At 33.0% G+C, this 57671-nt stretch carries 49 protein-coding genes (1 of these 49 only partly in view); 33 read left to right on the top strand and 16 right to left on the bottom strand.

From position 1 onward, the window contains the following. A protein-coding gene (locus tag LJY17_RS11090; protein ID WP_264543891.1) for a metal-dependent transcriptional regulator crosses the window boundary here: on the bottom strand, positions 1-185 show its 5' portion. It extends 469 nt beyond the left edge of the window; the window shows 185 of its 654 coding nt (coding positions 1-185); its start codon is at positions 183-185; its stop codon lies beyond the left edge, outside the window. A 3-nt stretch (positions 186-188) separates the two neighbouring features. Beyond that, entirely contained in the window at positions 189-2060 is a 1872-nt protein-coding gene (locus tag LJY17_RS11085; RefSeq protein WP_264543890.1) for an Nramp family divalent metal transporter, read from the bottom strand. Between the two features lie 105 nt (positions 2061-2165). Between LJY17_RS11085 and LJY17_RS11080 the strand changes: the two genes are divergently transcribed. Further along, positions 2166-4427: a TonB-dependent receptor gene (locus LJY17_RS11080; protein WP_264543889.1), complete on the top strand. Its 2262-nt coding sequence runs from the start codon at positions 2166-2168 to the stop codon at positions 4425-4427. Between the two features lie 25 nt (positions 4428-4452). On the opposite strand, the gene LJY17_RS11075 is transcribed toward LJY17_RS11080, so the two are convergent. The 3 genes from LJY17_RS11075 to LJY17_RS11065 form a co-directional block, all read right to left on the bottom strand. Further along, positions 4453-5574: an efflux RND transporter periplasmic adaptor subunit gene (locus tag LJY17_RS11075; protein WP_264543888.1), complete on the bottom strand. Its 1122-nt coding sequence runs from the start codon at positions 5572-5574 to the stop codon at positions 4453-4455. A gap of 7 nt (positions 5575-5581) precedes the next feature. Next, a complete protein-coding gene (locus tag LJY17_RS11070; RefSeq protein WP_264543887.1) occupies positions 5582-9910 on the bottom strand; it encodes a CusA/CzcA family heavy metal efflux RND transporter in 4329 nt (1442 codons plus the stop codon). 69 nt (positions 9911-9979) lie between these two features. Beyond that, positions 9980-10369, bottom strand: coding sequence for a hypothetical protein (locus tag LJY17_RS11065; protein ID WP_264543886.1), 390 nt, complete (start codon positions 10367-10369; stop codon positions 9980-9982). Positions 10370-10453: 84 nt separating this feature from the next. Here LJY17_RS11065 and serS point away from each other — a divergent pair, with 84 nt between their 5' ends. The 5 genes from serS to mgtE all read left to right on the top strand — a co-directional run bounded on the left by serS (position 10454) and on the right by mgtE (position 16131). Continuing rightward, on the top strand, positions 10454-11725 hold the full coding sequence (gene serS / locus LJY17_RS11060; RefSeq protein WP_264543885.1) for a serine--tRNA ligase: 1272 nt from the start codon (positions 10454-10456) through the stop codon (positions 11723-11725). A gap of 150 nt (positions 11726-11875) precedes the next feature. After that, positions 11876-13588, top strand: coding sequence for a tetratricopeptide repeat protein (locus LJY17_RS11055; RefSeq protein WP_319800123.1), 1713 nt, complete (start codon positions 11876-11878; stop codon positions 13586-13588). 73 nt (positions 13589-13661) lie between these two features. Then, positions 13662-13973 carry a DUF4286 family protein gene (locus LJY17_RS11050; protein WP_264543883.1) on the top strand — a complete coding sequence of 104 codons (312 nt, stop codon included), beginning with the start codon at positions 13662-13664 and terminating at the stop codon, positions 13971-13973. Positions 13974-14009: 36 nt separating this feature from the next. After that, a complete protein-coding gene (gene rsmA / locus LJY17_RS11045) occupies positions 14010-14789 on the top strand; it encodes a 16S rRNA (adenine(1518)-N(6)/adenine(1519)-N(6))-dimethyltransferase RsmA (RefSeq protein WP_264543882.1) in 780 nt (259 codons plus the stop codon). Further along, positions 14779-16131, top strand: a complete 1353-nt coding sequence (gene mgtE / locus LJY17_RS11040; RefSeq protein ID WP_264543881.1) for a magnesium transporter — start codon at positions 14779-14781, stop codon at positions 16129-16131. Before rsmA ends, mgtE begins: the two co-directional genes overlap by 11 nt. Here the strand turns inward: mgtE and LJY17_RS11035 are convergent. Beyond that, on the bottom strand, positions 16128-17057 hold the full coding sequence (locus LJY17_RS11035) for a magnesium transporter CorA family protein (protein WP_264543880.1): 930 nt from the start codon (positions 17055-17057) through the stop codon (positions 16128-16130). The genes mgtE and LJY17_RS11035 overlap by 4 nt on opposite strands. Before the next feature lie 219 nt (positions 17058-17276). On the opposite strand from LJY17_RS11035, the gene LJY17_RS11030 reads away from it, so the two are divergent. From LJY17_RS11030 to LJY17_RS11010, 5 genes are all read left to right on the top strand, one after another. Next, complete coding sequence (locus LJY17_RS11030) at positions 17277-18233, top strand: 2-hydroxyacid dehydrogenase (protein WP_264543879.1); 957 nt, start codon at positions 17277-17279, stop codon at positions 18231-18233. A gap of 524 nt (positions 18234-18757) precedes the next feature. After that, positions 18758-19096: a TM2 domain-containing protein gene (locus LJY17_RS11025; RefSeq protein WP_264543878.1), complete on the top strand. Its 339-nt coding sequence runs from the start codon at positions 18758-18760 to the stop codon at positions 19094-19096. A gap of 1 nt (position 19097) precedes the next feature. After that, the gene (locus tag LJY17_RS11020; RefSeq protein WP_264543877.1) at positions 19098-19511 is read left to right on the top strand and encodes a DUF2752 domain-containing protein; all 414 of its coding nucleotides are present in this window, start codon (positions 19098-19100) and stop codon (positions 19509-19511) included. Beyond that, positions 19508-19957, top strand: a complete 450-nt coding sequence (locus LJY17_RS11015) for a DUF4870 domain-containing protein (protein WP_264543876.1) — start codon at positions 19508-19510, stop codon at positions 19955-19957. The genes LJY17_RS11020 and LJY17_RS11015 overlap by 4 nt, the downstream gene beginning before the upstream one ends. Next, complete coding sequence (locus tag LJY17_RS11010) at positions 19941-20735, top strand: M48 family metallopeptidase (RefSeq protein ID WP_264543875.1); 795 nt, start codon at positions 19941-19943, stop codon at positions 20733-20735. The genes LJY17_RS11015 and LJY17_RS11010 overlap by 17 nt, the downstream gene beginning before the upstream one ends. A 43-nt stretch (positions 20736-20778) precedes the next feature. Here LJY17_RS11010 and LJY17_RS11005 read toward each other — a convergent pair whose 3' ends face one another. Continuing rightward, positions 20779-22581 (bottom strand): lysophospholipid acyltransferase family protein, encoded by a 1803-nt coding sequence (locus LJY17_RS11005; protein ID WP_264543874.1) that lies wholly within the window; start codon positions 22579-22581, stop codon positions 20779-20781. 189 nt (positions 22582-22770) lie between these two features. On the opposite strand from LJY17_RS11005, the gene LJY17_RS11000 reads away from it, so the two are divergent. The 4 genes from LJY17_RS11000 to LJY17_RS10985 all read left to right on the top strand — a co-directional run bounded on the left by LJY17_RS11000 (position 22771) and on the right by LJY17_RS10985 (position 26869). Continuing rightward, positions 22771-23532: an exodeoxyribonuclease III gene (locus LJY17_RS11000; RefSeq protein ID WP_264543873.1), complete on the top strand. Its 762-nt coding sequence runs from the start codon at positions 22771-22773 to the stop codon at positions 23530-23532. Positions 23533-23538: 6 nt separating this feature from the next. Beyond that, complete coding sequence (locus tag LJY17_RS10995; protein ID WP_264543872.1) at positions 23539-24768, top strand: porin family protein; 1230 nt, start codon at positions 23539-23541, stop codon at positions 24766-24768. A 10-nt stretch (positions 24769-24778) separates the two neighbouring features. After that, on the top strand, positions 24779-25744 hold the full coding sequence (locus LJY17_RS10990) for an OmpA family protein (RefSeq protein ID WP_264543871.1): 966 nt from the start codon (positions 24779-24781) through the stop codon (positions 25742-25744). Positions 25745-25834: 90 nt separating this feature from the next. Further along, on the top strand, positions 25835-26869 hold the full coding sequence (locus tag LJY17_RS10985) for an aldo/keto reductase (RefSeq protein WP_264543870.1): 1035 nt from the start codon (positions 25835-25837) through the stop codon (positions 26867-26869). Here LJY17_RS10985 and LJY17_RS10980 read toward each other — a convergent pair whose 3' ends face one another. From LJY17_RS10980 to LJY17_RS10965, 4 genes are all read right to left on the bottom strand, one after another. Further along, entirely contained in the window at positions 26870-28246 is a 1377-nt protein-coding gene (locus tag LJY17_RS10980; protein WP_264543869.1) for a PQQ-dependent sugar dehydrogenase, read from the bottom strand. A 65-nt stretch (positions 28247-28311) separates the two neighbouring features. After that, positions 28312-30111 carry a DUF4139 domain-containing protein gene (locus LJY17_RS10975; RefSeq protein ID WP_264543868.1) on the bottom strand — a complete coding sequence of 600 codons (1800 nt, stop codon included), beginning with the start codon at positions 30109-30111 and terminating at the stop codon, positions 28312-28314. Between the two features lie 66 nt (positions 30112-30177). Further along, the gene (locus LJY17_RS10970) at positions 30178-32142 is read right to left on the bottom strand and encodes a transglycosylase domain-containing protein (RefSeq protein ID WP_264543867.1); all 1965 of its coding nucleotides are present in this window, start codon (positions 32140-32142) and stop codon (positions 30178-30180) included. A 22-nt stretch (positions 32143-32164) separates the two neighbouring features. Further along, complete coding sequence (locus LJY17_RS10965; protein WP_264543866.1) at positions 32165-32677, bottom strand: hypothetical protein; 513 nt, start codon at positions 32675-32677, stop codon at positions 32165-32167. A gap of 115 nt (positions 32678-32792) precedes the next feature. Here LJY17_RS10965 and LJY17_RS10960 point away from each other — a divergent pair, with 115 nt between their 5' ends. Then, positions 32793-33266, top strand: coding sequence for a T9SS type A sorting domain-containing protein (locus LJY17_RS10960; protein WP_264543865.1), 474 nt, complete (start codon positions 32793-32795; stop codon positions 33264-33266). Between the two features lie 12 nt (positions 33267-33278). After that, entirely contained in the window at positions 33279-34988 is a 1710-nt protein-coding gene (locus LJY17_RS10955) for a hypothetical protein (protein WP_264543864.1), read from the top strand. A gap of 66 nt (positions 34989-35054) precedes the next feature. Here the strand turns inward: LJY17_RS10955 and radA are convergent, their stop codons facing one another. Genes radA through panC form a run of 5 tightly spaced genes read right to left on the bottom strand, consistent with a single transcriptional unit; the run spans position 35055 to position 39920 of the window. Beyond that, a complete protein-coding gene (radA, locus tag LJY17_RS10950; protein ID WP_264543863.1) occupies positions 35055-36416 on the bottom strand; it encodes a DNA repair protein RadA in 1362 nt (453 codons plus the stop codon). 6 nt (positions 36417-36422) lie between these two features. Further along, positions 36423-37691: an alpha/beta hydrolase gene (locus tag LJY17_RS10945; RefSeq protein WP_264543862.1), complete on the bottom strand. Its 1269-nt coding sequence runs from the start codon at positions 37689-37691 to the stop codon at positions 36423-36425. A gap of 50 nt (positions 37692-37741) precedes the next feature. Beyond that, positions 37742-38704 carry a lysylphosphatidylglycerol synthase transmembrane domain-containing protein gene (locus LJY17_RS10940; protein ID WP_264543861.1) on the bottom strand — a complete coding sequence of 321 codons (963 nt, stop codon included), beginning with the start codon at positions 38702-38704 and terminating at the stop codon, positions 37742-37744. Between the two features lie 2 nt (positions 38705-38706). Further along, the gene (panD, locus tag LJY17_RS10935; RefSeq protein WP_264543860.1) at positions 38707-39057 is read right to left on the bottom strand and encodes an aspartate 1-decarboxylase; all 351 of its coding nucleotides are present in this window, start codon (positions 39055-39057) and stop codon (positions 38707-38709) included. Between the two features lie 14 nt (positions 39058-39071). Then, positions 39072-39920, bottom strand: a complete 849-nt coding sequence (gene panC, locus LJY17_RS10930) for a pantoate--beta-alanine ligase (RefSeq protein ID WP_264543859.1) — start codon at positions 39918-39920, stop codon at positions 39072-39074. Between the two features lie 107 nt (positions 39921-40027). On the opposite strand from panC, the gene LJY17_RS10925 reads away from it, so the two are divergent. From LJY17_RS10925 to bioA, 16 genes are all read left to right on the top strand, one after another. Next, entirely contained in the window at positions 40028-40837 is an 810-nt protein-coding gene (locus LJY17_RS10925; protein WP_264543858.1) for a glycogen/starch synthase, read from the top strand. A gap of 4 nt (positions 40838-40841) precedes the next feature. Then, entirely contained in the window at positions 40842-42494 is a 1653-nt protein-coding gene (locus LJY17_RS10920; protein WP_264543857.1) for a DUF4270 domain-containing protein, read from the top strand. A gap of 10 nt (positions 42495-42504) precedes the next feature. Continuing rightward, positions 42505-44352: a glutamine--fructose-6-phosphate transaminase (isomerizing) gene (gene glmS, locus LJY17_RS10915; protein WP_264543856.1), complete on the top strand. Its 1848-nt coding sequence runs from the start codon at positions 42505-42507 to the stop codon at positions 44350-44352. Positions 44353-44554: 202 nt separating this feature from the next. Continuing rightward, positions 44555-47422 carry a TonB-dependent receptor gene (locus LJY17_RS10910; RefSeq protein ID WP_264543855.1) on the top strand — a complete coding sequence of 956 codons (2868 nt, stop codon included), beginning with the start codon at positions 44555-44557 and terminating at the stop codon, positions 47420-47422. Positions 47423-47452: 30 nt separating this feature from the next. Continuing rightward, entirely contained in the window at positions 47453-49021 is a 1569-nt protein-coding gene (locus LJY17_RS10905) for a G-D-S-L family lipolytic protein (RefSeq protein ID WP_264543854.1), read from the top strand. Positions 49022-49215: 194 nt separating this feature from the next. Continuing rightward, the gene (gene atpD / locus LJY17_RS10900) at positions 49216-50727 is read left to right on the top strand and encodes a F0F1 ATP synthase subunit beta (RefSeq protein ID WP_264543853.1); all 1512 of its coding nucleotides are present in this window, start codon (positions 49216-49218) and stop codon (positions 50725-50727) included. Positions 50728-50773: 46 nt separating this feature from the next. Further along, complete coding sequence (locus tag LJY17_RS10895; RefSeq protein WP_264543852.1) at positions 50774-51055, top strand: F0F1 ATP synthase subunit epsilon; 282 nt, start codon at positions 50774-50776, stop codon at positions 51053-51055. 77 nt (positions 51056-51132) lie between these two features. Then, entirely contained in the window at positions 51133-51612 is a 480-nt protein-coding gene (locus LJY17_RS10890) for a hypothetical protein (protein ID WP_264543851.1), read from the top strand. Positions 51613-51674: 62 nt separating this feature from the next. Next, positions 51675-52145, top strand: coding sequence for a hypothetical protein (locus LJY17_RS10885; protein WP_264543850.1), 471 nt, complete (start codon positions 51675-51677; stop codon positions 52143-52145). Beyond that, a complete protein-coding gene (locus tag LJY17_RS10880) occupies positions 52142-53281 on the top strand; it encodes an aminotransferase class I/II-fold pyridoxal phosphate-dependent enzyme (protein WP_264543849.1) in 1140 nt (379 codons plus the stop codon). Before LJY17_RS10885 ends, LJY17_RS10880 begins: the two co-directional genes overlap by 4 nt. 72 nt (positions 53282-53353) lie before the next feature. After that, the gene (locus LJY17_RS10875; RefSeq protein WP_264543848.1) at positions 53354-53548 is read left to right on the top strand and encodes a hypothetical protein; all 195 of its coding nucleotides are present in this window, start codon (positions 53354-53356) and stop codon (positions 53546-53548) included. 64 nt (positions 53549-53612) lie between these two features. Beyond that, positions 53613-54467 carry a TraB/GumN family protein gene (locus LJY17_RS10870; RefSeq protein WP_264543847.1) on the top strand — a complete coding sequence of 285 codons (855 nt, stop codon included), beginning with the start codon at positions 53613-53615 and terminating at the stop codon, positions 54465-54467. 8 nt (positions 54468-54475) lie between these two features. Then, a complete protein-coding gene (locus LJY17_RS10865) occupies positions 54476-54979 on the top strand; it encodes an RNA polymerase sigma factor (protein WP_264543846.1) in 504 nt (167 codons plus the stop codon). Next, a complete protein-coding gene (locus LJY17_RS10860; RefSeq protein ID WP_264543845.1) occupies positions 54969-55589 on the top strand; it encodes a hypothetical protein in 621 nt (206 codons plus the stop codon). Before LJY17_RS10865 ends, LJY17_RS10860 begins: the two co-directional genes overlap by 11 nt. 50 nt (positions 55590-55639) lie before the next feature. Beyond that, on the top strand, positions 55640-56257 hold the full coding sequence (bioD, locus tag LJY17_RS10855) for a dethiobiotin synthase (protein WP_264543844.1): 618 nt from the start codon (positions 55640-55642) through the stop codon (positions 56255-56257). Positions 56258-56344: 87 nt separating this feature from the next. Then, complete coding sequence (gene bioA / locus LJY17_RS10850) at positions 56345-57616, top strand: adenosylmethionine--8-amino-7-oxononanoate transaminase (protein ID WP_264543843.1); 1272 nt, start codon at positions 56345-56347, stop codon at positions 57614-57616. Positions 57617-57671: the final 55 nt, after the last annotated feature.

Below are 57671 nucleotides of genomic sequence, written 5' to 3'. Positions count from 1 at the left end.
AGTGAAACACCTTGGTACTTTTTATAGTTAACTAAGTTTTTTTCGGCCAGTTTTTTAAGCATATCTGTTACTGAAGATGCTTTGGTTTCCATCTTTTCGGCAATAGCATTAGTACTTATTTCCGAATCTAATAAATTGGTTAGATGGTATATTGTCTTTAAATAATTTTCTTCAGAAAAAGTCATGGTTTAGTTTTTTACTATAAATAATGGAACCGAAATTTGGTGGCGCAATTTATCAACAGTAGTGCCAAAAAGCAAATCTTTTAACCCAGTATGACCGTGCGTACCCATTACTAATATGTCGTATGTGCCTTCATTTATAATTTTAGGAATTGATTTTCCTGGTTTTCCAAAACCTAAAATACTCATTACTTTAAATCCTTTATCTGATAGAATTTGCTCATATTCTTTTAATAGTTTCTCATCAATTGTGGTTTCACAATCTTCGATATTATCCCCATATATCATAGCACCAACAGTTTCTACAACGTGAATAAGTGTGTAGCTTGCATCTTTTCCACCCAATTCAAAAGCGTGATTTATTGCAATTTCATCTGCATTTGAAAAGTCAACCAAAATAGCAATGTTTTTTTTAGAATGTGCTTCTGATGTCGCAAATTTTAGTTTTAAATTATGTGGGGAATGATTCAGGATATCTGTTTTCACTTTTGAAATAAAAGGTTTGAATACGATATATAAAAGTAATATCAAAAAACCAACAGCCATAGGTACGACAGTAAACCAAAGTAAAGTTGGATTTTCTGAAGATTCTAATAAACCTACAATTTCAGAATACACCAGTTTTGCATTTAACGATACTATTATTAAAGCGATAACCCAAGCTGCAATTTGTGTAGGCTTTGAGATGTGAAATCCTTTCATTTTGGTTTTGTCACTCACAAAATGGATTAAAGGAATAATTGCAAAACCTAATTGTAAGCTCAAAACGACTTGACTAAAAATAAGCAGCTTTCCTGTTACTTGTTCTCCAAAAATTGAAATAACAATAACTGCGGGTACAATTGCGATTAAACGAGTAAGGATTCTTCTTATCCAAGGTTGGATTCTTAAATTCAAATAACCTTCCATGATGATTTGTCCTGCTAGTGTACCAGTTATTGTAGAGCTTTGTCCTGCTGCAATTAAAGCTACAGCAAATAGTATTGGAGCCCATTTTGTGCCTAATAATGGAGCCAACAATTGATGGGCATCTTGTATTTCGGCTACTTCAAAATAACCGTTTTTATGAAATGTGGCTGCAGCCAAAATCAAAATAGCGGCATTCACAAAAAAGGCTAGATTTAAAGCAATTGTCGAATCTATAAAATTGTATTTCAACGCTTGCTTGATTCCACTTTTGCTTCTATCAAATTTTCTAGTTTGGACTAATGAGGAATGTAAATATAAATTGTGTGGCATAACAGTAGCTCCAATAATTCCTATGGCAATATATAAAGCAGTATCATTAGGTAGTGAAGGAACTAGTCCAGAAATTATTTTGCTTACTTCTGGTTGGGCAAAAATCATTTCGAAAATAAATGAAAACCCAATGATGGCCACTAAAGCGATAATGAAAGCTTCCATCTTTCGGATTCCTTTGTTGATAAGGAATAGCAACAGAAAGGTGTCCAAAACGGTAATCAAAACGCCGTTGATAAGTGAAATATCAAATAATAAATTTAACCCAATTGCCATACCTAAAACTTCAGCAAGATCGCAAGCTGCAATGGCAATTTCGGCTAAAAAATATAAAATGTAGTTTACAAATTTAGAATAGGTCTCTCTTGAGGCTTGGGCTAAATCGCGTTGTGTCACAATTCCAAGTCGGGCACTCAGGCTCTGTAATAACAAAGCCATGATGTTACTCATAAGTAAAACCCAAATTAAAGCATAACCAAATTGGCTTCCTCCAGCAAGGTCAGTTGCCCAGTTTCCCGGATCCATATAACCAACACTTATTAAGTAGGCAGGCCCAAAAAAAGCTAGTATTTTTCTAAATATAGATGTTTTATTTTGTGTCGATACTGATTCGTGAACTTCTTCTAATGACTTACTCATTTCTTTAGTAATTGATTAAGGCAAATTTAATTAAAATATTTGCTATCTAAAATTTAATTTTTAGTTTTGTCTAAAAATATATTTAAACATATAAAAATTACAATTGTGAAAAAATTAATCCTTGTTGCAGTCGTTTTTATTTGCAATTTTTTAAACGGGCAGACTAAAATCAAAGGAACTATTTCTTCCGATGAAATTACTTTTGAGAATGTTGAAGTAACCCTGAATAAATCCCTCAAATCAAAAACCGATAGTGACGGAAATTATCTATTTGAAAATATAGCTAATGGTTCTCATGAAATAACAGTTGTATTTGAAGGTTTTCAAACTCAGAAAAAGAGAATTTCAGTAAAAGATACTTCTGAAATCACATTGAATTTTGAATTAATCCCCGAAAAACAAAAAAAGAACGAACTGGATGAAATAGTCATCACTGGTACCTTAAAGCCGGTGAGCCGTCTGGAAAGTGCCGTGCCGGTTGAAGTTTTCAAACCAACATTTTTCAAAAAAAATCCAACAGTTAATATATTTGATGCTTTGCAAAATGTAAACGGCGTACGTCCCCAGTTAAATTGTAATATTTGCAACACAGGCGATATTCACATTAACGGATTGGAAGGACCTTATACACTGGTTTTGATTGATGGAATGCCGATTGTAAGCGGACTCTCTACAGTGTATGGGCTTTCGGGAATACCCAATTCATTATTGGAAAGAATTGAAGTGGTCAAAGGACCGGCTTCTTCATTGTATGGCAGCGAAGCAGTTGGCGGACTAATCAATATCATCACCAAAAATTCTAAAAACGCACCTACTTTTTCTGTTGATGGATTTTCGACAGGCTGGGGAGAAGCCAATCTGGATTTAGGGGCAAAAGCCAATCTAGGAAACACTGCGTCTGTACTAACTGGCGTAAATTATTTCAATTATTCCAAACCAATTGACAATAACGATGATAACTTCACGGATGTAACCCTGCAAGACCGTATTTCGGTATTTCAAAAATGGAATTTCAACAGGAAAAGTAAAAAAATATTTTCTTTAGCGGGACGTTATTTTTACGAAGACCGTTGGGGTGGTGAAATGCAATGGCGAAAAAAACATCGTGGCGGAAGTGAAGTTTATGGCGAGAGTATATATACCAGTCGTTATGAATTTATAGGTTCTTATGAACTTCCTGTGAAAGAAAAAATGTTATTTTCTTTCTCATACACCAATCACGATCAGAACTCGGTGTATGGCAACACTCCTTATTTAGCCAAGCAGAATATAGGTTTTGGACAATTAACATGGGACAAAAGATTAAAAAATCATGATTTCCTTTTTGGTACGGCCATACGCTATCAATTGTATGATGATAATACCACAGCTACTGTAAAAGAAGATAAAACCTGGATTCCAAGTTTATTTGTTCAGGATGAAATACATTTGGCAGAAAAACATAGTTTATTATTGGGTGCCCGATACGATTACAATAGCAATCACGGTAATATTTTCACACCTCGTCTTGCGTATAAATGGAAAATCAACAACAATAATATTTTAAGACTTAATGCCGGTACAGGTTTTCGTGTCGTGAATCTGTTCACAGAAGAACATGCGGCATTAACCGGTTCGCGCGATGTGATAGTACTGGAAGATTTAAAACCCGAACGTTCCTACAATGCCAATATCAATTTACTGAAAAAATGGTATCTGAAAGACGGCAGTTTTATGAGTTGGGAAAATGCCGTTTGGATGACGTATTTCACGAATTCCATCATCCCGGATTATGATACCAATCCCAACCAAATCATCTACAAAAACTTAGACGGCTACGCAAAATCATCAGGATTCAGTTCCAATCTTGACCTAATTATGGGCAATGAATGGAAAGCTTCCTTGGGAGTGACTTATATGGACGTTTTCAAAAACGAAAACGGAATAAAAACAAGACCGGTACTTACCGAAAAATTCTCAGGTACATGGTCTGTTTCCTACGCTATTCCAAAATGGTTCCTGACCATAGACTACACAGGAAATTTGTATGGCCCAATGAAGCTTCCATTATTAGGAGATTTAGACCCGAGAAAGCCTTATTCTTCCACCTACAGTATTCAAAATATTCAGTTCACCGTTTCAAAAATTAAAAATTGCGAAATTTATCTTGGAATAAAAAACCTATTGGACTGGACACCAAATAAGGGAACCCCTTTCATTATAGCACGTTCAAATGATCCATTTGACAATGATGTAGTATATGACAACAATGGAAATGTGGTGCCAACCCAAAACAATCCGTATGCATTAACTTTTGACCCATCGTATGTCTATGGTCCTAATCAAGGCATACGAAGTTTTATAGGTATACGATATTCATTATATTAAGAATAAAAGACGGTAAATCAGTCTTTTATTCTTCTTTGTTTTTTAATATCATTAACAGCGTATAAGCATCAGTAATAACAACTTCTTTTCCTAAAAAAGCATCGGCATTTTTTACTTCCGAAAATTCTTTGGTACGGGTTCCTATTGTTACTGGAGTCATCACAAAACTTTCATTGGTTTTTTTAACAAAAACATATTCCTTCCCTTCAAAGTCAACAATTGCAGCGTTTTTCACAATATAAGCACCGTTGTTATGGATATCAATCTCGGCATTCATATAATTTCCGGGAATTAATTTATTGCTTGTATTATTTATTTTTGCAATGACTTCCATCGCATTATTGTCATTAACACTTTTATTTACGTACAAAACAGAAGTTGTATACACCTCATTACTGGTATTGCTGTTAGCCTTGATTTTTTGTCCGACAGAAAGATTACTGGCATCTTTATCAAATACATTTAAGCTTAGAAATAGGTTTTGGTTATTCAGAATTTCAAAAAGCATATCTGTTGGATTAATGTATTTTCCTAAGTTGATATTTACTTTACTCACCAAACCACTTATAGGCGCGTACAGATAGACTGATTTTGAAATATTTCCTGATGTTAAAGTTGCTGGGTTGATATTAATTAATTGCAGTTTTTCCTCCAATGATTTTAATAGAATTCGTTGTTTTGCCATCTCGCTCTGAGCCATTTCATACGTTTTGTCACTCACCGCTTTTGAGACATTTAATTCTTTTTGACGATTGTAGTCTTTTGCCGAAAAAGCCAATTGCTGCTTCGCGGTCAGATAATCCTGCTGCAACTGAACAAATTGAGCATCTTCGATAACAGCTAAAACTTGGCCTTTTTTCACATGCATGCCCTGCATTACTTTAATCGATTTTACATAACCACCTAAAGGCATGCTTACGGTTGCCATTCCATCAGGGGATAAAGTGATTTTTCCGCTTACTTTTAAAACAGATGCTATTGCTTTTTGTTCTAAACTTCCCGTTGTGATTTTTGAATTCTTAAATTGCTCCGGAGTAATTACTGCTTCAAATTTATTTTCAGTTGTTTCTGGTGTGATTGCTTCTGCTTCTTTTTTACAAGAAAACAACAGAAAACTTAGTAAGTATATAGTGATGATATTTTTCATTTTTGCTTTATTTAGAATATAACATTTTGATAATAGTGTCATTGTGGTTTTTAACAGTTGTCAGATAATTTAACTGTGCTTCAAAAGATTGATTCATGAGTACGGACCATTCCAGAAAACTGACTTCACCGTTCATGTATTGAGCATTGGCAGCACTGGTAATTTTTGAAGCTTCCGGCAAAACCTGTTCTTCATATTTTTTAAGCAAAGCTTCACTATTTTTGTTTTTCAGCTTAAAATTTTCGTAGACATTCAGCAACGATTGTTTTTGCGCTTCCAATTGATTGTTCAATGCGGCGGTATTGGTTTTTAAAGCTTCTCTTCGTGCTTTGTTTGCTCCATTAAAAACAGGCAGTCCCAATCCTAATTGAACCGAATTAAACCGGTCGCCGCTTCCATATAGCTTATCGTCAGCGCCTGTGCCTTTCATTGTGGTACTGAAATACCCTAAAGAAATATCCGGAATCAGCTGCGCCTTTTCTGCTTTTATTGCTGATTCGTTTATTTTTTTCTCCTGTTCCAAAAGAGCAATTTGAATATGACCTTCATTAAAATCATTGCTTACTGTGTTTTTCAAAAGTAATTCGGAAGGCAGCAATGGACTATTGTTTTGAAGAAGGTATTGGAACTTTAGCTGTAAAAGTTGTTTTTCTTCCTGAATCGTATTGAGTTCGTTCAGAATTCTTGCTTTTGAAAGTTCGGCAGACGATTTTTCAATCAGATTTGTTTCTCCAAGTTTCAACCGCAAATCCGCTTTCTTAAGAAATTCAGTATAAACAGAATCGGTTGTAATCAAAACTTTCTCTCTTTTAATTGCATTGGATAAATCAAAATACGTTTGAGTTATTTCTCTCTTCAATTCATTTTCGGAATGTTTGAAATATAATTCAGCCGATTGATATTGCTGTTCCAGTAAAGCTCTTTTTTTAGGATTGACAAACAAAAAAGACAAATTTTGACTAATCCCGAAACGGTTGTCATTAAAAGCACTGTTTAGCTGTCCATATTCGGCGGTTAGAGCTACAGCAGGGATTTCATTTCCTGATTTAATCAACGCTTTATTTGCGGCTAGTCTGTTCTTCTCGGCTTTAAGCAGAATATTATTTTTAACACCTATTTCAAGTGCTTTATCCAACGTGACTGTTTCCTGTGAAAAAACAGAAACTGAAAAAAACAAAACAAGAAGAGGTGTAATTATTTTTTTATTTATTTTAAAATTAAGTTTTTCATTACCTTCAAAAAGTAAATAAAGAATCGGTAAAATAAACAGGGTTAAAAAAGTCGCGACCAATAGACCACCTATAACCACAGTAGCTAACGGGCGCTGTACCTCGGCACCTGAACCGTTACTGATTGCCATAGGTAGAAACCCTAAAGAAGCCACTAAAGCGGTCATTAAAATAGGACGCAAACGTTTTTGGGTTCCATTCATGATAATAGTCGTTAAATCAGTAATTCCAGATTTCTTTTGCGCGTTAAATTCGGCGATAAGAACAATTCCGTTCAAAACGGCTACCCCGAACAATGCGATAAAACCAATTCCGGCACTAATACTGAAAGGCATACCTCTAAGGGCAAGAAATAAAATACCTCCGATAGTAGACAAAGGAATTGCAGAATAGATCAATAATGCATGTTTGACAGAACCGAAAGCAAAGTACAGCATCAGGAAAATCAACAACAACGATATTGGAACAGCAATCATTAACCGCTGTTTTGCCTCGTTTAAATTTTCAAAACTTCCGCCGTACGTGATATAATAGCCGTCAGGAAATTTGATTTCTGCTTCGACTTTTTTGGTCAATTCACCCACAAGGCTTTGAACGTCTTTTTCGGCATTGAAACCCACTACAATTCTTCTTTTAGCATCCTCACGTTGAATTTGGTTAGGACCATTGATTATTTTTACATCGGCCAAAACATACAAAGGCAGCTGAGAACCGCTTGGTGTGGGAATCAATAAATTTTTGATATCTTCTAAATTCTGTTTCTGTTCAGCATCCAGTTTTACAACAATATCAAATCTTTTTTCACCTTCAAACAACATTCCTGTACTCTGTCCCGCAAAAGAGGTATTCACCACTTTGTTGATATCATTGATATTCAGACGGTATTGCGCAATTGTATTGCGGTTGTAGTTGATTACCACTTGAGGCATGCCGCCAACGGGCTCAACATACAAATCTTTTGTTCCTTGAATTTTCGGAATAATTCTTCCCACTTTTTCAGCATATTTTGCCAGTGTGTCTAGATCTTCTCCAAAAATTTTACACACAACATCCTGACGCGCACCGGTCATCAATTCGTTGAAACGCATTTGAACAGGATATTGAAAACCGGCAGTAATTCCGGGAACGGCTTTAAGTGCTGTACTCATTTTATCGGCTAATTCATTAAAAGAAGAAGCTGATGTCCATTCGCTTTTATCTTTTAAAATCACCATCATGTCACTGGCTTCCATTGGCATTGGATCGGTTGGAACTTCCCCGCTTCCAATTTTAGTTACTACCTTTTCAACCTCCGGAAACTGAGATTTTAAAATATGTGCGGCTTTTTGAGTGGAAGCAATAGTTGTGCTGATATTGCTGCCGGTAAGTACGCGTGTATCCACGGCAAAATCACCCTCTTCCAGAGCGGGAATAAACTCTCCGCCTAAAAACCCCATTACTATTATGGATAAAACAAACACCACAATAGTCGCCGCTAAATAATTTAATTTGTGTTTTAACACTTTTACCAAACTTGCTTGGTGAATTCTCTCAAAGAATCCCATCATTCGTTCTGAAAAACTTTTTGGATTGTGCTTAATATTTTTTAACACAATAGAGCTCATCATTGGTATGTAAGTAAGTGACAAAATAAAGGCTCCCAATAAGGCAAAAGCTACCGTTTGCGCCATTGGCTTGAACATTTTACCTTCAATTCCTTCTAAAGTTAAAATAGGCAAATACACAATCAGGATAATGACTTGGCCAAATACCGCACTGTTCATCATTTTTTTAGCCGAACTTTCCACCTCATGATTTACATTTTCCTGTGTAAGATGAACTTCGGATTGTTTTTTATGATGCGAATGGATTTGATGTATAACCGCTTCGACTATAATCACTGCTCCATCTACAATCAGTCCAAAATCCAAGGCACCCAGACTCATCAAATTGCCACTTACGCCAAATATATTCATCAAAATAATGGCGAAAAGCATAGATAACGGAATCACCGAAGCAACCAGGAAGCCTGCTCTAAAATTCCCTAAAAACAAAACCAACACAAAAACCACAATTAATGCACCTTCAAGTAGGTTTTTTTCAACGGTATGAATGGCATTGTTAACCATTTTTGTACGGTCCAGAAACGGCTCGATTACCACTCCTTCCGGTAATGTTTTTTGAATTTGGGCAATTCTTTCCTTTACATTTTTAATCACCTCACTGCTGTTGGCGCCTTTTAGCATCATCACTATTGCACCAGAAACTTCTCCTTCATCATTATAACACATTGCCCCATAACGTGTAGCATAACCAATTTTTATTTGAGCAACATCTCGTAATAAAATCGAAGCACCGTTTTTTGAACCGGTAACGGCTATGTTTTCAATATCTGAATGTGATTTGAGCAGTCCTTCACTTCTGATAAATAAAACCGAAGCTTCTTTTTCGATGTAGGCACCACCAGTATTTTGATTGTTTTTTTCCAAAGCCTCAAAAACATCATTGATGGTAAGTCCAAGAGCATTAAGTTTATTGGGCTGAATGGCGATTTCAATCTGTTTTAATTTTCCGCCAAAACTACTTACTTCAGCTACGCCTTTTACTCCGGAAAGCTGGCGTTTAATCAGCCAGTCCTGAATAGTCCTTAACTTGGTTTCATCATATTGGTTTTCATATCCTTTTTTGGCTTTTACGACATACTGGTAAATCTCGCCCAAACCTGTTGAAACAGGTCCAAGTTCTGGCGAACCCATGCCTTGGGGTAACTGACTTTGTACTTGCTGCAGTCTTTCGGCTACTTGTTGGCGAGCCCAATAGACATCGGTATCGTCATCAAATACAATAGTAACTAATGAAAGTCCGAAACGAGAAAAACTTCTTATCTCTTTCAATCCGGGGATATTGTTGTTAGCCTGCTCTATCGGAAAAGTTACTAATCTTTCAATATCGGTTGCACCATAGGATGGAGCAATTGTGATCACCTGAACCTGATTGTTAGTTATATCTGGAACAGCATCTATAGGTAATTTTTGAACGTTATAAATACCCAGTGCAATTAATGCAATAGTAAATAACGAGATGATGAGTTTATTCCTTACGGAAAACTCAATAATTTTATTTAGCATAAAAATAAAGTTTAATCAATAATTAAAAAGTAACCATGCCATTTTAAAATGGTAGGTAGAAATTACAGATTAAGCTATTTTAGGAGGTTGCCAAATTGCTGATAAATAATTTGAAATAAAAACTTGGTTTTTATAAAGAATCGTTGGTTTGTGAATTTCTAAAAAGAATGGTTCGTTATTTAATTCAAATTTTTCTGGTGTAGGAAGTAGAACCACAAAACTGAAACAATTGTCTTGGGAAGTTTTAAAGGGAAGTTTCATGTCTTTTTCGAAATCTGCATCTTTGGTAAAACCATTTAGATAATGCATTTCTAGAAAAGAGATTAAAGTTGTTCTGTTATTTTCGTTTTTATGTTCAAAAAAATGCTCTACAAGTTTTGGAGCCTTCAATAACTGATGCACTTCAGTCATCGAAAAGACATAAAAGAAAAGTAATATGACAGTAACATACTTTTTCATTGACACAAAGTTACTAATTTTTTACAACTTTATATAGCTGCTGATGAAATATTCCTAAATTTGCGTTCTTATAAAATTTATGACATGTTACAAATCGCAGTTATTAGAGAAAAAAGGGAAGAAGTGATTAAGGCTTTAGCTAAAAGAAATTTTGATGCTACTGCTATAGTTGATGCTGTAATTGCACTTGACGAGAAACGTCGTGCGACACAAGTAGAATTAGATAACATTTTAGCCGAATCTAATAAACTGTCCAAAGATATTGGTGCGTTGATGAAATCTGGAGAAAAAGCGAAAGCTGAAATTCTTAAAGAAAAATCAACTCAATTCAGAGAGAAAGGTAAAGAATTAACCGAAGCGTTAAATACAGTTGCAGAAGAACTTACTTTAGAGTTGTACAAACTGCCTAATACACCTGCTGATATAGTCCCACAAGGAAAAACAGCAGATGACAATATTAATGTTTTTGAAGAAGGCGAAATTCCAGTATTGCATGAAGGTGCTCAACCACATTGGGACTTAATTAAAAAATATGATATTATTGATTTTGAATTAGGTACTAAAATTACAGCACCAGGATTTCCAGTTTACAAAGGAAAGGGGGCTAAATTACAACGTGCATTAATTTCTTACTTTTTAGATAAAAATACCGAAGCAGGTTATCAAGAAGTTCAAGTGCCACACCTAGTAAATGAAGCTTCAGGGTATGGAACAGGTCAGTTGCCAGATAAAGAAGGTCAGATGTATCATGATGCAAAGGATGATTTGTATTTAATCCCAACAGCTGAGGTTCCAGTTACAAATATTTACCGTGATGTAATTTTGCAAGAGAGTGAATTACCTGTAACTGTTACAGGTTACACGCCATGTTTCCGTCGTGAAGCAGGATCTTGGGGCGCACATGTTCGCGGATTAAATCGTTTACACCAGTTTGATAAAGTAGAGATAGTTCGTATCGAGCATCCAGAAAAATCACACGAAGCGTTAGATGGCATGGTAGAACACGTGAAAGAAATCATGCGTGAATTGAAATTGCCTTTCCGTATTTTACGTTTATGTGGTGGAGATATGGGATTTGCCTCAGCATTGACTTATGATTTTGAAGTATTCTCAACAGCTCAAGATCGTTGGTTAGAAATTTCATCTGTTTCAAATTTCGAAACTTTCCAAGCAAACCGTTTGAAATTACGTTTTAAAGGAAAAGATGGTAAAACACAATTGGCACATACTTTAAACGGTAGTTCATTAGCATTGCCTCGTGTATTGGCTGGAATCATAGAAAATTATCAAACACCTGAAGGTATTGTGATTCCTGAAGTGTTACGTAAATACACTGGTTTTGATATTATAAACTAATTTAAAATGTACGCTGAGCTTGTCGAAGTGTAAAATGTACTAAAGTGGCAAAATTATTGCTACCTTAGTACATTGTTTTTTAGTATGAAGAAGTTTTTGCGCTTACTTTTTTTAATATTTCCAATGTTTGTTTTTTCACAAAACGAATTTTTGGCCCAAAACTATTTCGATAGAGGAGAGTTTGACAAAGCTATAATTATCTATGAAGATTTGATAAAAGCCAGTCCTGGTAATTACCAATATTTTCAAAAACAAGTCGCTTGCTACCAGCAGTTGAAAGATTTTTTGAAAGCAGAAAATACAATTAAGAATAAATTAGAGAAGACTAAGCTACCGCAATTGTATGTTGAATTGGGATACAATTATCAGCTACAAAATCAACCAGAAAAAGCCAAAAAGAATTATGATTTAGCCTTTCAAAAAATTCAGGAAAATCCAAATTACGTTTACGGAATTGCAAGGGAATTTGAAGTAAAAGTATTGTTGCAACAAGCTATAGAATCCTATTCGATTGCTCAAAAATTAAATCCAGACATAAATTTCGATTATCAAATTGCTTTATTGCAAGGACAGTTGGGAAAAATTGAATTAATGATTGATGCTTTACTTGATTATTCTATTAAATTTCCGGATAATTTAATCTTAGTACAAAATCAAATGAACCGATTTTTATCTGAAGATCATTCAAAGACTTTTTCCGAATATTTACGAAAAGCATTGTTGCTAAGAACTCAAAAAACCCAAGACTTGTTCTGGAACAGATTCATGAGTTGGTATTTTGTACAGCAAAAAGAATATGGAAAAGCTTTTCTTCAAGAGAAAGCAATTTATAAAAGAAGCCCTGAAAATTTCAGCAATATACTTGCATTGGCAAATCTAGCATCTCAAGAAAAAGAAAAGGAAACGGCCAGAGAAATACTGGAATTTGTTTTAGCAAATACTCAAGACAAAGGGATAATTTTAGATGTCAATAAAAAATTGTTAGAACTTGATATAGAAAAAGCAACTCCACAGGAATATGCTACAGTTGCGCACAAAATAAATCAGCTTCTTGATCAATACGGAACATCAAATAGTACTTTACAACTGCAAATTTTAAAAGCTCATTTTGATGCTTTTTATCTGAAACAATTTGAAAGTGCAAAATCAATTTTAACAAAGGCGTTAGAACTTCCTTTAAATCTATATGAAAAAGCAGATGTTAAACTAGAATTAGCGGATGTGCTTTTACTTGATGAAAAGTTTAATCAAGCAATTATTTATTATGCTCAAGTTGAAGATGATTTGCCTAACGATGAAATGGCACATCAAGCAAGTTTAAAAATGGCGAAAGCAAGCTATTATAAAGGAGATTTTGAATGGGCTCAACAACAGTTTAAGGTTCTGAAATCTTCTGTCTCACAGCTTATCGCTAATGATGCAATGCAATTGTTTTTATTAATTTCAGATAATACAGTTGAAGATTCTACTCAAGTGGCTTTAAAAAAATATGCCAGAGCAGATTTTTTGACATATCAGAATAAAAATAAAGATGCTTTAGATCAGTTTAAAGTAATCTTATTACAACACAAAGGGCAAAGTATCGAGGACGAGACGCTTTTACAAATAGGTAGAATTTATGAGAAACAGGGAGATTATCAGCAAGCTGTGAGTTATTATCAGCAAATAATTGACCGTTTTGCAGAAGAAATTTACATTGATGAAGCTTTGTTTTTTGCTGCCGAGATTTATAGAAAAAATCTTTTGGACAATGAAAAAGCTAAGAGTTTATACGAAAAAATATTGTTCAATCATCAGGATAGTATTTACTTTGTAGAAGCTAGAAATAACTTCAGAAAACTCAGAGGAGATACTAATTTATAAATAGTCTATTTTGCTATTTGACAGTTCGTTAATTCGAATAAATAATTTGGAAAATAAACAAACTCACAAGAATATGATAATCTATAACGTTACTATAAATATACACGAAAGCGTTCATGACCAATGGATGGACTGGATGCAAAACAAACATATTGCCGATGTTTTGGCGACAGGAAAATTTACAACTGCCAGAATGGTCAAAGTATTGGTCGAAGAAGAAATGGGAGGTGTAACATATTCCATTCAATATACTACTGATTGTAAAGAAACCCTTGAGAAATATTACGAAGAAGATGCGCCACGTTTACGCGAAGAAGGATCACGTCTTTTTGGAGATAAAATGCTTGCTTTCCGAACAGAATTGGAGTTAATATCAGAACATTGAAATTCTGGAAATCTAACAGCCTAAAAAGTCTGAATAATGGATAAGGTAAAAGCGAAAAAACATCTCGGACAGCATTTTTTAAATGATGAGAATATCGCACAGAAAATTGCTGACGCATTAACCCTTGACGGGTATAAAAAAGTATTGGAAATTGGTCCAGGAATGGGAGTATTGACAAAGTACTTGTTAGAAAAGCCTATTGATACTTATGTAATTGAAATCGATACCGAATCGGTTGAATATTTACAGAATCATTATTTAAAATTAAGCAATAAAATAATCTCTAAAGATTTTCTTAAATATAATATTAACGAAGTCTTTGAAGGAGAACCTTTTGCTATTATAGGGAATTTTCCATATAATATTTCCTCGCAAATTGTTTTTAGAACACTTGAAATGCGTGATCAGATACCAGAGTTTTCAGGGATGTTCCAAAAGGAAGTTGCAGAACGTATTTGCGAAAAAAAAGGATCAAAAGTCTATGGAATTTTGTCGGTTTTAACACAGGCTTTCTATGATACAGAGTATCTTTTTACAGTATCTGAACATGTGTTTACACCACCACCTAAGGTAAAGTCAGGTGTAATGCGTATGCGCCGTAAAGAAAACTACAAATTACCATGTGATGAAAAACTATTTTTCAATGTGGTAAAAACCGCTTTTAACCAAAGAAGAAAAACACTTCGCAACAGCTTAAAAAGCTTTAATATGTCTGATAATTTGAGAGAAGATAGTATCTTTGACCTTCGTCCGGAACAAATTTCGGTAGAGCAATTCATAGAACTCACTCAAAAAATAGCAGCCGATGGAGTTTAAAATCAGCAGAGACTTTCTGGTTCAAATAGAACAACTTATTAGTGAAAACCGTGCGCAGGAACTTGAAAATTTGTTGCAGGATATTCACTTTGCTGATATTGCTGATATCATGGATGAACTTGACGATTATGGTGCAAGTTATATCTTTAAACTTCTTGATTCAGAAAAAACTGCTGAAGCTCTTTTAGAGTTGGATGAAGAAGTACGTGTCAAAATTCTTAAAAACCTTTCGGCAAAAGAAATTGCAGAAGAGTTAGATGAATTAGATACAGATGATGCGGCTGATATTATCGCAGAACTTCCTCAAGCCAAGAAAGAAGAAGTAATCTCAGAGCTGGAAGATGTTGAACACGCAAAAGACATTGTCGATTTATTACGTTACGACGAAGACACTGCAGGTGGTTTGATGGGGAAAGAGTTAGTGAAAGTTAATGAAAACTGGAACGTACTTACTTGCGTGAAAGAAATGCGCCAACAAGCAGAACACGTTACTAGAGTGCATTCTATATATGTGGTTGATGATGAAGATCGTTTAAAAGGTAGATTGTCATTAAAAGATTTATTAACAACATCAACAAAAACGCCTATTAGTGACGTTTACATCAAAAAAGTAGATTATGTAAAAGTAGATACTAAAGATGTTGAAGTAGCTCGTATCATGCAAAAGTATGACTTGGAAGCCATTCCAGTTATAGATGAAATGGGGAGGTTAGTGGGACGTATTACAATTGACGACATCGTAGATGTAATCAAAGAAGAAGCAGATAAGGATTATCAGTTAGCTGCCGGTATCTCACAAGACGTTGAGGCCGATGACAGTATTCTTGAACTTACCCGTGCTCGTTTGCCTTGGTTGGTATTGGCACTTTTAGGAGGGTTCATTAGTGTAAAAGTATTAGGCTTTTTTGAACCTGCTATGCAATTACATCCTGAATTATTCTTTTTCACCCCGCTTATTGCTGCAATGGGAGGGAATGTTGGTGTGCAATCTTCAGCAATTATTGTACAAGGTCTTGCAAATAATGCCATTACGGGAAGTATTGTTGATCGATTACTAAAGGAACTTTCATTAAGTTTATTGAATGGAATAATCCTTGCAGCCATATTGTTTTTAGGAAGTTATTACTTGCTTAATTTTGAAGCACATATTGGCATAACAGTTACCGTAGCGCTAATTTCAGTAATTGTGATTGCATCACTTAATGGAACTTTTATTCCTATTATTTTGAATAAGTATGGAATTGACCCCGCTTTAGCAACAGGGCCATTTATTACAACTAGTAATGATATTCTTGGGATTTTGATTTATTTTTCTATTGCCCGAATTATTTTAGGTTTTTAAAAAAGATTTTTCTTTTTAAACAAGAAAGCTCCAATCATAGCTAGAATTCCTGAAACAAGAATGATAATCAAAAGTCCGTTTGGATTGTTTTCAAGAGAATTAGGCACGTTCATTCCATAAAGGCTGGCAATAAGCGTTGGAATCATTAAAATAATCGAAATTGAAGTCAATCGTTTCATGATAACATTCAAATTGTTTGAAATTACAGAAGCATAAGCATCCATCATTCCTGAAAGTATGTTACTATAAATGTTAGACATTTCCTGTGCCTGTTTTAATTCAATATCAACATCTTCAAGTAAATCTACGTCAAAATGTTCACGTTCGCTTTTTATGTTTTTAATTCTGTGAAATAAAATATCATTTCCTTTAATCGAAGTGATAAAGAAAACAAGACATTTTTCTAATTCTAATAAAGCTTGTAATTCTTCGTTTTTAATAGATTTCTCTAAATTATCTTCAGCTAATTTGATGCGTTGGTTAATTTGTTTTAAATACTTTAGATACCAAATACTTGAAGAAAGTAATAATTTTAATACCAAGTCAAAGTTATTCTTTACAGTCAAATTTTTACGCTGTGAATACACCACAAAATCTTCAATCATTTCTGATTTAAAGAAACAAACTGAGATGAAATGTGTTTCATTAAAAATGAGACCTAACGGGATTGTTGTAAAAGGTAATTTTGGATTGTTGCTTTTATAAGGTATACGCATAATGATAAGATGCCAACCGTTTTCTTCCTCAATACGTGGTCTCTCATCAATATCTTCTATATCATTGTAAAAGGCTTCGGGAACATTTAGCTCTTTCAGTAAGAAATCTTTGTCTTCCTGAGTTGGGTTTTCAATATTAATCCAGCAGTTTCCGTTTAAGCCATCGGTTATTTCTAAACCACATGCTCCATTTTTGAAGTAGTTTTTCATGCTTTTAACCATTGTTTGTTTGAACAAGGATCAAAAAGCATGACCATCTTGTTCATAATTAATAATATTTCCTCTGGGAATCGTCCATTTTAAATATGAAATCTAAATTTGCTGCAAATGTAGCCTTTATTAATAAACTAATTCTTAAAAATACCTTAATTAAATATTTCTTCATAAAGTCAAATTGGATAACTTTGAAAGATATTACCTTATATAATAATGACTTTATCAGATATTAAAATTCTTCATATAGATAGTAATCATCCTTTGCTTTGGGGTCAATTGGAAAAAGCAGGATTCAGTAATGAAGAAGACTTTACTTCGTCAAAAGAAGAAGTTGAATCCAAAATACAAAACTATCACGGCATTGTTATTCGAAGCCGATTTAAAATCGACAAGCAATTTTTAGATAAAGCTACAAATCTTCAATTTATTGCTCGAGTGGGAGCTGGGTTAGAGAGTATCGATTGTGATTATGCAATAAGTAAAGGTGTTCATTTAATAGCAGCTCCTGAAGGAAATCGAAATGCAGTAGGAGAACATGCTTTAGGGATGATTTTGTCTTTATTTAATAAATTGAATAAGGCCGATAAAGAAGTTCGCTCTGGACATTGGAACCGAGAATCAAACAGAGGTCATGAACTCGAGGGAAAAACGGTTGGGATTATTGGTTATGGTAATATGGGAAAATCGTTTGCTAAAAAACTTCGAGGATTTGACGTTCAAGTATTGTGTTATGATATTCTTCCAAATGTTGGTGATGAAAATGCAAGACAAGTTTCTCTAAGCGAATTGCAAAAAAATGCAGATGTTTTAAGTTTACATACCCCATGGACACCAGAAACTGACAAGATGATAAATACAGATTTTATTGCTGCTTTTGAAAAACCATTTTGGTTTATCAATACGGCTCGTGGTAATAGTGTTGTTACTGCTGATCTGGTTGAAGCTCTTAAGTCTGGGAAAGTACTAGGGGCTGGTTTAGATGTTTTGGAATACGAAAAATTATCTTTCGAGACACTTTTTGAAGGCAAAAAACCTGAGGCGTTTGAATATTTATTACAAGCAGAAAATGTTTTATTAACACCACATATTGCAGGATGGACTTTTGAGAGTAAAGAAAAATTGGCACAAACAATAGTTGATAAAATATTAAAATTTTATGCAATTGAATAAAGTAAGCTTTTGCTTGATTTTAGTTGTTGCATAAATAGCCTATTTACAATTTATACACATGTTTTTTAGGATATTTGGCATTAGTAGAGCATGTTTCAAAAGGTCAAATTCAAGACCTAGCAGTTCAGGGTGTTCAGATGATATGGATTCATTATTCAATTATGATGTTCCTCCCTGAAATTTGGATGTTTTTTATTTCTAAACCTATAAAAAAGGAGAGAATTGATCTAGGTTGAAAGGATTGCTCATTTCAATTGGTTTAATCGCTTTTGGTATGGCCTGTAGTTATATTGCACAAAGTTTTAATCATTTCTTTTTCTTTACAGTAGAATGTGTTTTATTGTTATTTTCGTTAACCATATTTTTTAAAAGAAAAAGAAAGAATTAACTTATGTAACTTTTTTATATATTGTACGTATCAATAGAGTAAAGATATAAATCTAGTATTTATTTTTTCAAATAATTTAATTGGAGTTGCCGAAAATCCATAATAGAGTAGGAATTAACCAAAAACAAAATAAAAAATGGACGCACAAAAGGTTGACATGTATTTATTGATGAATAACAAGTACTTTGAGGAACATCAATTAAATGCAATTAGAGAAAAACTTTTATCACTTGACGAAGATCAATGGAATAGACTTCAGTTTACACAGTACAAAGATCCAACTACAGCTTTATTAATTTCAATTTTCGCAGGTGCTTATGGTATCGATCGTTTTTATATTGGAGATACTGGTATGGGAGTAGGGAAGTTGCTAACTTGTGGAGGTCTTGGTATTTGGGCTATTGTTGACTGGTTCTTAATCCAAGGTGCAACTAAAGAAAAAAATGTAGAGAAATTCTTCAATGCATTAATGTAAAATGAAAAAAAACAAGCTATACAATCTTGTTTTAACAGCTTGTTTTTTAGGATGTAGTTGGTTGTTCTTTTTTGAGTTCTTTGCTCACTCTTCATCAAATATTGATTTAACAGCTTGTCTTTTTAAAAGAATAACCACTATTCCTTGTCCTTCTTGTGGGGTTACAAGAGCAATTCAGGAAATTATACAAGGGAATATTATTTCTTCCTTACTTATAAATCCATTTGGCATAATTGTAGCTTTAATTATGTTTGGTGTACCTTTTTGGATTATTTATGATTATCTATCAAAAAAGGAAACTTTTTATACTTTTTATTTAAAAGCCGAATCAATTATTAGAACAAAAAAAATCGCTATTTTTCTTGTATTTCTTGTTCTTTTAAATTGGATTTGGAATATTTACAAACAACTATGAATGCACATTTGTTTTTTGGTTATAAACCAGCAGAAAGTGAACTCGAAAGGGCATCTAGCAGCTACTTAATGTCGCTGGTAGCAGTTTTAGGTGGTTTGCCATTACCTATTATGAACCTGCTTGCTTCAGTACTTTTTTATTTAGGAAATAAAAAAAGTACACCCTTTGTAAAATGGCATTGTACTCAAGCGTTATTTGCTCAACTTAGTATGTTCTTTTTTAATACTGTTGGGTTTTGGTGGACCATTTCGGTGATTTTTAAAGGAGCTCAAGCAACCAATTATTACATTGCTTATATGATTACGATTGTATTGTTTAATTTATTTGAGTTTTTTGCTACACTATATTTAGCTACACAAACAAGAAAAGGTCAGCATATCGAAATGTACTTTGTAGGTGATATTACTAATTTAACTTACCCTATTAAAAATGAAAATACTATTTAAAGGTTTAAGTATCATTGCACTTTTCTTTGCGGTTTGGTTATTATTGGCACAAATAGATTTTGTTTCAATATTTGGAATTAAAGAAGCCAAAAGCACGACTGAAACAAATATAGGAAATCTTATTTGGGATGAAATAAAATCTACAGAAGAAATTATTGTAAATGATACAGTAACTAAAACTATTGATAAGCTTATAAAGCCAATTTGTGACGATAACGGAATAAATCAAGATAGTTTGAAAGTTCATGTAATAAAAAACAATGAAGTAAATGCTTTTGCTTTGCCAGGAAATCATTTGGTAGTTTACACAGGTTTAATAGATGCTTCTAAAAATGAATCCGCACTAATAGGAGTTCTTGGGCATGAAATTGCTCATATTGAAAATAGACATGTGATGAAAAAGCTTTCTAAAGAAATTGGTTTTTCAGTACTTCTATCATTAACTGGTGGTAGCGGAAGTACCGAAGTTATCAAAGAAATTTTTCATAGTCTATCTTCATCGGCATATGATAGATCCTTAGAAAGAGAAGCTGACATTACTAGTGTTGAATATATGCTAAATTCTAAAGTAAACCCAGCTCCATTTGCAGACTTTTTATATGAAATGTCGATTGATAGTTCTTTTTCTGAGGCATTAGCATGGGTAAGTACTCATCCTGAAGCAGAAGAAAGAGCGAAGTATGTTCTTGAGTTTATAAAAGGTAAAAAGCAAAAATATAAAACAGTTTTATTACAGACTGAATGGAAGGCTTTTAAAAAAGCAAATAAAGATTTATAAAACAAAAAGGCTGAAATTAATTTCAGCCTTTTTTATTATTGTTTTATTCTCCTTTTTCAGATAATTTTCTTTCCAGTTCAGCCTGAAATTCTTCCATTACAGGTTTAACGGTACTTTCAGGTAAATCAGCAATTCTAATATACATTAAGCCATCAACAGCATTGTTGAACATTGGATCAACATTAAAAGCAATTACGCGTGCATTCTGTTTGATGTATTTTTTAATCAAAACAGGTAGACGTAAATTTCCTGGTTCTATTTCGTCAATTATTTTGTCGAACTTGTTTAAATCGGCTTCAGTTTCATTAAAGATGAAATCCTTATCGGCATCTTTTAATTTTACTTTAAATTCTTTTTTAGGATGAACGTATTGAGCAACGTAAGGATCATAATAATTGGATTTCATAAACTCAATCATCAAAGATTTTGAGAAATCAGAAAACTGATTACTAATGCTTACACCGCCAATTAAGAACTTGTGCTCAGGGTAACGTAAAGTAGTGTGAACAATACCTTTCCATAATAGGAATAAAGGCATTGGTTTTTGTTGGTAATCTTTAACAATGAATGCACGTCCCATTTCGATAGACTTGCTCATCATATCATAAAGTTCTGGTTCGAACCTAAATAAGTCTTGAAGATAAAATCCATCAATACCATATTTTGCAAAAATTTGAGAACCTAATCCCATGCGGTAAGCACCAGCAATTTGTTTTGCTTCATCATCCCACAAAAACATATGGTCATAGTATTGATCAAATTTATCAATATCAATAGATTCATTTGTCCCTTCTCCTACTTCTCTAAAAGTAACCTCTCTTAAACGACCAATTTCATGTAATATATTAGGTATCTCTTGAGCTTTTACTAAAAAGACTTCGTAATTTTTACTTTGTAAAAGACGGGTATCCATTTGACGAAGCTTTTCAACTTCAGCAATCATTTTTTCGTGATTGGCACTTCCTACAATTTCTTTTACAGGTTTTGGAATTTTTAAACTAGGTGTATTTATTAGCTTCGATTCCTTTTCGAAAGGATTTGCAAGCATATATGTTTTTTTGCGTAAAAATTCTGAATACGACTCAAGAGTTTCGTACTCGTTTTGTTCTGCAACAGAAATTGGTTTTCCAATTCTTACTTTAATAATACGGTCTTTTTGAGTTAGTAACTCTGATGGAAGTTTAGCAGTTCTTAATGTATCCCCTAATTTTGATAACATGTAAAAAAACTTGCTGTTTTTGGCATGGAAATAAATTGGTATTACCGGAACTTGTGCTTTTCGTATTACTTTGATAGCACCCTCTTCCCATTCTCTATCCACTACAAGTTTACCATCTTTATAAGTAGAAACTTCTCCAGCTGGAAACATTCCTAATGGTTTGCCATCACTTAAATGGCGAAAAGTTTCTTTTAATCCTATCACGCTTGATTTTGCATCCTTATGAGTTTCAAAAGGATTTACAGGCATAATGTAGGGTTTTAACGGTTCAATTCTATGCAGAAGGAAATTGGCAATAATTTTGAAATTAGGCTCTCTTTCAAGCATTAATTTTAAAAGTAAAATACCGTCAATTCCTCCAAGAGGATGATTTGAAATTGTAATATAAGGACCTTCTTTTGGTAATCTTTTTAAGTCTTCTTCAGGAATCTCAAATTTGATTTGAAATTCATCTAATATAGCATTCAAAAACTCAACATCTTGTAAATGTTTGTTTCTGTTGTAAATTTTATTAAGAGTAGAAATTTGAAGTACTTTCATCAGCAACCAGCCAGAAAAAGTTCCAAGAACTCCATATTTATCTGTCTTTATTGCTTTTGCAACTTCTTTAGCGGTAACTAAACCCATTAATTTTTTGATTTTATGCGAAAAACAAAGATACAAAAATGAAGTAACTTCTATAATCGTTTTATAAGTATTCCATTTTTATTTTGGTGTAAGACCAAAAGGATTGATTTTAAACAACTTACAACTTAATTAAAAATGTTGTTTTTATTTGATTGTTTTTTCAATACTTTTGGAAAAATAAGTACTTAAATGAAGATTATTTCCTACAATGTGAACGGAATCCGTGCCGCTATAACTAAAGGATTTCTAGATTGGTTAAAAGCCGCAGATCCAGATGTAATTTGTTTACAGGAAATAAAGGCAACTCAAGATCAAATTCCTGTTATGGAAATTCAGATGGCAGGTTACCCTTATCAGTATTATTTTCCCGCTCAAAAAAAAGGATACAGTGGCGTGGCCATTTTATCTAAAATTGAGCCTAAGCAAGTAGTTTTCGGTACAGGTATACCACATATGGATTTTGAAGGGCGTAATGTTCGTGCCGATTTTGAGGATTTTTCGGTAATGAGTTTGTATTTACCATCTGGAACTAACATTGACAGATTGGATCATAAGTTCAAATACATGGATGATTTTCAGGAATACATTAATAATCTGAAAAAAGAAATTCCAAATCTAATTATTGCAGGTGATTACAATATTTGTCACGAGGCTATAGATATTCATGACCCTGTTCGTAATGCTAAAATCTCAGGATTTTTACCTGAAGAAAGAGCTTGGTTAGACGCATTCATGAAATCAGGATTTGTAGATAGTTTTAGACATTTTAATAAAGAACCTCATAATTATAGTTGGTGGTCGTATCGCGCCAATGCAAGAGAAAATAATAAAGGTTGGAGAATTGATTATAATTTGGTTTCGGAACCAATGAAAAGCAGAATGAAAAGAGCTATTATCTTACCTGAAGCCAAACATTCAGACCATTGTCCAATTTTAGTAGAGATTGAATAAATATAAATGAAGAAAATTACGTACCTATTATTACTATTAACAAATGTTCTTTTCGCTCAAATCAATTTTGAAAAGGGATATTACATAGATAATTCAGGTCAAAAAATAGAAGGATTGATTAAAGACGAGGACTGGATGAATAATCCAACTAAATTTTTATTTAAAAAAAATGATAATGATGTAGAAAATACTAAATCAATCCGTGACATTAAAGAATTTGTTATTGATAATTTTTCTAAATATGAAAGAGTTGAAGTAATGATAGACACTTCATCTGTTGATTGGAGAAGATTATCTTACAATAAAAATCCAGAATGGTCAAAAAAAGTAATTTTTTTAAAATTGATTGTTGATGGAGATGCTAAGCTGTATGAGTTTACTGATGGAACAAATAAAAAATTCTTCTATTCTTTTAAAAATTCAGCAATTGAACAATTAGTTTATAAAGAATATACTCAACCAAATAGTACTACTGTTATAGAAAATAATACTTTCAGACAGCAGTTGTGGAATAACGTGAAATGTTCTCAAACTGAATATAAGACTCTTTCCAAAATGAAGTATAAAACCTCAGAATTAATTAAGTATTTTTTAATGATTAATAATTGTGATGGTAACAAAAGTATTGTAGAGACAAGTTCACAAGTTCAAAATTCAAAAGGTAGTTTTTGGTTAAAAGTTAAAGCTGGAGCTAATTTTTCAAATTTGACATTAGCGTCTAATTATAATGTATTAAAGAATGTTGAATTTGGAAATAAAATAGGCCCTAAAATAGGTGTTGAATTTGAGATCAATTTAGGATTTAATAAAAATAAATGGTCTGTTTTTTATGAACCAACTTATCAAAAATACAAATCAGAAATGATAAAAAAACTGTATGGTTCAGATTATCGGTATAATGCAAATATAACCACCATAGATCACTTATTAGGAGTTAAGTATTATATGTTTTTAAATAAAGACTCAAAGCTTTTTGTAGATGCAGGGTTGTTCTTTAGACAGCTCTCTGGTGATTTGCAATATGGTTCCGTTAGTGGTAGTTATATGAATGAATATAGTTTAGAAAATTATATCAGTTTTACAGGAGGATTAGGATTTTCTTATAAAAAAGCTGATTTTGAAGTAAGATATTCTAAATCAAGTATAATTCCAACTAACTTAGGAGGAGATAGCGCTAAATTTGGTGTAATTTCGGCAGTATTTGGGTACAAAATTTTTGATTTTAAAAAGAAATAAACATTAGATTATGATAAAAAAAATTTCCGCAGGATTATTAGTGTTAGCATTAAGCACCTCATGTGTTTCTAAAAAAATCTATACAGATTTAGAGAATAAATTCGCCGATTTAAAAAAGGAAAGAAATGCCTTGGCAGATGAAAATGAATTATTAAAATCAGGAAAAAGTCAATCTGATTTAGATAATGCAAATTTAAAATCGGAATTAGAAAAATTAAAAGGCGAGCGTGATAAGTTAGCTGCCGATTATGCTGCGACAAGCAATAATCTTCAAACGCTTCAAAATTCATACAACGCTTTAGAAAAGAACAGTGATGAGGCATTAAAAGCAAATATGGATAAAAACCGTGAATTGCTTGCTCAACTAGAGGCTAAAGAAAAAGCATTGGCAGATGAAAAAGCACGCTTGGATAAGCTAGGAAGAGATTTCAAAGATCGTTCAGACAGAGTTGCGGAATTAGAGAACTTAATTGCTGCGAAAGAAGCTTCAATGAAAAAACTTCGTGAAACGTTAGCAAAATCGTTAAAAGCATTTGAAGGAAAAGGACTGGTTGTACACCAAAAAGACGGTAAAGTTTATGTTTCTATGGAAAATAAATTACTTTTCGAATCTGGAAGTTGGACTGTAGGTGCTGAAGGTAAAAAGGCTGTTGATTTAGTAGGTAAAGTTTTAGGTGATAATCCTGATATTGCTGTGCTAATTGAAGGTCATACAGATAATGATAAAATTACAGGGACGTTAACAGGTGGTGTAGAAAATAACTGGGATTTATCAACTAAGAGAGCTACAGCTATAGTGAATATTTTAGCTTCTAATCCAAAGGTTAATAAAGCAAATTTAACTGCTGCTGGACGTAGTGAGTATTCTCCGTTAGTTTCTAATGATAATGCTAATGGTAAGGCAAAAAACCGTCGTATTGAAATAATATTAACTCCTAAATTAGATGAATTAGCTAAAGCGTTAAACGAAATCTAAAAAATAGGTTAAACAATAAAAAGTCCAGTTAATTCTGGACTTTTTTATTAAACGAAACTTGTAAATTTGCAATAGTTAAAAAATTACCTAATGAAAAATATAATCCTTCCCAACACCAATCTTGAAGTAAGCGAAATTTGTTTAGGAACTATGACTTTTGGAAATCAAAACTCAGAAGCCGAAGCTCATGCTCAAATGGATTATGCCTTTGGGAGAGGAATTAATTTTTTTGATACAGCCGAAATGTATCCAATAGGAGGGAATGAACATATTTTTGGAAGTACCGAAAGACATATTGGCTCATGGTTTAAAAAATCGGGAAAACGTGATAAAGTAGTTTTAGCAACAAAAATTGCTGGGCCAAACAGAGGAATGAGTTATATTAGGAAGCCATTAGATTTTTCTAAAAAAAGTATTCATGAAGCGGTTGAGCTGAGTTTGAAAAACCTTCAGACAGATTATATCGATTTGTATCAAATGCATTGGCCAGAACGTGTAATGAATATGTTTGGTAAGCGTGGTGTTACTGAAATTGATAGCCAATGGCAGGATAATATTCTTGATGTGCTTACAACTTTTGATGGATTAATTAAAGAAGGCAAAATAAAACATATCGGAGTTTCAAATGAAAACCCTTGGGGAGTAATGAAGTTTTTAAACGAAGCGGAAAAACATAATTTACCAAGAATTGCTACGATTCAAAATCCATTTTCGTTATTAAATAGATTGTTCGAAGTAGGTTTGTCTGAAATATGTATGCGTGAAAACGTTGGATTGTTAGCATATTCACCACTAGCTTTCGGGTTCTTGACTGGTAAGTATTTAAACGGAACACCAACTAATTCTAGAATGGGAACATTTCCGAACTTTGTACGTTATACCAATGAAAATTGCTATAAAGTCACAAAAATGTATCAAGAATTAGCACATAGTTTAGGATTGACTTTAACAGAATTATCTTTGGCTTTTGTACACCACCAAAGTTTTGTGACTTCAACAATTATTGGCGCAACAAATCTTGACCAATTGGAAGAAAATATCAATGCTTTTGACGTTCGACTAACAGATGATGTATTGAAACAAATTGAGATATTACAGGAAGCGATTCCTAATCCTGCCCCTTAATTAGTCTTTAATCAGTTTGTGAATAGAATGTAATCCTAGATTATTAGTGATTTTCATAACATAAAATCCAGATTGCAGTGATTGTGTTTTTACATAATCGATAGAATTGGTATGGTTGTTTTCAGTTAGAATTGTTTTTCCGTTTATATCGCAAATTTCAACTTTTGTAATAGGGTTGCCTAAATTTGTATTTTTGATATACACTTCATTTTTTGATGGATTAGGATATATTAATACTTCATTTTTAGAATGCTCACTAAGTTCTAAAGAACTGTCTATAATTTTATAAACGGTACCATTACTAATTGATGAGACATATAATTCTCCATTTGCATCTTCACCAAAACTCACAAAATTGTTGCCACTAAATGTTTGCGAAAAAATCACATTTCCTAGGCTATCACTTATACCAATTTGTGCTTTACAATAATCTGAAAACAAATACTTGCCTTGAAAGTTTGGATACTGCGTTCCTCGATACACATAACCGCCAGTAATAGAGCAAAATCCGTTACTGTGAGTGGTTATAAATAAAGGAGATTTCATGGTGGATTGTGCTGCACAACCAGTAGTATTATAAGCTGTGTTCCCTTCATAACAGCGCCATCCATAATTTAGTCCGCTTTCTGTTGAAGTTGCTCTGTTAACTTCCTCGTATTGATTTTGTCCAACATCAGCAACCCATAAATCGCCTGTTAGTCTGTCAAATGAAAACTTCCAAGGATTTCGTAATCCAATGGCCCAAATTTCATCTAAACCTGCAACACCAACATAAGGATTATTGGAAGGAATACTATAAGGAGTACCTGAATTTACATCTATCCGAAGCATTTTACCCAATAACTCATTAATGTTTTGAGCTCTATTTCCTGGATCTCCACCACTTCCACCATCACCCATGCCAATATATAAGTAACCATCAGGACCGAATTTTAAAGTACCTCCATTATGATTAGAATAAGGTTGAGTGATAGTAAGTAAAATTGTTCCGGTTGTGTTGGCAAGATCAGGATTACTTGGGTTAACAGAATAACGTGCAATCACTGTATTGCCACTATTATTGGTGTAATTGATGTAAAAAAAGCCGTTACTACTATAATTGGGATGAAAAGCCATGCCTAAAAGCCCTTGTTCCCCACTTTCATTGGTTAGTGTTGTAATATTTAGAAAAGGAGTTGAATTGACTGTTCCGTTATTATTTAAAATTCTGATTAATCCATCTTGTTCAACTATAAATAATCTGTTGTCACCACAATTTGCTATATCTACTGGAGAGGCAAAACCCGAAGCAAAATTTTGGAGAGCAATTGTTCCTGTTTGAGATTTTCCTTCAAATTGAATAAAAACCAAAGCGATAATTAATAGGTTTAATTTCATGGTGTAATGATTTGATTGTCATAAATTTATAAAAAAATCCTGACAAAACTTATCAGGATCAATTTTTATAGATTTTCAATTACTTTTTCTTTAGGATATTTTACTGTGTAACTAATTCGTAGTTTTTTTGTTTCATTAGGTTTAAGATTTATATTCCATGTAAGAACTCCTGTTTCTGAATTTACTTTGGCTCCATCTTTAGACAACAATTCAATTTCAACATCTTTGTCCATAGAGAGAGGATATTGATCTTTCAGTAACAAATCTATGGTCTCTTTTTTATTGTTGCGAATTGTGATGTCGTATGTAAATGTTTGTTCTTTTTTGGAGGATAGGAATTTTGTGCCTGATTTATCTGTGACTTTTTCACGTTTTATAGATACTTTTTTATCTCTTCCCATACTTAGGTGTAAAGTGTCCGAGGTTTGATTGGCATTAATAAATGTTTTGCCCACATACATACCTTCAAAAATAATGTTTGCTTCACCTTTTAATAAATTATATTTGCCATAATCTGAGATTTCAGCTAGTAAGAAGCCTTCTTTTTCAATTCTTGGAGCGGCATAGTATTTATAAGTGGCTGGGATTTTAATTTCTTTTAAAGCCACACTATGAATTTTTCCATTAGATAAAATGTCGTATGGGATGTCAATATCGAAAGAGATATTAAGTTGGTTTTCTAAAATGTTTGTATAATCATTCATTTTTTTCGTATTTACAACAATTACACCATTAGCTCCATCTGAGCCATATAAAGCATTTCCTTGTGGTCCTTTTAAAACATTTGTGTTTAAAATATTTTCAGAGGATAGTTGTTTAAGCTCTTCTTCAGATGAAATTTGACCATCAATAATAACTAAAGCTTTTTTGTCACTAGTTACTGAACGAGCACCGCGTAAAACAATTTTTTCTTCTACTTTTTTATCTATTTGTAAACCTGAAACCTTTCCTTGAAGTTGATTTATTACACCATTATTTTGATCTCCATAATTAGTGTATCCATAACGTAAAAACCATGAATTCAAAATTGGTGCTTGATTGTTTTGAGTTGGATTTCCAGAAGACAATGTCAGTTTTACTTTTTTCCAATCTATGCCCGTATTTTGAACGACTTGAGCCTTATACATCATATTAATTGGTTCTCTAACGCTATCTGCTCTTAAATCATAAAAAGGAGACCAGCTAGCACTTTGTGTTAAGTAAGAAATATCTAGTGACATGTTACCTGCGACTGTATTCATGACTTGTAAGACTAATTTACCAGTTGAAATTTTTTCTTCTTTGTTTGTATTTACTTCAATTTTTGCGTTTAAGAGAGCTAGTGATTCATGTAGTTTTTTCTCTTTTTCATCTAGTGTATTTATAGAATTGCTTATTTCTGTTCTTTTGGATTTGTAATAGTCAACCATTTTAGTTAATTCCAATACGCTTAAACCAGAATTTTGACCAAAAACTTGTTGGTTTTTATCTAATAGTTCTATGGTTTTTTGTTCAGATATTTTTGTGTTTGTTATTCGATTAATTTCTTTTTGTAATAAATGAATACTATCCTTTACTTTTTTAATTGTTGGGGAATTTTCATCAATAGCATATTCTGAAATATAATCATTGGTAAACTGAACTGAAAGAATAGTTATATTAGGTGGAACTCCTATTTGAATAGAATTTTCATTTAGATGATTGGCAACATTTTTAATCACTATTTCACTGGTTCCATTAGGTAAAATAATAGAAGTATTTTGCGTGATTTCGGCAGCATTAAAATATACAGTAGCAGACTTTACTTTAGCTTGAGTAAAGATTGGTTTTTGTGCAAATGTTATAGTTGATACTATAAACAAAGCAAGAAGAAATATTTTTTTCATGACAAATTGTTTTATACTCTAAAGAGGACAATTTGTTATGAAAGGTTGGAAAGAGACTTAAATGATTTAAAAATCAAAATCACTTACCGAAGCTGTCGAGTCTATTGCAATTGTGTCTTTTACAGCCTTTAAACGAAGGAAAGAACGTGCTCTTCCCGAAATATAAATGGGAATAGATTGCCCGATTGTATCGTCACTTGTAATCAAGGCTCTACGAAGCATTAGATTTTTAATAAACTTCTGATTTTTTTCTGCATACGGTTTTTGATAACCTTCGTCGTTAAATTGATACATAAACTTTTTAGGTTTAGGAACAATTGAAGCTAAAAACAAACATTCGTTAAGCGATAAATCAATAGGTTTTTTCTGGAAATAATATTCTGCAGCTTCACCAATACCATAGACGTTTGGTCCCCATTCAATTACATTAAAATACACTTCCAACATACGTTCTTTAGATGCAATTCGGTTGTTTTCTAATATGTAAACCAAAAGGATTTCTTCTAATTTTCGAGATAAGGTTTTTTCACGCGTTAGGAAAACATTTTTTACCAATTGCATACTGATAGTGCTGGCTCCACGAGAGAATTTCTTTGTTCGGATATTTTTCGCAATAGATTGTTTGAATGCCTCAGAAATAAACCCGCGATGTCTCATAAAAGAAGGGTCTTCATTCGTTAATACTGCATGCATTAAATAAGGTGAAATTAATTCTAAAGGTGTGAAATTTGGATTAGAACTACCTACAAAAATTGGTCTTTGCGGTACACCATTTTCGATTGCTCTATATGTAAATTCAGTATTTAGTTTTTCCAGATTTGCTTCACCATATTTTATAATTCGTATGTTGTGTTTGTTGAATTTACTGTCAAAAATAAGTTTGTGTGGTTTGTTTTTATTGAATTGAAAATTCAGATTGTAATCAAATTCACCCTCAGCTTCCATTCCAACAAAATGAGAGAATAAACCATCAGGAAGTGATGTAATGAAATCCTGTGCTTTCATTTTGTTGATATTCAATTTCAACTTGTAAATCGTGTCTTCCTCAGTATTATATTCTAAATAAGGTTTTACTTTTATTTTATTTAATTGTGCCGATGAGGTGCTGTCAATAGAGATGAAATCACTGCCTAATAAAAACCTGTAATCAAATTGAGCGTTTTTAATGACAACATCTTTCTTGGCAATTTTAGGATGATTGATGGTAAAGTTTTCAATAGAAGCAACGCCGTCGATATGTAACTTACCAAAAGTCATGTCTAAATTATCAAGTTTTAGTCTAATTTTATCAAAACTTGATTTTAACCCAAATTTCTCATCAATATATGGCACTTGAATCTTTGATGTGTCTGCTGATGCAAAAAGTAAATCTGCTTTTTTATCTCGAGGATTTGCATAACCATTAATGTTCCAGTTTTGTGTAAAGGTATTTGTGGTAACTTTAATTTGAGTGTCTAGTTGATTGTTGTTTAATTTTAAATCATTCATGTCAAAATACACTTTTCGATTCATATCGTTAATACGAAGCGATAAGTTTGTCAAGCTCATTTGAGCAGGAACAAGATTTAGTAGTTTATTTAGTATTCTGTTAGCAAGTTTTGCATAATTGCGTTTTTCATTGCTTGCTTCTTCATTTTTGTCTTTTTTAAGAAAGGCGTCAAAATTTCTTCCATTTTCATTTTTTACTAACTGGATAAATCCATTTTGCATTTCTAAATTGGTCAATTGTACATCTCCAGTAAGTAACTGTAATAGACTAACTTCTGTCCTAATTTTTTGTACCGACAAAAGTGTGTCAGCATGATGAGGGATCAAAGTGATATTGTTTAATTCTACACCAGTAGTGCCTAAAAATTTAGCAGTTCCAACAGTGAAATCTGAATCGTATTCGGTGTTGAATTTATTTTTTGTTTTATCTAAAGCTTGTTGCAAAAGAGTATCTCGGAAGAAATAAACACTTCCAATAAGCAATATAATTAGTATAAAAACTATTTTAAGAATCAGAAAAAACCATTGTTTTTTGGTTCTCATTGGTAATATAATTTGGGATGATTTATGAAAGCGAAGCTACAAAATCTTCTACTTCTTTTTTCTGGTGAGCGTATTTTTCTTGTAAAACAGAATCTTTACCCATTTTATTGTAATAGTCTAAGGCTTTATTAGCGAAAAACTTTTGTTGATTTGGGATAACGTCTGGAACTTGAGGGTATGTTTTATGAAAAATCATTTCATAATAGGCTTGCCATTCTCTCTCGTTTCGATCTTCAATGAAATTACCTACTGCTTTTTGACCAATATGAATCATTTCATGGGCAATTAAGTTCAGCATTAATATAAACTCAAATTCGAAAGTGTTTTCAGGAATTCGAATAATATTAGGTTCTCCAAAAGCACCTTCAGTAGTCATTAAAATGTATTCAGGTTTTGCTTTTTCACGTAGTTCAAAGTTTTTAAAATTAGGATGTCTAATTCCGTATTCTTCTATTACAAAATTTGCCGCTGCAATAGTTTCACCTATTTCATGATAGGTTTGTACAGTTTGTAGTATGTCTGAGTATGACTTCATGTTTTTTGTCGATAAAAAGGTTGTTTTGGACGAAAATTCTCTAAATAGGTATTTGTACGTATGAAAATATTGTAATTTTTATTTTATTTTGTTAAAAATTTAAAAAATAAGGCCTATGAAAAAAATTCTATTCATTTACTGTCTGTTTTTTAGTGCAATAAGTTTTGGTCAAGAAGATTTTGTCTTTTCGGGAGGCGAAGCTACAGGTTCTGGAGGAACTGTTAGTTATTCTTTTGGTCAAGTTGCCTTTGAAACTGTTTCGGGTTCCAATGGAGAACTCACACAAGGGGTACAACAAGCTTTAGAAGTATACACGCTTGCAACCACTGATTTTAGTTATGGTTTACAAGCCATTTTGTATCCAAATCCAGCGATATATTCGGTAAATCTATCTTTGGGAAGTCTAAATGATTTTAGTCAACTTTCTTATGAGTTGATTGATGTTTCAGGGAAAATACTTCAAAATGGTAAAATTACGGAATCTCAAACAGAGATTGATGTTTCTAATTTGTCTTCCGCTACGTATTTTTTTAATCTCATAGATTCAGGAAAAAGAATCAAAAGTTTTAAATTAATTAAAAACAACTAAAAACCATAATATATGAAAAATATAAAATTACTTTTTGCTTTATTATTTACAGGATATATCTCTTTTGCACAAGCACCACAAAAATTTAATTATCAAGCAGTTATTCGTAATGGTTCTAATGCGCTAGTTGCGAATACAGCCATTGGGATGCGTGTTAGCATTTTGCAAGGTTCTTCTTCAGGAACTGCTGTTTATGTTGAAACACACGTTCCAACTACCAATTTAAATGGATTAGCAACAGTATCTATTGGTTCTGGTTCTGTTGTTTCTGGTTCGATGGCTACTATTGATTGGAGTGCAGGTCCCTATTTTATCAAAACTGAGACCGATCCAGCAGGAGGAACAAATTATACCATTACAGGAACTACACAAATGGTAAGTTCTCCTTATGCTTTGTATGCTGCTAAATCAGGTTCTAGTGTGGCTGCAGGATCAGATACTCAAATTTCATATAATAATGCAGGTGTAGCTTCTGGTAGTGCTAATAATACTTGGAATGATGTTACATCAACTCACACAGTAACAGGAACTTCAGTAACAACAAACGAAACAATTACTGCATTAGCGGGTTCAGGAACAAGAGTAGTAGGTGTAGATGCTACAGGGAACTTAATTTCATTGGCTAACGGAATAATTGGTTCAGGATCAAATACTTATTTAACTAAATGGACTGGAACTAGTACTCAAGGGAATTCACAAATTCAAGATAATGGGACTTCATTATCAATTAATTATCCGCCACAAGCACTTTCTAAATTCTTTGTATATCAACAACAACAAACGGCAACTGGAGATGGTCAGCATACTTTAATGGGGTATAGAGATAGAAACACTCAAAATATAGGAAGTGCCTATTCACAAGTTGGAACAAATTCTGGATCGGCTGGGCTTAGTTTTTGGGGAGATCAATACTCTTTTGCTACTGCAGGTTTCAATTATAACGACTTTAACCGTTGTGGTGGTACTCTTGGAGCAGAATATTCTGGAGCATATTGGGGATCCTTAGGATATAAAAATAGCGCCAATACTTTTTACGGTGTTTACGGTTCTAATGCATATAGTAATGGTACAGGAAGATCAGCAAATGCTATGGCTCAAGGTGTTGGAGGAGGATTTTTTGGAGTAATTGGTACTATGAGCAAAGGAAATGTGGTTGGTCAAATTAATTCTGGGTCTGTATTTTCTTCTTATAATTCAGGAAACGTATATACTTTAGGTAAGAATGTTGAGCTTGTAGGAGGTTTAAATGACACTAAAACACCAGTTTATGCTGTTACAAGTACTGAATCAACTATTTATTCAAAAGGAAAAATACAATTAGTAAATGGTGAAGCGTATGTGTCATTTGATAAAAGCTATGCTTCATTATTAGGAGAAGAACCAGAAGTTACGGTTACTGCTCGTGGAAATTGTAATGGTGTTTACATTGCTTCTATGGACAAAAATGGTTTTATAATTAAAGAAATCAATAATGGAAGTAGTAATGTAGTTGTTTCTTGGATTTCTGTTGGAAATAGAATTGATAATAAAATTGATGAAGCTACAAAAATGGTTTCTTCATCGGATTTTGATAAGAATATTCAAGATGTTTTATTCAATGACGGTTCTGATTTAACTGGTAAAGGTAAAGCAATTTGGTGGGATGGAAGTAAGATCCAATTTGGAACTATGCCAGAAAGCTTGTCAAAAACAGTACGTTCAAAAGACGACTCAAGAAAATAAAATAGTTTCATTATAAAAAAATAAGGGATTCATTTTGAATCCCTTATTTTTTTATAATATATATTATTATCCAAATAACTCACTTACAATCTCTTCTATTTTACTTACTAGAATGACTTTTATTCCTGGGAATTTAGTAGAAATTTTATTGTATTTTGAAATATAAACTGTTGAAAAGCCTAATTTTTCAGCTTCCTGAATACGTTGTTCGATTCTATTTACTGGACGAATTTCGCCCGAAAGACCCACTTCGCCAGCAAAACAAAAATCTTTTCCGACAGGAATATCTTCATTAGAAGATAAAATGGCTGCAACTACTGCTAGATCAATTGCTGGATCATCTACAGATATACCTCCTGTTACATTCAGAAAAACGTCTTTTGCACCTAAACGAAAACCAGCACGCTTTTCTAATACAGCCAAAATCATATTCAATCGTTTTGCATTATATCCTGTTGTGCTTCTTTGTGGAGTTCCATAAACAGCGGTAGAGACTAACGCTTGTATTTCGATCATTAATGGACGCATACCTTCTAAAGTTGTAGCAATAGCCGTTCCTGATAATTCTTCTTCTTTGTGGGAGATTAAAATTTCAGAAGGATTGGATACTTCTCTAAGTCCAGAGCCTTGCATTTCGTAAATTCCTAATTCGGCAGTCGAACCAAAACGGTTCTTGAGTGAGCGAAGTATTCTGTAAACGTGATTTCTGTCACCTTCAAATTGTAAAACGGTATCAACCATGTGTTCCAAAATCTTAGGTCCAGCAATGTTTCCGTCTTTAGTGATATGACCAATTAAAATAACAGGTGTATTTGTTTCTTTCGCAAATTTGATTAGCTCGGCAGTACATTCTCTAATTTGAGAAATACTTCCGGCAGATGATTCTATATAATCAGTTTGTAACGTTTGAATAGAATCAATAATTACTATTTCTGGTTCAATCTCTTCAATTTGTCTGAAAATATTCTGTGTTTTTGTTTCAGTAAGGATGTAGCAGTTCTCTCCGTTTGGAGTAATACGTTCGGCACGCATTTTTATTTGCTTTTGACTTTCTTCTCCTGAAACATATAAGGTTTTGTATGGTAATTTTAAAGAGATTTGAAGCAACAATGTACTTTTCCCGATACCAGGTTCTCCACCTAAAAGTGTTAATGAACCGGGAACTAATCCGCCACCTAAAACACGATTTAGCTCTTCATCGGTAGTATTCATTCTGATTTCTTCTGCTGAATCTATTTCATGAATACGTAAAGGTTTTGCTGCCTTTTTTACAGCAGAAGTTTCTGATTTCCAAGCTACCTTTTCTTCTTTGTGAATAATTTCTTCAACAATAGTATTCCATTCCTTGCATGAGTTGCATTGACCTTGCCATTTCGCATATTGAGTACCACAACTCTGACAAAAGAAAGAGGTTTTTATTTTAGCCATTTAAACTTATTCAGGTTTTTTCTCTTCAGTTGGAGCCTCTGTAGGAGTTTCAACAGGTGTATCAGTAGCTGGTGCCTCTTCAGTAATTACTTCACCTTTAGCTTTTCCACCTTTTAATTTTTCTTTTTTAGGTAATAAAGCTTTTAAATCCTCTGCTTTATTCATCATCATGTCTTTAGTAATACCAGCAATTTCTTGCTTAGTAAAACCGTCCTGATAGCATTTAATTGCTCTTTTAAGTTCTTTTCTTTTTTCCCAATAATTCCCCATATGATAATCATATAAAAGAGTTTTTTCATATTGTTGTCCAGAAATTTGAGCTAATTCTTCGTATTCGTTCCAAGCTTCGTTTTTAATGATAGCAGTTTCAATCGCTTTAAAGTCGTTTATACGAACATTCATTTTTATACCCAATCCTTTTTCGATCATTTCGTATTTTTTGTTTAAGTAAACTACAAAACCTTCTTTTAAAGGAGCAATTTTTTCCTGATATTCGATAGAAGAAATTGGTCGGTATACTTCAAAAAATTGATATAATGCACTTGGAATTCCGTTGATTGGTATAGAATAATGAGAACCTCCTTTAAACTCTTCGAATTTATAATTTACAAGCTCATTTTTGACCGTTTTCATATTTTCGTTCAATGCATTGATACGAGCTCTCATTTTTTTTAAATCACCTTCGGCTGTTGCATGATAATAAAAAATTGGCTCTTTTGCAGTTGCTAAACGTTGCGGAATTCTAGTTTCCATATTTGTAGCCAATTCAGGGCTAAATGAAATATAACCTTGAAAAATAGGCATGTCTTTGTATAAATATGAATTTAAAAATCCTGCAGTTAAGTCAAGACCCGCAATTACTTTGAAAGGAGCAATTCGGTATTTTGTTTCTAAATGAGGCAACAATTCGGTTCCTATAAATTCAAAAAAAGCTGCACCTTTTCCTCCAGGAAGACCAGTTCTTGGGTCAAAATCTGAATCTTCTTCACGTTCGTTATTTTTATTTTGGTTTATACCAACTAGTATTACTTCTGGCATATCATCCCAATAATTTGCGTATGAAATATTCCCAGCAAAAGGATCAAATAAAAATTCGCTATCCAATACTAAAATTAGAGGATATTTTTTCTCAACGTTTTTCTCGTAAGAAGCCGGAAGTTTTACTTTTATATCTCTGTTGCCACCAAGTTTGGCAGATTTAAAACTGTCAGTAGTAGTTTGTGCAAATACTGAAAATGAAAAGAAAAGTACTAGTAGGTAAAGTGCATTTTTCATAATAAAAAATAAATTAGTCTTTGACTGTATTTAACGAGCAAGATACTAATTTATTTCTTTTTCCCTACGATTGGTAAAACTAAAAAGGCAAAAACGCCTAAAAGGATTGTAATTAGTAATTGAGAGGTCCAAATAATCCACCCAAAAGCGTTTCCAGCTTCCAATGGAATATTATAAAGGAATAAAATTTCAGCAATTAAAACTGGGAAAAAGCCAAAGCCACCATTGGTGAAAGACATAGTTAAACCCCCTATCACAAAAGCGACTATTATTGTTCCAATACTAATATGACTTGTTGCTTCTAGAGAAAAAACAGTAATGTAAAACATTAAAACATAGGATAACCAAATAAGGAAAGTGAAAAATAAAAACTTCCATTTATTAGGCATGTTTAAGACGCTAAAAATACCTTCTTTTAACCCTTCAATTTTTGATTTTAAAAGTAAAATCAATTTCCATTTAGAGTACTTATACATTAAAATAAAAAGAACAAATCCAATACATCCAAAAATGAGCAACCAGCCTAATTTTTGAACAGGAATGTAAAGTAATAAAAAGTTTTTAAGTGTTTTAAATTCTAAAGTTAGAGCTGTAAAAACAAAAAGTAAAAGAAATATGAGATCAACTATTCTTTCGGCAATTATTGTTCCAAATACCTTATCAAAAGACATATCTCTATATCTTTTAAGTATTAAAGCTCTTGAAACTTCACCTGATCTTGGGATGGTTAGATTGATAAAATAACCAATACATACGGCTAAAAAGTTTAGTTTGAAGTCTGGAATGTAGCCTATCTCTGTCAAAGTGTATTTCCATCGGTAAGCCCTGAAAACACATCCAAAAATAGCTATTATTAGAGAAACGAGTACATAGTTGTAATTTGCAGTTACAAAGTATCTTTTCATTTGAGCTATTTGCTCTTCAGAAAATGAATTATAAGTGTAATAAGTCAAGCCAGCTCCCAAAAGAATTGGAATAATAACGCCAGCGTAAGAACTTATTTTATTCTTCACGGTTATTTTAACGAATTTGTTTCTTCGTTAGGAAAAATAATTGACGGTTTGAAATTTTTAGCCTCTTCCATATCAATGCTTCCGTAGGCAATAATGATAATAATGTCATCTTTATGAACTTTACGTGCTGCAGGACCATTTAGTGTGATTTCACCACTATTTCTTGGACCAGTAATGGCATAAGTTTCTAAACGCTCACCATTATTGATGTTTACAATTGATACTTTTTCACCTTCAAAAATATTTGAAGCTTCCATTAGAGCCTCGTCAATAGTTATACTACCGATGTAATTTAAATCGGCACCAGTTACTCTAACTCTATGTATTTTAGATTTTACTACCTGAATTCGCATGATGCAAAGTTATATTATTTTAGGGAAATGTTATCAATCAATCGGATATTGTTTACAAAAACAGCAATAAAAGCGCGGTACTTTTTTGTTTTGCTTTTCCTTTTACACTCCAGTAAAGTGGCTTCGTCTGCGATTTCAAAATATTCAAGTTCAAATGTGGTTTGTTTTTTGAATTGCTGATTTACCCAGATTGTTACTTCTTGTGCACTTTTTGTTGTGAAAAGTTTAGCAGCTTCAGAAATAGTTTTGAATATGAATGATGCTTTGGAGCGCTCTTCTTCCGAAAGTCTTTCATTTCTTGAACTCATAGCTAGCCCATTCGCCTCACGATGAATTTTACAACCATTTATTTTTACTGGGATTTTATATTTTTCAACCAGTTTTTTTACAATTTGTAATTGCTGAAAATCCTTTTCGCCAAAATAAGCATTGTTTGGTTGTACTATTTCAAAGAGTTTTTTTACAATTGTGCCAACACCATCGAAATGTCCTGGACGATGTTTGCCTTCCATTTGAAATTCTAAACCATCATATTTGAATGAGGTTGATTCAGTTTTTCCTTCGTAGATATCTTCTACAGCCGGGGCGTAAACAATAATATTTGAATTTAGACTTTTGATTTTTTCAACATCAGCCTCAAGCGTTCGAGGATATTTTTTTAAATCTTCGGGATTGTTAAACTGAGTAGGATTAACAAAAATGCTCACTACTGTCAACAAATTTTCTTTACTCGATTCACTCATAAGTGAAAGATGTCCTTGATGAAGGGCTCCCATTGTAGGGACAAAACCAATCGATTTTTTTTCACTCCAGTATGATTTCAAAAAATCTTTTAGTTCATTTTTTTTGACAAAAATGGTCATGTTTAATCATTAAATTCAATGCAAACTTACTATTTTCATCAATATCTTCGTAATTTTTTGTAATTTTGCATGGATTTATGTCCAATAAACAAAACTAAAAAAATAACATGGAGGATAAAAGGATTTTATATGTATCATCCGAAGTAGTGCCCTATCTTGCTGAAAATGAGGTTTCTTTAATGTCTTATGATGTGCCAAAAATGATTAATGATCGTGGAGGGCAAATAAGAATTTTTATGCCTCGATATGGAAATGTAAATGAAAGAAGACATCAGTTACATGAAGTGATTAGGCTATCTGGAATGAATTTGGTGGTGAATGATGTTGATATGCCGTTAATTATTAAGGTTGCTTCTATTCCAAAGGAAAGAATCCAGGTGTATTTTATTGATAATGACGAGTACTTTAAAAGGAAAGCAACTTTTACAGATGAAGAAGGTGTGCTTTATCCTGATAATGATGAACGAGCAATATTTTTTGCAAAAGGAGTAGTGGAAACAGTTAAAAAATTAAACTGGGTTCCAGATATTATTCATGTACAAGGATGGTTGGCAGCAATGTTGCCTATCTATATGAAGCACTATTACAAAGATGAAGCCTTATTTGCTGATACTAAAATTGTAACTTCTGTGTTTAGTCAGTCTTTTGATGGTACGCTGGATTTAGAAATGGGTAAGAAAGTTCAGTTTGATGGGGTTCCTAAAGATTCTGTTAAAGAATTAGATAATCCAACTTTCGAGAACATAATGATGGCCTCAATTAATCATTCTGATGGTGTTGTTATTGCATCAGAGGACATTTCTTCAAATTTAACAAAATTTATAGAAGCTTCAAAAAAACCTTTTTTACCTTTCGCCTCTAAAGATACGTTTGCGGAAGCGTATACTGAGTTTTATAAAAATCAAATTTTAGGTTAAACGAATGATAAATAATCAATTTTTAAAAGGCCTAGCAATTGCTTTTATGGCTTTATTTGTAGTTTCTTGTGATAAAGATTACAATTCTATTGGGTCAGATATTGTAGGAAATGAGCATTTTACTTTTGGTGATGGTGAGTTGTTTGGTGTAAGGGCTTACAGCCAAAAAACTGGAGCCATTCAAACAAATAATTTACCACTAAATCAGTTAGGAGTACTTAATAGTCCAACTTTCGGACTTACTAAAGCTCATTTTGTGACTCAGTTAGAAATGGTCACGGCTAACCCAGAGTTTGATGCAAGTGCAGCTATAGATAGTGTCGTGCTTACGGTACCATATTTTAGTAAAAAAGTAGAAACCGAGGCGTCAGGAAGATCAATTTATAAGCTTGATTCTGTTTATGGATGGTCAATCTCCAATAAAATGGATTTAAGGGTTTATGAAAACGGATATTATTTAAAGGAATTTGATCCTAATAATAATTTTGGAGTGCAAAAATATTATTCAGATGAAAAGGCTTTGTTTAGTAGTAACAAAATAGGTACTACAACTCCTAATAATCCTAATATGGATAATAGGCTTAATGATTGGATCGATCCAAACCCAAAAGATCCTACAAGGCTTAATGATGATAAAAGAGAAAATTTATTGTTTTATCCTAATGAAAGAGAATATGTAAAGTACAAGGTTAATGAAAGTTTTGTGCAAACTACTGAAATTGAGTCTAGAAATTCTCCAAGGTTAAGAATGAAGCTTAATGAAAAACATTTTAAGGATAAAATTATTAATGCACCTGCAGGGAAATTAGTCAATAACAGTGTTTTTAAAGAGTACTTCAGAGGTTTGTATTTTGAGATAGAAGGTTCTAGTGGAGCTTTAATGACGCTTAATTTCAAGCAAGGAGATGTGACCATTTATTATAAACAAAATAAATCGGCTACTTCTACAGATAAGGTTATGAAAGAGTTTAGATTCAATCTTTTAGGGAATACTGTTAATGTGCATGAAAATACTTTTGATGCTGGTTATGTGAGTGCATTAAATGCTCCTATAGATCCAGTGGAAGGTTCTTCTTCTCTTTATATAAAAGGTGGTGAAGGGTCAGGCGCTTTTATAAGTATTTTAAATGATCAAGAGAAGGCTAAGCTTAAAGGGAATATAATTAATGGTGCTTTTTTAACTTTTTCAATAGATAGATCGAAAATGGGGACTTCCACAGAACCTAATAGGGTTTCTCTTTACAATGCAGATAGTAATATACCTCTATATGACTTTTATTTTGATGGTACAACGAATGCTTCTGATCCTAAGACAAATAAATATGTTTATGGAGGGATGATTGAAAAAGAAGCTGTCGGCTCTGATAAGAAGGGTGTACGTTATAAGATTAATATAACCGAACACGTTAACAACGTCGTCAATAAAGACTCTACTAATGTTAAACTCGGATTAATTGTAAATGAGAATATCAATTATGTAGGGAATTCTTTTATAAGAACATCTTTTAATACTCCTAATCCTGATAATAAAAAGGTAGATAGATTTCCATCAAATTCAGTAATGAGTCCTCTTGGAACAGTTTTATATGGTACACATTCATCAGTTCCTGTGGATAAAAGAGTACAATTTAAAGTTTATTATACAAAACCTAATTAAATTATAATTTATGTGTGGAATAGTAGGTTATATAGGTCATAGAGAAGCTTATCCTATTGTGATCAAAGGATTAAAGCGACTGGAATATAGAGGTTATGACAGTGCTGGTGTGGTGCTTTATGATGGTAAAGATTTAAAACTATCTAAAACAAAAGGAAAGGTTACTGATTTAGAAGAAAGAGCTGCTAAAGAAATTACTTTCAATGGTACAATTGGTATTGGTCATACAAGATGGGCTACACATGGAGTTCCTAATGACGTGAATTCGCATCCACATGTTTCAAATTCTGGCAATCTAGTTATTGTACATAATGGAATTATTGAAAATTATGAGCCACTTAAAAAAGAATTAATAAATAGAGGTTATACATTCAAATCTGACACAGACACTGAGGTTTTAATTAATCTTATCGAAGAAGTTCAGAAAAAAGAAAACATAAAACTTGGTAAAGCAGTGCAAATTGCGTTAAATCAAGTTGTTGGTGCTTATGCTATTTGTGTTTTTGATAGAAATAATCCAGATGAAATAGTTGTGGCTCGTTTAGGTAGTCCATTAGCTATTGGTTTGGGGGAAAATGAATTTTTTATAGCATCAGATGCTTCTCCATTTATTGAGTATACATCAAATGCAATTTATCTTGAAGATGAGGAAATGGCAATTGTTAGATTGCATAAGCCTCTTAAAATTCGTAAAATAAAAGATGATTCATTAGTTGATCCTTATGTCCAAGAGCTTCAAATGAACTTGGAGCAAATTGAAAAAGGCGGGTATGATCATTTTATGATGAAAGAAATCTATGAGCAACCAAATGTAATTAAGGATACTTATAGAGGACGTCTTCATGCAAATGAAGGATTGATAAAAATGGCGGGAGTCGACGATAATATAGAGCGTTTTTCAAATGCTCAACGTATCTTGATTGTTGCATGTGGTACATCATGGCATGCTGGTCTAGTAGCGGAATATATTTTTGAAGAATTTGCTAGAATCCCTGTAGAAGTTGAATATGCATCAGAATTCAGATATAGAAATCCTATCATTGGAGATAAAGATGTTTTAATTGCAATTTCGCAATCAGGAGAAACCGCAGATACATTAGCGGCAATTAAATTAGCTAAAGAAAAAGGAGCATTTGTTTTTGGCGTTTGTAATGTAGTTGGTTCTTCTATTTCAAGAGAAACTCATGCTGGGGCATATACACACGCTGGACCTGAAATTGGTGTAGCGTCTACCAAAGCTTTTACGACTCAAATTACGGTACTTACAATGATTGCTCTTCGTTTGGCAAAATTGAAAGGCACTTTGTCAAATTCTGATTATCATAGATATCTATCTGAATTAGAAATGATACCTGAAAAAGTACAGGAAGCACTTCAAACTAATGACATGACTAAGCAAATTGCCTCTGTTTATAAAGACGCGACTAATTGTTTGTATTTAGGAAGAGGATATAACTTTCCAGTAGCATTAGAAGGAGCATTAAAACTTAAAGAGATATCATACATTCATGCTGAGGGGTATCCAGCAGCTGAAATGAAACACGGTCCAATTGCTCTAATTGATGAACAAATGCCAGTAATTGTTATTGCGCCTAAGCAAGGACATTATGATAAAGTTGTGAGTAACGTTCAAGAAATCAAGTCAAGAAGCGGTAAAATTATCGCGGTAGTAACAAAAGGTGATGAACAGGTAAGAGCCTTAGCTGATCATGTTATTGAAATTCCTGAAACTTCAGATGCATTATCGCCATTAGTTACAACAATTCCATTGCAGTTGTTGTCATATCATATTGCTGTGATGAGAGGTTGTAATGTAGATCAACCTAGAAACCTTGCAAAATCAGTTACTGTGGAGTAATTTTAGGTTTAAAATATAAAAAAAGCGCAAGATATTCTTGCGCTTTTTTTATGGACTTCTTTAGTTTTATTTTTAGAGTAAAATCGTTGAATTGTCAAAAAAATAAGATTAAAATTACTGATGGTCAATTTTTTTAAGCCTTTTTTTATTTATATCAAAATTTATTGTACATTGGCTTTATAAACCAACAAAATTCAAAAGAATGAGAATGTATTTTACTATTTTGTCATTGTTTTTTTGTGCGTTAACTTTTGCGCAAAATACAATTTCAGGATCAGTAACGGATGCAAACGCGCAGCCTGTTGCTGGTGCCAATGTTAAAGTTGTAGGTGCGTCCACGGGGACATCTTGTGGCTTTGACGGAAAATTTACACTTAAAACAAGTGCTACTTTTCCATTTACGATAGAAGTGTCTATGATGGGCTATAGCTCCCAAACACTCCAAATTGCTTCTAAAGATCAAGAAATTGTTATTGTTCTTCCAGAAGAATCGACAGCATTAAATGAGATTGTTGTTTCTGCTTCAAGAGCTCCTGAAAGAGTTTTAGAGTCTCCTGTGACCATTGAAAGAATGGGAGCAAAGGAAATCAAAAACACTACTGCTGCTACATTTTATGATGGACTTGAAAATTTAAAAGATGTTCATTTTAATACAAGTAGCTTTTCTTTTAAATCAGTGAACACTCGTGGTTTTGCTACAGTAGCTAATACTCGTTTTATGCAATTGGTAGATGGTATGGACAACTCGTCGCCAGCATTGAATTTTATTTTAGGAAACTTGTTAGGTTTAAATGATGTTGATGCAGGAAGTGTTGAAATATTGCCAGGAGCATCTTCAGCATTGTATGGAGCAAATGCATTTAATGGTATTATATTTATGAATAGTAGAAGTCCATTTGCAAAAGAAGGTGTTTCGACTTATTTTAAATATGGCAGAACGGTTCAAGAAGCAGCAGGCGATAATCCCGTTTATGATTTTGGGATTAGAGTTGCTAAAAAATTCACTGATCATTTTGCTGCTAAGGCAAATTTCTCGGCATTATCTGCAACAGAATGGATTGCAAACGATACAAGAAGCATGACTTCAGGTGGAGTTGGACACAATGTAAATCAAAACTATGATGGGCTAAACTCTTATGGTGATGAGGTGACTACTTTTATTCCAAATGTAGGTCAAGTTAGTCGTACAGGGTACATGGAAAAAGATTTAAATACAAATAAGGTTGAAAGTGTTAAGTTTGATATTTCGTTACACTTCCGTCCTTGGGCTACTTCAGAAAGTGAATTTGCAAAAGACATTGAAATTATTGCTCAGCATAAGTTAGGTTCCGGTAATACCATTTATCAAGGTGCAAACAGATATTTTTTGAAAAATTTCTACATGGATCAAACTAAGTTAGAAGTTAAATCTAAAAACTTTTTTGTTCGTGGTTACATGACTACTGAAGATGCTGGAAATTCGTATGACATGCGTTTTGCAGCATGGAATGTTAACCGTATAGCTAAGTCAGATACAAACTGGTTTACAGATTATGCAAGAGCGTTTCAACTATCAAGTGCTGTGTTTGGATATAATACAAGTCAAGCGGCTGATTATGCTAGAAATTTTGCTGATAAAAATGTATCACCAGGTCTAAACCTTGTTCCTAATGTGGATCCTAATAATCCTTCAGGAGCAAGAGGAGTAAGACTGGAGCCAGGTACTCCTGAGTTTAAAGGGGCATTGGCAAGTGTGGTTAACAATCCAGACTTTACAAAAGGTGCTAAGTTTGTTGATCACTCAAAAATATATCATTCAGATGTTAATTATAATTTTAGAGATTTAATTAAGTTCGCTGAAATTCAAGTTGGAGGTTCTGCAAGAGAATATGTAATGAATTCTGAAGGAACTATATTTACAGATTATGATGGAGCCTTAAAATATAGTGAGTTTGGTGTTTATACACAGTTACAGAAAAAAATGATGGATGATAGACTTAAATTTACTGGTTCAGTACGATATGATAAGTCTAAAAACTTTGATGGAAATTTCTCTCCTAGAGCGTCTTTTACCTATGCAGCTGGAGCAGATAAGCAACATAACTTCCGTGTTTCTTACCAAACAGGTTTTAGAAATCCGACGACACAAGATCAATATATTGGTTTAGATTTAGGTCCCTTTGCATTAATTGGTTCTGCAGCTGAAAACTTATCTCGTTATACCGAGACTATGCCAATCAGTACGGCTGGTCAAGCTGATCCAAACAATCAAGAAGGTTCTTCTCGTTACTTAACTGGTAATGATGCGTATTTTGAATCTTATACCTCTGCTTCGGTTGCGGCTTTTGCAGCAGCACCTAAAAATACACCACAACAACTTCAAGATGCTGCTAATCTATTACAAGTATCTACTTATGGTTTAGTTAAACCAGAGAAAGTTCAAGCGTTTGAGGTTGGATATAGAACTAACCTGCAAAAGACTGGAGTTGATATTAATGGATACTATAATATTTATAATGATTTCATTAATACGGCTAATGTTGTTAAACCTTTATATGGTAATGTCCATACAACTATTGATGTTAGTAATCCTAGTACATTAGGAACAGTAGGTGCACTTTCTAATGGAGATAGAAGAATTTATCAAGTATATACAAATTCTAAAGCCGATATTACATCGTTAGGTTTTGGTATAGGTTTAAACAGAAAAGTGGGTATGTTTGATGTTGGTGCAAGCTACAACTACTCTGATTTTAAATTTGATGAAGCATCTGACCCAAGTTTTGAGCCAGGATTCAATACTCCTAAACACAGAGTTAAAGGGACTTTTGGAGCTGAAAAATTATTTAAAAACTTTGGTTTTAATACTAATGTAAGATGGAATACTGAATATTTATGGCAGTCTTCTTTTGTTGATGCTATGGTTCCAGAAAATGTTGTGTTCGATGCTCAAATTAATTACTCAATTCCTTTCTTGAAATCGGTAGTTAAAGTGGGAGGAGCTAATATAGGTGGTAAAGATTATATTCAAGTTCCTGGTGCTGGTAATATTGGTCAACAGTATTATGCTTCTTGGACAATTAATCCATAATATTTAGGTTTAATTCAATAAAGTAGAAAAATGGTAAAAAATATAAAATGGCTATTATTTGCTTCGTTAAGCATTGTAGCGTGTAATGATGATGATACTACTGTTGCTGATGAACCGGTAACAGCAGGTTCTGCTAACTTTGCTAAGTATGTGGCTTTAGGTGATTCTTTTGCTGCTGGATTTAGTGATGGAGCATTATTTAAAAAAGGACAATTAAATTCATATCCTGAAATTTTAGCTGGACAATTTAAGCAAGTAGGTGGCGGTGCTTTTGCCTCTCCTCTTTGTGGAGATGACAATATAGGAGGCTTGTTGTTTATGGGTACTCCTATTCAAAGTTCTAGAAATGTAATTTTAGGTTTGAATCCAGATAAAACTCCTAACATAGGTCCTCTACCGGTAGCTCCAGTCAATGAAGTGACAGCGCATTTAACAGGAAGTTTTAATAATATGGGAGTTCCTGGTGCAAAAAGTTATCATTTAGCTTTTGCTGGATATGGTAATACCGCTGGCGTTCCTTCAGGTGCTGCGAATCCGTATTTTGCTAGATTTTCATCAGCTGCCAGCACATCAATTCTTGCGGATGCTTTAACACAACAACCAACATTCTTTTCTTTGTGGATTGGTGGAAATGATGTGTTATCTTATGCGACTTCTGGAGGTATAGGTGTGGATCAAACAGGGAATATGAATCCAGCGACTTATGGAGGTAATGATATTACAGACCCAACAGTTTTTGCTAATGTGTATAATGGATTAGCTACGCAATTGGTAACAGGGGGTAGAAAAGGAGTAGTTGCTAATTTACCTTATGTAAGTACTTTGCCTTTCTTTACAACTGTTCCAACAAATCCAATTCCAGCGAGACCAGCTGCTGAAGCTGCTCAACTTAATCAGTTGTTCGGTGCTATTAATTCGATTACTACAGCAATGAGTTTGCCAAAAAGATTTTCGACAATTTCTGTTGATGATAATAATACAACAACTGTAGAGGCTGCAAATCCATTGTTAATTGTTGATGAAACATTAACTGATTTATCTGCTCAAATTACTGCGGCTTTAACACCAAGTTTTGGGCCAACTACGGCTGCTTATTTGGGGAATTTATATGGAAGAGCTCGTCATGCAAGAAATACTGTTGGAAATAGAGATTATATTCTACTTACAACAAGAGGTTTAATAACTCCGCCAAATAATATTCAGCCTGGAGCGCCTGCTCCATTTAATGCGCGTGGTGTAACTTATCCATTACAAGATGCACAGGTCTTAACTGCTGATGAAGCTTCTAAGATTAAAGTAGCAACTGATACTTACAATGTTGCTATTAAGACAGCGGCAGATGCAAATGGTTTGGCTTTTGTTGATGCTAAAACAGTAATGGAAAGATTGGTTAACGGAGGTATTCGTTTTGGTAATTATCATATGTCTGCTTCTTTTGTAACAGGAGGGGTGTTCTCTTTGGATGGTATTCACCCAGGCGCTAGAGGATATGCGATGATTGCTAATGAGTTTATGAAGGCAATCAATGCTAAATACGGATCTACTTTTAAAGAAGTTGACTTAGGGCAGTATCAAATACAATATCCTGCATCTTTATGATAGTATGATGTAATTAATAAAGACCACCGTTTTGCGGTGGTTTTTGTTTAAATTAAATCTATATTGGTGATTATAAACCAGTAATAAAAAAAACACAAATTTTTATATTAAAATTCAAATTATAAAATTATCTTTGCACTCTGAAAAAACACTTTGTTTTTGATAACTAAATAGCTATTTAATAATACATAAGCATGTCTCAAGTAATAGGAAAAGTTGCTCAAATTATTGGACCAGTTGTAGATGTTGTGTTTAACACAGCTGAAGCTGAGTTGCCAAAAATTTATGATTCATTAGAAATCACTAAAAATGATGGTACTAAATTAGTATTGGAAGTACAGTCTCATATTGGAGAAAACACTGTGCGTACAATCTCTATGGACTCTACAGATGGTTTGAGTAGAGGAGCTGATGTTAAAGCTACTGGTGCTCCAATTCAAATGCCGATTGGTGGAGATATCTACGGGCGTTTATTCAATGTTGTAGGTGATGCTATTGATGGTTTAGGTGATTTGCCAAAAGAAGGTGCTAACGGATTGCCAATCCACAGACAAGCTCCTAAATTCGAAGATTTATCAACTTCATCTGAGGTTTTATTTACAGGGATTAAAGTAATCGACTTAATTGAGCCTTATGCAAAAGGAGGTAAAATTGGATTATTCGGTGGTGCTGGAGTAGGTAAGACTGTATTAATTCAGGAGTTGATTAACAATATAGCAAAAGGTCACGGTGGTCTTTCTGTATTCGCAGGAGTAGGTGAAAGAACACGTGAAGGAAATGACTTACTTCGTGAGATGTTAGAGTCAGGAATTATTAAATATGGTGAAGATTTCATGCACTCTATGGAAAATGGAGGATGGGATTTAACTAAAGTTGACAAAGTAGGAATGAGAGATTCTAAAGCTACTTTCGTTTTTGGCCAAATGAATGAGCCACCTGGAGCACGTGCTCGTGTAGCTTTATCTGGTTTGTCAATTGCAGAGTATTTCCGTGATGGAGCTGGATCTGATCAAGGTAAAGACGTTCTTTTCTTCGTAGACAACATCTTCCGTTTTACACAAGCGGGTTCTGAGGTGTCTGCGTTATTAGGTCGTATGCCATCTGCGGTAGGTTATCAACCTACATTAGCAACTGAAATGGGTGCGATGCAAGAGCGAATTACTTCAACTAAAAAAGGATCAATTACTTCAGTACAGGCAGTATATGTACCTGCGGATGACTTAACTGACCCGGCGCCAGCTACAACGTTCGCGCACTTAGATGCTACAACAGTATTATCTCGTAAAATTGCTGAGTTAGGTATTTATCCAGCGGTAGATCCATTAGATTCTACTTCTCGTATTTTAACTCCAGAAATCTTAGGAGCTGAGCACTATGACTGTGCACAAAGAGTAAAAGAAATTCTACAAAAATACAAACAGTTACAAGATATCATTGCTATCTTAGGTATGGAAGAGTTATCTGAAGAAGATAAACTAGCTGTATCAAGAGCACGTCGTGTACAACGTTTCTTATCACAACCGTTCCACGTAGCTGAGCAGTTTACAGGTATTCCTGGTGTATTAGTAGATATTAAAGATACTATTAAAGGATTTAACATGATTATTGATGGTGAGTTAGATCACTTACCAGAAGCAGCTTTCAACTTGAAAGGTACTATCGAGGATGTTATCGAAGCTGGTCAAAAAATGTTAACTGAAGCATAATTTTAATTGCTTAAAGCCCAAAGCTTAAAGCTAAAGCAAATAAAAGATGATTGTAGAAATCGTGTCACCAGAAGCCACTTTATTTTCAGGAGAAGTTACCTCAGTAGCAGTTCCAGGAGTAAATGGTGAGTTCCAAATGTTAAATAATCACGCGCCTATAGTGTCATTATTAGTAAAAGGGAATGTGAAAATTGTTGGTTCTAATATTAAAATTGCTAAAGAATTTGCTGCAAAGTTTAATAAAGTAAATGAACAAACATTTTGGTTGCCTATCAATTCAGGAACTATCGAAATGAATGATAATAAAATAATTGTATTGGCTGACTAATACAATTATAAAATAAGCAAAAAGCCTGACAGTAATGTTGGGCTTTTTTTATACTTTAGATTCTAAAAAAGTTCCAAATGAAAAATACACTACTCAAATTAATAATATGTCTATTCTCAGTTTCTTTTTTATTCAGTTTTAGTCATGAACAAAAAAGTACGCCTGAATTAGTGCTCACAAATGTGAAAACAAATAAGAGTATTAAAGTTTGTGAAAAGTACAATCCTGATAAAATAGAAGCTCTTTTAGGTAAAGCAATCACATTAGACAAGGAAATTCTTGAAAAAGGAGAAGCACCAGTTTTTACCTTCAATTATGATGGTTTGGTTATGGAAATGCAAAACGATCAAATAAAACTGCTTACTATAACAAACAAGAAGTGGAAACTCAATAAATTTACTGTGGGTATTTATGTTGAAGATATTGCAGCTTTGCATGAAAAACATGAAGCCAAATTTGTAACTGATCGACGTTTCAAAGTAAAAGACTCAAAGGCGATTATTTTTGCTCAGGTCAATAGTATTCAGCAAGTAACTAAAATAGGGGTTGTGTTTTAATGATGGGGAATGAAAAAATCGCCACAGTTTTTGAAGATACAATGTCTAAAACGCACATTATTATGGCTTCAATAATGTATACGTTTGCCTTTTGCCCTTTTATTGGGTTAATGTATTTGATTTTTAAGTTTGATTTAAGAGATATTGTAATAATAATAGAATTGTTCGCATACGCTATAAGTATCTCTGTTTTTTTTGTTGTGCCAGCAATTAAGATTTCTGAAGAAAATATAGTAAAGGTTGATTTGAATAAAAAGAGACTTTTTAATGAGTATAGAGTGGTTTTATATAAAAAAATAGAGATTACAGATGTAGAAGATTTTGATTATGTAGCTATTAATAGCAATGCATTTGGATACACAATTACACTATGGTATCAATATAATGGATATAGGCATATACAACTTTTAACATTTTACAAAAAGAATAAAGCCTTTCTTTATGCCAAATCTTTATGTAAAGTTATAGATGTGGATTTATTGGATAAAATTGATATAAATAATCCAACCTGGATTGATAAATCAGAGTTATGATGTTCCCTAAATCACTCCAAGAAAAACTTGATTTGCGTGATGCGAATAATGCTTTGCGTTCACTTAAGTTTTCAAATGAGTTAACAGATTTTTCTTCCAACGATTATTTAGGTTTTTCAAAATCAGAAATTATTTTTGATCAGACACATCAATTTTTGGTTGAAAATAAATATAAAACTAATGGCGCTACTGGCAGTCGATTGATTTCGGGGAATCATGAACTTTATGCATTGTCAGAAGACTATATTGCAAAATTTCATCAATCAGAAGCTGCATTACTATTTAATTCTGGGTATGACGCTAATGTGGGATTCTTTAGTAGTGTGCCTCAACGCAATGATATTATCTTTTTTGATGAATTATGTCACGCATCAATTCGAGACGGTATTCAACTTTCAAATGCTAAATCCTATAAATTCCAACATAATGATGTAGAAGATTTAGAAGATAAAATTGTAAAGTTTCAATCTTCTAATTCAAATATATTTATAGTAATTGAATCCGTTTATTCGATGGATGGCGATTCTCCTAATCTAGAAGATTTAGTTTCTCTTTCTGAAAAATATAACTGTTATTTAATAGTAGATGAAGCACATGCATTGGGAGTTTTTGGTGAAAGAGGAGATGGTTTAATTCAACTTTTAGGATTGCAAAGCAAAGTTTTTGCTCGAATTATGACCTTTGGAAAAGGGCTTGGTTGTCACGGTGCAGCCGTTTTAGGGAGTAATCAACTTAAATCATATTTGGTAAACTTCGCTCGAAGTTTTATTTATACTACAGGGCTTTCGCCACATTCTGTTGCTACAATTCTAATAGGATATAAAACATTAAGCGGGCAACCTAAATCGATTATTGATCTTAAATCTAATATTGTGTTTTTTAATCAGGAAAAAATGCGATTGGGTTTAAAACCTATGTTTGTTTATAGCAAATCAGCTATTCAATGTGCTATTGTTCAAGGAAATGACAATGTAAAACGTATTGCTCATGAATTACAAGAAAAAGGATTTGATGTAAAACCAATACTTTCTCCTACTGTTTCAGAAGGACAGGAGAGACTTCGTTTTTGCCTTCATAGTTACAATTCTCAAGAAGAAATCTTGGCCGTAATGGCTTGTCTTTACTCACTTTTGTAAATTTCTAAAAATTTTTTGTAACGTTTGGTTTATTCGATTACTTACGAGTCGTAATCAAATAAATTAAATATTATGAAAACTTCACACATTAATAAAAATACATCGGTTAATTCACTTTTGATTTTTTTAGCCTCATTTGGAATAAGTTTTTCCTTGGTTAATGAATTTGTGTTTGATAAGCCTAAAAGTGAGCTTTTAGTTATAATGATTTGTCTTTTAGTAGCTGGCTTTGCTTCTAAAAAAAGAAACCAGAGTAAAGATAATTAAATGGACGTTTCAATCATTAATCAATATTTTATCAAATAATCATCAATCTTTAAAAGTAAACAAAATGAAAAATCTAATCCAATCTTCGTTTTTAATTTTAACTTCTTTATTAGGAGGGACTGCAAATGCACAAACAAAATCTACTGAAAATAGTTTACTATGGGAAATTTCAGGGAAAGGATTAACTAAATCATCTTATTTATATGGTACTGTTCACATGATGTGTGAGTCTGATTTTAAAATAACTGATAAGACAATGAAAGCCTTCTCGAAATCTGACAAACTTGCATTAGAAATTGATATGGATGATCCATCTGAGGTAATGGCTATGCAACAATCAGCAATGAGTAAAGAACCACTTAGTAAAACTTTAAATAGTGAAGATTATAAAAAGTTAGATACTTTTCTTCAAGAAAAACTTGGACAAGGAGCTAAAACTTTCGAAAGTTATTCTTTAGCAACAATCATGAGTATGGTGATGTTTAAGTCATTAAACTGTACTCCAAAAATGTATGAATTTGAGTTTATCAAAATGGCTAAAGAAAAAAACATTGAAACCATAGGTTTAGAAAAACTTATTGATCAATTAACCTTTTTAAGTAAGGCATATTCTGATCATGAAATGATTGGTCAATTACAACATTATGATGCTGATTATTTTAACGAAATGATACCTATCTACACTTCAGAACAACTTCACAAACTTTATCAGCTAACAACAGACCCTAAATTTATGAATCAAGAATCTAAAAAGTGGATGTTAGATGTTCGAAATAACAATTGGGCAAAAAAAATGCCTGAGTTAATGAAAAAAGAAAGTGTTTTCTTTGCAGTAGGTGCAGCACATTTGGATGGTGAACAAGGTGTTATACAACTATTAAAAAAAGCTGGATATAAAGTAAAACCTATAATGAACTAACAAGCATTTTGGAATCTAAAGAAAAGGAATTTTTAAGCCGAATTGAAACTCATAAAGGAATACTCTACAAGGTTTCAAAGATGTATATGGACAATAGGGACGATCAGGACGATTTGTTTCAGGAAATTATATGTCAGCTCTGGAAAGCTTACGATACATTTAAAGGTGAAAGTCAGTTCTCCACATGGATGTATCGAGTAGCAATTAATACTTCAATCGTTTTTTTGAAAAAGGAAAAGCGAAAAGTAGATAAGTATGAAATTGCATCAGAGAACATTAAAGAGGACGAAAGTGATTCCCATATAAAAGAAAGTCAATTAGATCACTTTTATAGAGCTGTGCAAAAACTGGAAAAAATTGATAAGGCTATTATATTCTATCAATTGGAAGGGTTTTCTCATAAAGAAATTGGAGAGAATCTGGGAATTTCTGAAGGAAATGCCAGAGTCAAATTGAACAGAGCAAAAGAAAAATTAAAAGAAATTATAAAAAAACAAGGCTATGGACTTTAATGATATACAATCAGCATGGAATAATGAAGAAACCAACAAAGTAATTGTTCCTACTCAATTAGAAAAATTACAATCGGCTAATTTGCCTTTAGATAAAATTAGAAAAAATTTAAAAAAAGAATTTCTCTATCAAATTATATCAATTGTAGTATTGGCATTTATTCCTGTATTATACAAATTTACACCTTTGATAACAACTGCTTTTTATGGGTTATATGCCTTATTTGTGGTGATTTGTGCTTATTTTTTAGCAAAATTATTCTTTTTTTACAAACGATTGAATGTTGCTAATGCCAATACAAAAGATAATTTATATGACACCTATTTTGACATACGATTAAATATGGAATTGTATAAATCTTTCACTTATTCTATTGCGCCTTTTGCTTTAGCTTTTGCGACGATGATTATTTTAAAGGATAATTCTCAGGAACTTATCGATGTGATTTTGCATAAAAAATCGGCAGATTTTATCCTGGCTGGATTGTTTGGAATGTTTATTGGAGTAATGATTCCGGTTGCTTTTCTTACTGAATGGTGGGTGAATTATTTCTACGGAAAATACGCCAAAGAGATTCGAAAAGTCATTGAAGAGTTAAAAGAAGAGTAATAAAAACCCATCATAACGATGGGTTTCTTATTTTTGCAAAAATTCAACTAATGAAACTTTTTATAACAGGAATAGGAACCGATGTTGGTAAAACTATTGCCTCAGCAATTATTACCGAAGCATTAGAAGCAGATTATTGGAAACCTGTTCAAGCAGGAGATTTAGAAAATTCCGATTCTCATAAAATCAAACGATATTTATCAAACTCAAAAACTACAGTTCATAATAATAGTTATGCGTTAAATACTCCTGCCAGCCCACACTTGGCTGCAAAACTAGACGGAGTAACAATCGATTTAAAACAAATTCAAGAACCAAAAACAAAAAATCATCTCGTAATTGAAGGAGCTGGAGGTGTTTTTGTTCCCTTGAATGATGTAGATTGTGTTATAGATATAATTCAATCAGATTATAAAGTCATTGTAGTTTCAAGACATTATTTAGGAAGCATAAATCATACACTGCTAACCATTGAAGCTTTAAAAACAAGAAATCTTCCTATTGCTGGAATCATTTTTAACGGTAATGAAAACATCTCAACGGAAGAAATTATTTTAAATAAAACAGGTTTAAAAATGATTGGTCGCATAGATGATGAGCCTTATTTTGACAATAATGTGGTGAGATATTATGCTGATCAATTTCGTGAAAGTCTTCTAAATTTATAGACAATCAAATATAGAGAATAGAAAATAGACTCTACCTTTGTATTATGAGTATAGTCTTTAATCTATTCTCTATTATTTTTAATATTTATGAATTTTTCTCAAAAAGACAAACTATACAACTGGCATCCTTACACACAACATAAAACAGCTACTGATTTTCCTGTTATTGTAAAAGGAAAAGATGCATTATTGTGGGATGAAAACGGAAAAGAATATATTGATGCTATTGCATCGTGGTGGGTAAATCCTTTTGGTCATTCTAACGAAGTTATTGCGAATGCTATTTACCAACAATTAACGACTTTAGAACACGTTCTTTTTGGGGGCTTTACACATAATAAAGCTGTGGAATTGTCGGAGAAAGTATTGTCAATTTTACCTTCTAATCAAAAAAAAGTTTTTTATTCTGATAATGGATCAACAGCAGTGGAAATTGCTATCAAAGCATCACTTCAGTTTTTTTATAATAAAGAAGAAAGAAGAACAAAAATAATTGCTTTTGAAGATGCTTTTCATGGGGATACCTTTGGAGCGATGGCTGCTAGCGGAATTTCTTTTTTTACCGAAGCTTTTCAAGGTTCGTTACTTGAAGTAGTTCGAATTCCAGTTCCGAATTCAGAAAATGAAGAAAAAGTTTTAAATACATTGGAGAATTTGCTTCAATCCAATCAATTTGCAGCGTTCATTTTTGAGCCTTTGGTACTTGGTGCAGCGGGAATGGTAATGTATGAAGCTTCAGCGTTAGATAAATTAATTGCGATTTGTAAAAAACACCAAGTGTTTACCATTGCAGATGAAGTAATGACAGGTTTTGGAAAAACGGGAAGAACTTTTGCTTGTGATTATCTGACTCAAAAACCAGATATGATGTGTTTGTCAAAAGCATTGACAGGAGGAACAATCCCTATGGCCATCACAACTTTTACTCAAGAAATTTTTGATGGATTCTATAGTGATGATGTAAATAAGGCATTGTTCCACGGACATACTTTTACAGCAAATCCTACAGGGTGTGCAGCGGCTTTAGCAAGTATACAATTGTTAGAATCAGATGTGATTCAGCAAAATATTGCACAAGTTCATCAATTGCATTTAGCATTTCAGGAAAAAATAAAAACCCATCCCAAAGTAAAAACTACTCGAGTTTTAGGAGTGATATTTGCTTTAGAAATTAAAACCGAAGGTCAGGAAAGTTACTACGGGAATCTCCGTAACAAGTTGTATAATTTCTTTATCGAAAATGGAATCATTTTAAGACCCGTAGGTAATATTGTTTACATTTTGCCACCCTACATTATTAGCGAAAACCAATTAAAAAAAGTATACGAAACTATTGAAAAAGCTCTAGAAATAGTATAGTTTTCTTTGGGTTCTTTGCAAAAGCTTTGCGACCTTTGTAAACAAATTCAACTGG

Origin of the sequence: Flavobacterium hankyongi (assembly GCF_036840915.1) — a bacterium.
GTDB lineage: Bacteria > Bacteroidota > Bacteroidia > Flavobacteriales > Flavobacteriaceae > Flavobacterium > Flavobacterium hankyongi.
Note: the sequence above shows the minus strand (reverse complement) of the source record. Positions and strands in the feature narration are given on the sequence as shown.

Coding starts and splice junctions, on each gene's coding strand:
- LJY17_RS11085 (WP_264543890.1), bottom strand. CDS start 2,060: ATGAGTAAGTCATTAGAAGAAGTTCACGAATCAGTATCGACACAAAAT.
- LJY17_RS11075 (WP_264543888.1), bottom strand. CDS start 5,574: ATGAAAAATATCATCACTATATACTTACTAAGTTTTCTGTTGTTTTCT.
- LJY17_RS11070 (WP_264543887.1), bottom strand. CDS start 9,910: ATGCTAAATAAAATTATTGAGTTTTCCGTAAGGAATAAACTCATCATC.
- LJY17_RS11065 (WP_264543886.1), bottom strand. CDS start 10,369: ATGAAAAAGTATGTTACTGTCATATTACTTTTCTTTTATGTCTTTTCG.
- serS (WP_264543885.1), top strand. CDS start 10,454: ATGTTACAAATCGCAGTTATTAGAGAAAAAAGGGAAGAAGTGATTAAG.
- LJY17_RS11050 (WP_264543883.1), top strand. CDS start 13,662: ATGATAATCTATAACGTTACTATAAATATACACGAAAGCGTTCATGAC.
- rsmA (WP_264543882.1), top strand. CDS start 14,010: ATGGATAAGGTAAAAGCGAAAAAACATCTCGGACAGCATTTTTTAAAT.
- mgtE (WP_264543881.1), top strand. CDS start 14,779: ATGGAGTTTAAAATCAGCAGAGACTTTCTGGTTCAAATAGAACAACTT.
- LJY17_RS11035 (WP_264543880.1), bottom strand. CDS start 17,057: ATGAAAAACTACTTCAAAAATGGAGCATGTGGTTTAGAAATAACCGAT.
- LJY17_RS11030 (WP_264543879.1), top strand. CDS start 17,277: ATGACTTTATCAGATATTAAAATTCTTCATATAGATAGTAATCATCCT.
- LJY17_RS11025 (WP_264543878.1), top strand. CDS start 18,758: ATGGACGCACAAAAGGTTGACATGTATTTATTGATGAATAACAAGTAC.
- LJY17_RS11020 (WP_264543877.1), top strand. CDS start 19,098: ATGAAAAAAAACAAGCTATACAATCTTGTTTTAACAGCTTGTTTTTTA.
- LJY17_RS11015 (WP_264543876.1), top strand. CDS start 19,508: ATGAATGCACATTTGTTTTTTGGTTATAAACCAGCAGAAAGTGAACTC.
- LJY17_RS11010 (WP_264543875.1), top strand. CDS start 19,941: ATGAAAATACTATTTAAAGGTTTAAGTATCATTGCACTTTTCTTTGCG.
- LJY17_RS11005 (WP_264543874.1), bottom strand. CDS start 22,581: ATGGGTTTAGTTACCGCTAAAGAAGTTGCAAAAGCAATAAAGACAGAT.
- LJY17_RS11000 (WP_264543873.1), top strand. CDS start 22,771: ATGAAGATTATTTCCTACAATGTGAACGGAATCCGTGCCGCTATAACT.
- LJY17_RS10995 (WP_264543872.1), top strand. CDS start 23,539: ATGAAGAAAATTACGTACCTATTATTACTATTAACAAATGTTCTTTTC.
- LJY17_RS10990 (WP_264543871.1), top strand. CDS start 24,779: ATGATAAAAAAAATTTCCGCAGGATTATTAGTGTTAGCATTAAGCACC.
- LJY17_RS10985 (WP_264543870.1), top strand. CDS start 25,835: ATGAAAAATATAATCCTTCCCAACACCAATCTTGAAGTAAGCGAAATT.
- LJY17_RS10980 (WP_264543869.1), bottom strand. CDS start 28,246: ATGAAATTAAACCTATTAATTATCGCTTTGGTTTTTATTCAATTTGAA.
- LJY17_RS10975 (WP_264543868.1), bottom strand. CDS start 30,111: ATGAAAAAAATATTTCTTCTTGCTTTGTTTATAGTATCAACTATAACA.
- LJY17_RS10970 (WP_264543867.1), bottom strand. CDS start 32,142: ATGAGAACCAAAAAACAATGGTTTTTTCTGATTCTTAAAATAGTTTTT.
- LJY17_RS10965 (WP_264543866.1), bottom strand. CDS start 32,677: ATGAAGTCATACTCAGACATACTACAAACTGTACAAACCTATCATGAA.
- LJY17_RS10960 (WP_264543865.1), top strand. CDS start 32,793: ATGAAAAAAATTCTATTCATTTACTGTCTGTTTTTTAGTGCAATAAGT.
- LJY17_RS10955 (WP_264543864.1), top strand. CDS start 33,279: ATGAAAAATATAAAATTACTTTTTGCTTTATTATTTACAGGATATATC.
- radA (WP_264543863.1), bottom strand. CDS start 36,416: ATGGCTAAAATAAAAACCTCTTTCTTTTGTCAGAGTTGTGGTACTCAA.
- LJY17_RS10945 (WP_264543862.1), bottom strand. CDS start 37,691: ATGAAAAATGCACTTTACCTACTAGTACTTTTCTTTTCATTTTCAGTA.
- panD (WP_264543860.1), bottom strand. CDS start 39,057: ATGCGAATTCAGGTAGTAAAATCTAAAATACATAGAGTTAGAGTAACT.
- panC (WP_264543859.1), bottom strand. CDS start 39,920: ATGACCATTTTTGTCAAAAAAAATGAACTAAAAGATTTTTTGAAATCA.
- LJY17_RS10925 (WP_264543858.1), top strand. CDS start 40,028: ATGGAGGATAAAAGGATTTTATATGTATCATCCGAAGTAGTGCCCTAT.
- LJY17_RS10920 (WP_264543857.1), top strand. CDS start 40,842: ATGATAAATAATCAATTTTTAAAAGGCCTAGCAATTGCTTTTATGGCT.
- glmS (WP_264543856.1), top strand. CDS start 42,505: ATGTGTGGAATAGTAGGTTATATAGGTCATAGAGAAGCTTATCCTATT.
- LJY17_RS10910 (WP_264543855.1), top strand. CDS start 44,555: ATGAGAATGTATTTTACTATTTTGTCATTGTTTTTTTGTGCGTTAACT.
- LJY17_RS10905 (WP_264543854.1), top strand. CDS start 47,453: ATGGTAAAAAATATAAAATGGCTATTATTTGCTTCGTTAAGCATTGTA.
- atpD (WP_264543853.1), top strand. CDS start 49,216: ATGTCTCAAGTAATAGGAAAAGTTGCTCAAATTATTGGACCAGTTGTA.
- LJY17_RS10895 (WP_264543852.1), top strand. CDS start 50,774: ATGATTGTAGAAATCGTGTCACCAGAAGCCACTTTATTTTCAGGAGAA.
- LJY17_RS10890 (WP_264543851.1), top strand. CDS start 51,133: ATGAAAAATACACTACTCAAATTAATAATATGTCTATTCTCAGTTTCT.
- LJY17_RS10885 (WP_264543850.1), top strand. CDS start 51,675: ATGGCTTCAATAATGTATACGTTTGCCTTTTGCCCTTTTATTGGGTTA.
- LJY17_RS10880 (WP_264543849.1), top strand. CDS start 52,142: ATGATGTTCCCTAAATCACTCCAAGAAAAACTTGATTTGCGTGATGCG.
- LJY17_RS10875 (WP_264543848.1), top strand. CDS start 53,354: ATGAAAACTTCACACATTAATAAAAATACATCGGTTAATTCACTTTTG.
- LJY17_RS10870 (WP_264543847.1), top strand. CDS start 53,613: ATGAAAAATCTAATCCAATCTTCGTTTTTAATTTTAACTTCTTTATTA.
- LJY17_RS10860 (WP_264543845.1), top strand. CDS start 54,969: ATGGACTTTAATGATATACAATCAGCATGGAATAATGAAGAAACCAAC.
- bioD (WP_264543844.1), top strand. CDS start 55,640: ATGAAACTTTTTATAACAGGAATAGGAACCGATGTTGGTAAAACTATT.
- bioA (WP_264543843.1), top strand. CDS start 56,345: ATGAATTTTTCTCAAAAAGACAAACTATACAACTGGCATCCTTACACA.